General features: G+C 62.0%; 50 protein-coding genes and 2 pseudogenes (2 of these 52 cut by a window edge). 28 read left to right on the plus strand and 24 right to left on the minus strand.

All coding sequences use genetic code 11. The features are described 5' to 3' along the window. The 4 genes from QN219_RS20270 to QN219_RS20285 form a co-directional block, all read right to left on the minus strand. A protein-coding gene (locus tag QN219_RS20270; RefSeq protein WP_284001666.1) for a phosphopentomutase crosses the window boundary here: on the minus strand, positions 1 to 936 show its 5' portion. 285 nt of this gene lie to the left of the window's left edge; only the first 936 of its 1,221 coding nucleotides appear in the window; its start codon is at positions 934 to 936; its stop codon lies off the left edge, out of view. A 134-nt stretch (positions 937 to 1,070) separates the two neighbouring features. After that, entirely contained in the window at positions 1,071 to 1,658 is a 588-nt protein-coding gene (locus QN219_RS20275) for a pilus assembly protein (RefSeq protein WP_284001667.1), read from the minus strand. A gap of 7 nt (positions 1,659 to 1,665) precedes the next feature. Next, positions 1,666 to 2,289, minus strand: coding sequence for a pilus assembly protein (locus QN219_RS20280; RefSeq protein WP_284001668.1), 624 nt, complete (start codon positions 2,287 to 2,289; stop codon positions 1,666 to 1,668). Between the two features lie 112 nt (positions 2,290 to 2,401). Then, the gene (locus tag QN219_RS20285; protein WP_284001669.1) at positions 2,402 to 2,827 is read right to left on the minus strand and encodes a pilus assembly protein N-terminal domain-containing protein; all 426 of its coding nucleotides are present in this window, start codon (positions 2,825 to 2,827) and stop codon (positions 2,402 to 2,404) included. A gap of 253 nt (positions 2,828 to 3,080) precedes the next feature. On the opposite strand from QN219_RS20285, the gene QN219_RS20290 reads away from it, so the two are divergent. From QN219_RS20290 to QN219_RS20335, 10 genes are all read left to right on the plus strand, one after another. Then, complete coding sequence (locus QN219_RS20290; RefSeq protein ID WP_269279724.1) at positions 3,081 to 3,263, plus strand: Flp family type IVb pilin; 183 nt, start codon at positions 3,081 to 3,083, stop codon at positions 3,261 to 3,263. 124 nt (positions 3,264 to 3,387) lie between these two features. After that, positions 3,388 to 3,570, plus strand: coding sequence for a Flp family type IVb pilin (locus tag QN219_RS20295; RefSeq protein WP_284001671.1), 183 nt, complete (start codon positions 3,388 to 3,390; stop codon positions 3,568 to 3,570). A 160-nt stretch (positions 3,571 to 3,730) separates the two neighbouring features. Next, on the plus strand, positions 3,731 to 4,243 hold the full coding sequence (locus QN219_RS20300; RefSeq protein ID WP_284001672.1) for a prepilin peptidase: 513 nt from the start codon (positions 3,731 to 3,733) through the stop codon (positions 4,241 to 4,243). Positions 4,244 to 4,379: 136 nt separating this feature from the next. Next, a complete protein-coding gene (gene cpaB, locus QN219_RS20305; protein ID WP_284001673.1) occupies positions 4,380 to 5,192 on the plus strand; it encodes a Flp pilus assembly protein CpaB in 813 nt (270 codons plus the stop codon). Positions 5,193 to 5,283: 91 nt separating this feature from the next. Next, the gene (locus tag QN219_RS20310; protein ID WP_284001841.1) at positions 5,284 to 6,759 is read left to right on the plus strand and encodes a type II and III secretion system protein family protein; all 1,476 of its coding nucleotides are present in this window, start codon (positions 5,284 to 5,286) and stop codon (positions 6,757 to 6,759) included. A gap of 56 nt (positions 6,760 to 6,815) precedes the next feature. Further along, positions 6,816 to 7,514 (plus strand): CpaD family pilus assembly protein, encoded by a 699-nt coding sequence (locus QN219_RS20315; RefSeq protein ID WP_284001674.1) that lies wholly within the window; start codon positions 6,816 to 6,818, stop codon positions 7,512 to 7,514. Positions 7,515 to 7,534: 20 nt separating this feature from the next. Next, entirely contained in the window at positions 7,535 to 8,821 is a 1,287-nt protein-coding gene (locus tag QN219_RS20320) for a CpaE family protein (protein ID WP_284001675.1), read from the plus strand. 31 nt (positions 8,822 to 8,852) lie between these two features. Beyond that, positions 8,853 to 10,319 (plus strand): CpaF family protein, encoded by a 1,467-nt coding sequence (locus QN219_RS20325; RefSeq protein WP_284001676.1) that lies wholly within the window; start codon positions 8,853 to 8,855, stop codon positions 10,317 to 10,319. A 159-nt stretch (positions 10,320 to 10,478) separates the two neighbouring features. After that, positions 10,479 to 11,489, plus strand: a complete 1,011-nt coding sequence (locus QN219_RS20330; protein WP_284001677.1) for a type II secretion system F family protein — start codon at positions 10,479 to 10,481, stop codon at positions 11,487 to 11,489. A 76-nt stretch (positions 11,490 to 11,565) separates the two neighbouring features. Further along, positions 11,566 to 12,489 carry a type II secretion system F family protein gene (locus QN219_RS20335; RefSeq protein ID WP_289624210.1) on the plus strand — a complete coding sequence of 308 codons (924 nt, stop codon included), beginning with the start codon at positions 11,566 to 11,568 and terminating at the stop codon, positions 12,487 to 12,489. Between the two features lie 315 nt (positions 12,490 to 12,804). Here QN219_RS20335 and QN219_RS20340 read toward each other — a convergent pair whose 3' ends face one another. Continuing rightward, a complete protein-coding gene (locus QN219_RS20340) occupies positions 12,805 to 13,626 on the minus strand; it encodes a tetratricopeptide repeat protein (RefSeq protein ID WP_284001680.1) in 822 nt (273 codons plus the stop codon). A 131-nt stretch (positions 13,627 to 13,757) separates the two neighbouring features. Between QN219_RS20340 and QN219_RS20345 the strand changes: the two genes are divergently transcribed. From QN219_RS20345 to QN219_RS20355, 3 genes are all read left to right on the plus strand, one after another. After that, positions 13,758 to 15,149 carry a M17 family metallopeptidase gene (locus QN219_RS20345; RefSeq protein WP_284001682.1) on the plus strand — a complete coding sequence of 464 codons (1,392 nt, stop codon included), beginning with the start codon at positions 13,758 to 13,760 and terminating at the stop codon, positions 15,147 to 15,149. Positions 15,150 to 15,236: 87 nt separating this feature from the next. Beyond that, positions 15,237 to 15,587 carry a MarR family winged helix-turn-helix transcriptional regulator gene (locus QN219_RS20350; protein WP_284001684.1) on the plus strand — a complete coding sequence of 117 codons (351 nt, stop codon included), beginning with the start codon at positions 15,237 to 15,239 and terminating at the stop codon, positions 15,585 to 15,587. 22 nt (positions 15,588 to 15,609) lie between these two features. Beyond that, positions 15,610 to 16,464, plus strand: a complete 855-nt coding sequence (locus QN219_RS20355) for an NlpC/P60 family protein (RefSeq protein WP_284001686.1) — start codon at positions 15,610 to 15,612, stop codon at positions 16,462 to 16,464. A gap of 97 nt (positions 16,465 to 16,561) precedes the next feature. Here the strand turns inward: QN219_RS20355 and QN219_RS20360 are convergent, their stop codons facing one another. The 5 genes from QN219_RS20360 to QN219_RS20380 all read right to left on the minus strand — a co-directional run bounded on the left by QN219_RS20360 (position 16,562) and on the right by QN219_RS20380 (position 23,419). Beyond that, complete coding sequence (locus QN219_RS20360) at positions 16,562 to 17,521, minus strand: glyoxylate/hydroxypyruvate reductase A (protein WP_284001687.1); 960 nt, start codon at positions 17,519 to 17,521, stop codon at positions 16,562 to 16,564. Between the two features lie 10 nt (positions 17,522 to 17,531). Beyond that, a complete protein-coding gene (locus QN219_RS20365) occupies positions 17,532 to 19,160 on the minus strand; it encodes an ABC transporter ATP-binding protein (RefSeq protein ID WP_284001688.1) in 1,629 nt (542 codons plus the stop codon). Between the two features lie 8 nt (positions 19,161 to 19,168). Then, positions 19,169 to 20,311: an ABC transporter permease gene (locus QN219_RS20370; protein WP_284001690.1), complete on the minus strand. Its 1,143-nt coding sequence runs from the start codon at positions 20,309 to 20,311 to the stop codon at positions 19,169 to 19,171. Beyond that, positions 20,311 to 21,393: a microcin C ABC transporter permease YejB gene (locus QN219_RS20375; RefSeq protein ID WP_173511395.1), complete on the minus strand. Its 1,083-nt coding sequence runs from the start codon at positions 21,391 to 21,393 to the stop codon at positions 20,311 to 20,313. Before QN219_RS20375 ends, QN219_RS20370 begins: the two co-directional genes overlap by 1 nt. 178 nt (positions 21,394 to 21,571) lie before the next feature. Continuing rightward, on the minus strand, positions 21,572 to 23,419 hold the full coding sequence (locus QN219_RS20380) for an extracellular solute-binding protein (protein WP_284001691.1): 1,848 nt from the start codon (positions 23,417 to 23,419) through the stop codon (positions 21,572 to 21,574). A 302-nt stretch (positions 23,420 to 23,721) separates the two neighbouring features. Here QN219_RS20380 and mepA point away from each other — a divergent pair, with 302 nt between their 5' ends. The 6 genes from mepA (at position 23,722) to QN219_RS20410 (ending at position 30,029) form a co-directional block, all read left to right on the plus strand. After that, positions 23,722 to 24,819: a penicillin-insensitive murein endopeptidase gene (gene mepA, locus QN219_RS20385; RefSeq protein WP_284001693.1), complete on the plus strand. Its 1,098-nt coding sequence runs from the start codon at positions 23,722 to 23,724 to the stop codon at positions 24,817 to 24,819. A gap of 230 nt (positions 24,820 to 25,049) precedes the next feature. Then, entirely contained in the window at positions 25,050 to 25,430 is a 381-nt protein-coding gene (locus QN219_RS20390) for a methylglyoxal synthase (protein ID WP_284001695.1), read from the plus strand. A gap of 46 nt (positions 25,431 to 25,476) precedes the next feature. After that, entirely contained in the window at positions 25,477 to 26,496 is a 1,020-nt protein-coding gene (locus QN219_RS20395; RefSeq protein ID WP_284001697.1) for a glucokinase, read from the plus strand. A gap of 225 nt (positions 26,497 to 26,721) precedes the next feature. After that, positions 26,722 to 28,527 carry an ABC transporter ATP-binding protein gene (locus tag QN219_RS20400; protein WP_284001699.1) on the plus strand — a complete coding sequence of 602 codons (1,806 nt, stop codon included), beginning with the start codon at positions 26,722 to 26,724 and terminating at the stop codon, positions 28,525 to 28,527. Between the two features lie 20 nt (positions 28,528 to 28,547). Beyond that, on the plus strand, positions 28,548 to 29,366 hold the full coding sequence (gene dapB, locus QN219_RS20405) for a 4-hydroxy-tetrahydrodipicolinate reductase (RefSeq protein WP_284001701.1): 819 nt from the start codon (positions 28,548 to 28,550) through the stop codon (positions 29,364 to 29,366). Positions 29,367 to 29,393: 27 nt separating this feature from the next. Beyond that, positions 29,394 to 30,029 (plus strand): 2,3-bisphosphoglycerate-dependent phosphoglycerate mutase, encoded by a 636-nt coding sequence (locus QN219_RS20410; protein WP_284001703.1) that lies wholly within the window; start codon positions 29,394 to 29,396, stop codon positions 30,027 to 30,029. A 48-nt stretch (positions 30,030 to 30,077) separates the two neighbouring features. Here QN219_RS20410 and QN219_RS20415 read toward each other — a convergent pair whose 3' ends face one another. Together QN219_RS20415 and QN219_RS20420 are read right to left on the minus strand one after the other, a co-directional pair. Beyond that, complete coding sequence (locus QN219_RS20415) at positions 30,078 to 30,950, minus strand: bifunctional helix-turn-helix domain-containing protein/methylated-DNA--[protein]-cysteine S-methyltransferase (RefSeq protein ID WP_284001705.1); 873 nt, start codon at positions 30,948 to 30,950, stop codon at positions 30,078 to 30,080. Between the two features lie 132 nt (positions 30,951 to 31,082). Beyond that, positions 31,083 to 31,580 (minus strand): DUF2244 domain-containing protein, encoded by a 498-nt coding sequence (locus tag QN219_RS20420; protein ID WP_284001706.1) that lies wholly within the window; start codon positions 31,578 to 31,580, stop codon positions 31,083 to 31,085. Positions 31,581 to 31,602: 22 nt separating this feature from the next. Here QN219_RS20420 and nth point away from each other — a divergent pair, with 22 nt between their 5' ends. From nth to QN219_RS20435, 3 genes and pseudogenes are all read left to right on the plus strand, one after another. Further along, a complete protein-coding gene (gene nth / locus QN219_RS20425) occupies positions 31,603 to 32,379 on the plus strand; it encodes an endonuclease III (protein WP_284001708.1) in 777 nt (258 codons plus the stop codon). 187 nt (positions 32,380 to 32,566) lie between these two features. After that, positions 32,567 to 33,559, plus strand: coding sequence for an adenosine kinase (locus QN219_RS20430; protein ID WP_284001709.1), 993 nt, complete (start codon positions 32,567 to 32,569; stop codon positions 33,557 to 33,559). A 50-nt stretch (positions 33,560 to 33,609) separates the two neighbouring features. After that, positions 33,610 to 34,130 (plus strand): annotated as a pseudogene (locus QN219_RS20435) (AAA family ATPase). A gap of 75 nt (positions 34,131 to 34,205) precedes the next feature. Here QN219_RS20435 and QN219_RS20440 read toward each other — a convergent pair. After that, positions 34,206 to 34,715: an SH3 domain-containing protein gene (locus QN219_RS20440; protein ID WP_284001843.1), complete on the minus strand. Its 510-nt coding sequence runs from the start codon at positions 34,713 to 34,715 to the stop codon at positions 34,206 to 34,208. 226 nt (positions 34,716 to 34,941) lie between these two features. Between QN219_RS20440 and QN219_RS20445 the strand changes: the two genes are divergently transcribed. Continuing rightward, complete coding sequence (locus QN219_RS20445; RefSeq protein WP_280660579.1) at positions 34,942 to 35,946, plus strand: D-glycerate dehydrogenase; 1,005 nt, start codon at positions 34,942 to 34,944, stop codon at positions 35,944 to 35,946. Between the two features lie 56 nt (positions 35,947 to 36,002). Here QN219_RS20445 and QN219_RS20450 read toward each other — a convergent pair whose 3' ends face one another. From QN219_RS20450 to recF, 3 genes are all read right to left on the minus strand, one after another. Beyond that, entirely contained in the window at positions 36,003 to 36,470 is a 468-nt protein-coding gene (locus tag QN219_RS20450; protein WP_284001710.1) for a GNAT family N-acetyltransferase, read from the minus strand. Between the two features lie 7 nt (positions 36,471 to 36,477). Next, entirely contained in the window at positions 36,478 to 37,242 is a 765-nt protein-coding gene (locus QN219_RS20455; RefSeq protein WP_284001711.1) for a molybdopterin-synthase adenylyltransferase MoeB, read from the minus strand. Positions 37,243 to 37,336: 94 nt separating this feature from the next. Next, on the minus strand, positions 37,337 to 38,473 hold the full coding sequence (recF, locus tag QN219_RS20460; RefSeq protein ID WP_289624208.1) for a DNA replication/repair protein RecF: 1,137 nt from the start codon (positions 38,471 to 38,473) through the stop codon (positions 37,337 to 37,339). A 368-nt stretch (positions 38,474 to 38,841) separates the two neighbouring features. Here recF and QN219_RS20465 point away from each other — a divergent pair, with 368 nt between their 5' ends. Continuing rightward, complete coding sequence (locus QN219_RS20465; RefSeq protein ID WP_284001712.1) at positions 38,842 to 39,486, plus strand: DUF47 domain-containing protein; 645 nt, start codon at positions 38,842 to 38,844, stop codon at positions 39,484 to 39,486. Beyond that, the gene (locus QN219_RS20470) at positions 39,486 to 40,490 is read left to right on the plus strand and encodes an anion permease (protein WP_284001713.1); all 1,005 of its coding nucleotides are present in this window, start codon (positions 39,486 to 39,488) and stop codon (positions 40,488 to 40,490) included. Before QN219_RS20465 ends, QN219_RS20470 begins: the two co-directional genes overlap by 1 nt. 225 nt (positions 40,491 to 40,715) lie before the next feature. Here QN219_RS20470 and dnaJ read toward each other — a convergent pair whose 3' ends face one another. The 3 genes from dnaJ to QN219_RS20485 all read right to left on the minus strand — a co-directional run bounded on the left by dnaJ (position 40,716) and on the right by QN219_RS20485 (position 46,546). Further along, on the minus strand, positions 40,716 to 41,858 hold the full coding sequence (gene dnaJ / locus QN219_RS20475) for a molecular chaperone DnaJ (protein WP_284001714.1): 1,143 nt from the start codon (positions 41,856 to 41,858) through the stop codon (positions 40,716 to 40,718). Positions 41,859 to 42,125: 267 nt separating this feature from the next. Continuing rightward, a complete protein-coding gene (gene dnaK, locus QN219_RS20480) occupies positions 42,126 to 44,048 on the minus strand; it encodes a molecular chaperone DnaK (protein WP_284001716.1) in 1,923 nt (640 codons plus the stop codon). A 260-nt stretch (positions 44,049 to 44,308) separates the two neighbouring features. Continuing rightward, on the minus strand, positions 44,309 to 46,546 hold the full coding sequence (locus tag QN219_RS20485) for a transglycosylase domain-containing protein (RefSeq protein ID WP_284001717.1): 2,238 nt from the start codon (positions 46,544 to 46,546) through the stop codon (positions 44,309 to 44,311). Positions 46,547 to 47,026: 480 nt separating this feature from the next. Here QN219_RS20485 and QN219_RS20490 point away from each other — a divergent pair, with 480 nt between their 5' ends. Both QN219_RS20490 and QN219_RS20495 read left to right on the plus strand, forming a co-directional pair. Then, positions 47,027 to 47,914: a DMT family transporter gene (locus tag QN219_RS20490; protein ID WP_284001718.1), complete on the plus strand. Its 888-nt coding sequence runs from the start codon at positions 47,027 to 47,029 to the stop codon at positions 47,912 to 47,914. Positions 47,915 to 48,022: 108 nt separating this feature from the next. Further along, complete coding sequence (locus QN219_RS20495) at positions 48,023 to 48,517, plus strand: hypothetical protein (RefSeq protein ID WP_284001719.1); 495 nt, start codon at positions 48,023 to 48,025, stop codon at positions 48,515 to 48,517. A 120-nt stretch (positions 48,518 to 48,637) separates the two neighbouring features. On the opposite strand, the gene QN219_RS20500 is transcribed toward QN219_RS20495, so the two are convergent. From QN219_RS20500 to QN219_RS20510, 3 genes and pseudogenes are all read right to left on the minus strand, one after another. Further along, entirely contained in the window at positions 48,638 to 49,588 is a 951-nt protein-coding gene (locus tag QN219_RS20500) for a YbhN family protein (RefSeq protein WP_284001720.1), read from the minus strand. Between the two features lie 339 nt (positions 49,589 to 49,927). Beyond that, a complete protein-coding gene (locus QN219_RS20505) occupies positions 49,928 to 51,319 on the minus strand; it encodes a M20/M25/M40 family metallo-hydrolase (protein ID WP_284001721.1) in 1,392 nt (463 codons plus the stop codon). 98 nt (positions 51,320 to 51,417) lie between these two features. After that, a pseudogene (locus QN219_RS20510) lies at positions 51,418 to 51,862 on the minus strand (MarR family winged helix-turn-helix transcriptional regulator). 509 nt (positions 51,863 to 52,371) lie between these two features. Between QN219_RS20510 and polA the strand changes: the two are divergent. Further along, positions 52,372 to 55,386, plus strand: a complete 3,015-nt coding sequence (gene polA, locus QN219_RS20515) for a DNA polymerase I (protein WP_284001722.1) — start codon at positions 52,372 to 52,374, stop codon at positions 55,384 to 55,386. Positions 55,387 to 55,447: 61 nt separating this feature from the next. Here the strand turns inward: polA and QN219_RS20520 are convergent, their stop codons facing one another. Together QN219_RS20520 and QN219_RS20525 are read right to left on the minus strand one after the other, a co-directional pair. After that, complete coding sequence (locus QN219_RS20520; protein WP_284001723.1) at positions 55,448 to 56,080, minus strand: TetR family transcriptional regulator; 633 nt, start codon at positions 56,078 to 56,080, stop codon at positions 55,448 to 55,450. 165 nt (positions 56,081 to 56,245) lie between these two features. After that, positions 56,246 to 57,140 carry the 3' portion of an efflux RND transporter permease subunit gene (locus QN219_RS20525; protein ID WP_284001725.1) on the minus strand. The gene runs 2,267 nt beyond the window's last position, so only the last 895 of its 3,162 coding nucleotides appear in the window; its start codon lies beyond the right edge, outside the window; it ends in the stop codon at positions 56,246 to 56,248.

Genomic DNA, 57,140 nt, shown 5'->3' on the forward strand with positions numbered 1-57,140 from the left:
GCGGCGATGACCGTAGAGCATGTCGAAATCGACGAAATTGGTGAAAACGAGATCGCCGTCCTCCGCCTCTTCGATTGCCGCGAGGCTTGCGTCGAAGAGTGCCATGTTTCCATTGGCCTTGGTGAGCTTCGTCACCCCCTGATGGGCGAAGATATCGCCGATCTTGCCGACGGCATGCACGCCGCGCCCGGCTTCTTTCAGTCGGTCGAGGACCGTCGGTTCCGGCGGTAACACCGAGTAGTCGCGGCGGTTGCCGGTGCGGGTGAAATTCTGCGGATCGTCGCCGACGAACGGGCGGGCAATGACGCGGCCGATATTGTAGTCGTCGACCAGCCGGCGGACCACCTGGCAAAGCTCCAGCAAGCGATCGAGCCCGAAGCTCTGTTCATGCGCGGCGATCTGGAAGACGGAATCGGAGGAGGTGTAGCAGATCGGTTTTCCGCTCCGCACATGCTCCTCGCCGTAGCGGGTGATGATATCGGTGCCGGACGCGTGGCAATTGCCGAGAATGCCCGGGATATTGCCCTCGCGGCAGATCGTCTCGACGAGCTCGGCGGGAAACGCATCTCCCTCAGATGGGAAATAGCCCCAGTCGAACATCACCGGCGTCCCGGCGATCTCCCAATGGCCGGACGGGGTGTCCTTGCCGCGCGAGGTTTCGCTGGCGGCGCCGTAGACGCCGTAGACCCGCTCCGGCAGCGGCATGCCGGCCGGCAGACGCCCGGTCGCGAGCTTCGCTGCATGCATCAGCCCGAGGGCGGACATGTTCGGCAGTTGCAGCGGCCCTTCGCGCAAACCCGCGCGATCGCCCGCGCCGGCGGCGCAAAATTCTGCGATATGGCCGAGCGTGTCAGCCCCAAGGTCGCCAAAGGCCTCCGCGTCCGGCGCATTGCCGATGCCGAAGGAGTCGAGGACGAAGAGGAATGCACGCGCCATGGAACACCCGGTTATCCGGATGCGTCGTGGAGAACCGCGATCCGGTGCTGCCTGCTGCGCGAGAGCGGTCCCGCGCAATCCGGGAGGAATAGCGCGGCGAGGCGCGCATTGCAATTGAAGGAGTTAAGACAGCGTCAGCAGTCCGTGCACTTGATCGTCTCGCCAAAGCGCTGGCGATAGTAGGACGTCTTGGAAAGATCGATCGTCTTCAACGTGCTGTTTTCGAGCCCCGGTGCAAAGAGCAGGAGATCATGCGGGACGACGAGTTCCGTACGCACCACGAAGGCGTTCACGGCGTCGAGTTCGGCGGGGACGGTGGCTATGGAGTCGACGGCATAGGGCATTGCGCCGTTCTGGTCGCGTGACCATACGACTTTTCCGCTGGTCGTGCCGGTGACCTGTATGCCCGTGATCTTCAGCGTGTAGCCCGTGCTGTTGTACGGGGCCATGATGCTCAGCGCGACATTCTTCATGTTGTCCAGCAGGGTTTTGTTGACGTCCGTCTGCTGCGAGACGATGTCCGAGACGGCGCTCGATGCGCGCGCAACCTTGCGGGCCACGGTGAAGCCGAGAGAGATCTCGAAGGATCCGATATAGAGCATGATCAGCAACGGCGCGACGATCGCAAACTCCACGCCGCCGACGCCGCGCCGGTCGCGAATGAGCGCTGACAGCGATGCCGAAACGCGCCGGGCAAACGAAAATCCATGCAAGCGTCTCATGGCGTCCTCAGTAATTTTCGTTGCGGAATGTGGCGGTTGCTATCATCAGGAAATCGCGAGGCATGCTGCTGCCGGCGGGGCGCAGGTCCGTGACATAGGGCCGGACCAGATCGGTAATGACCTCCCATCGATAGTAGGCGCGCACCATCGTAAAAGCGCCGGCGCCTCCCGGCGCGAATTTGAAGCCGCTGGTGTCAAGATCGGAGGATGAGGAAGAACCGACCCTTGGAACCGCGGGCGGAAACTGCGTGAGGTCGGTGATGTTGCGGACATCGATGTAGAGTTTGTCGCGCTCTGCCGCCTCGGTCGCCGAGCAGGGCATAAGGATAGCGATCTCGTCGCAGAAAGCCTGGCGGAATTCCGTCTCCGTCATGTAACCGGGCTTGCTGCTGTCCTCGAAGGTGATCTCACCGGTGCGGATTTTTCGCGCCAGCGTATCCGTCGCGTTGGCGAGCAGTTGTTCGCCGGCAAAAGCGACGAACGTTTCGATCGACGCGAAGACGATCACGAAGAAAGGAAGGGCCAGGAGCGCGAACTCGATCGCGGTCGCGCCCTTTCGGTCGCCGCAAAAACGGCGAAACAGGCCGCGACGCGCGCGGTTCCTCAAAGATGTCTTTCGCTCAGCCGCCATTGCGCCGTTCCGTCATGCAACGTCCGATCGGCGAAAAATAAAGCGGGATTGTTGAAATTTCGTTTGCGACAACCGGAAGAATTTTAGCGATCTTGAATTCTTTTCCGTTGCACTAGTTTGTGCTTGCCGCCGATGCCTGGCGTTCGGCATGGCGCTCGCAATTGGGCGTGCAGGAAAGGACCGTACGCGAGGTCTGCTTGTAGACACGCACCGTATTGCCTTCGTCGATCGACACCAGAATGCGTTCGTCGACAATGGCATTTCCATCCTGATCGAGGATGACGAGATTGGTCGTCCCGAAGTTGCGCCCCGTCAGCACGATCGTCTTTGCGTCCGCGACGGTGGCATCGGCAACTTCGGAGTTGCCGATGATCACCTTGCTCACCGGTCGGTCGAGCTTCAGCACGCGCGCGTGATCCATATAGACGCGCATCATGTCGTCCTCAGCGCGCGCCGCGACCGGCACGGTGACCGCGAGGAGGGCAGCGCCTGCAAATGTGAGCGTAACGATCCGCTTCAGCGGTAGGGACGTGTTCATGGCGCTTCCTGATGACGCTATCCGGCGCATCTTCGCTTCTTTTGGTGAATGAAACGTTACGCAGATGCGGGGCAATTTAAGGCGTCCCCTTCTTGAGCATTTACCCAAGAAATCGGGATGGCAGCTTAACTTCACGATAACCGGTTTCCTTAAGCCGATGGCAATTAGCCCCCGCTAATTTCAGGGCATCCGATCAACGGCAAACAGTTGGCGGAAGTGCTGAACAACAAACACGTGAAGTAGGAGAATCACCATGAAGACGATTTTCGCACGCCTGCTGAAGGACGAATCCGGTGCGACGGCTATTGAATACGGCCTGATCGCAGCCCTGATCTCCGTTGCCCTGATTACCGGCGCGACGTCGCTCGGCGGAACGCTGAACACGCTCTTTGTCGATCTGGGCACCAAGATGACCACCGCGGAAGGCAAGTTCTAAGCGGCAATAACCAGTCAGCTACGAATGCGGCGGGCCGCTTCGACTGGAATGGCTTCGTGTCATCTGACCAGCGGCAAGCGTTTGGTGGAAAATGCTGAACAACAAGTGAAGTAGGAGAATCACCATGAAGACGATTTTCGCTCGCCTGATGAAGGATGAATCCGGTGCAACAGCAATCGAGTATGGACTGATCGCAGCCCTCATCTCCGTTGCTCTGGTCGCCGGCGCGACGACACTTGGCGGAACACTGAACACGCTCTTTGTCGATCTCGGCACCAAAATGACCACTGCCGAAGGTTCGTTCTAAGCCACGGCAATCATTCCAGCTATGAGTGCGGAGAGTCGCTTCTTCTGGAGCGGCTCTCCTGTTTTATGAAGGCCATGCTTGTCAGGGCTGTGCCGACTGCTGGTGATGAATTTGGAGCGAATGAACAACAGTCTGCGTTCGTTCCGATGGAGATGACGTCATGATAGCCGCATGCATATTGGTCATTTTTCCGTTTTGTCTCGCCTTTGCGGCCTTCACCGACCTCTTCACAATGACGATTCCAAACCGGGTGTCCGGTATTTTGTTTTGCGCTTTCGTTGCCGTTGCGCCGCTCGCCGGGCTCGGTATTGAGCAGATCGGAATTCACATCATGGCGGCGACGTTGGTCTTCGCTGTGTGTTTCTGCTTATTTGCTGTCAAGGTTATGGGCGGTGGCGATGCCAAGCTTTTGACCGCAAGTGCCATATGGTTCGGCCTCAACGCCTCGCTCGCGATGTTCCTTTTTTACGTATCCATTTTTGGTGCCATCTTGACGCTCGTCGTCCTGTTTCTGCGCAAGCAGGAGAATGCGATCCTCGCAACCGGCGTACCGGTTCCGCACCTGCTTCTGACAGCCAAGAAGATTCCCTACGGCATCGCCATCGCCCTCGGCGGCTTTGCGGCCTACCCTTCATCGCCGCTGATGCGGGTCATGTTCGCGCAGCTGTCGTGAGGATGTGGCTTGCGGCCAAATAAATCAGCCCCCGCAAGCATTCGTTAACCACGTCCGTTCCCGGCTCGTTAACCATAATTACACCAATTCCTGATCAATCTCACCAAGGGGCATTTCTTGGGGCTTGGGGACGATCATGAAACCGGTGCGCATCATCATTCTGGCGGTGGCCGTGACCTCGGCTGCCATGGCCGGGCTGCTTGCGATGAAGCTGACCCGTGGTCCCGCGCCGCAGATGGCAGAACCCCTCATCGAACAGGCGCCGACCGTCAACGTGCTCGTTGCCAGCAAAAGCCTGCCGGTCGGCTCGCGGCTTGCAGCCGACTCGATCCATTGGATGGCCTGGCCGAAGGACGGCATCGTCGATGGACTGATTACGGAAGAAAACCGACCGGGTGCGGTCGAAGACCTCTCCGGTGCCGTCGTGCGCCTGCCGATCTTTACCGGCGAGCCGGTCCGCCAGGAAAAAATCGCCGACTCGTCGAGCCGCATCATGTCGTCGCTGCTGCCCGCCGGCAAACGGGCCGTCGCGACGGAAATCACCGTTGCTACCGGCGCCGGCGGCTTCATCCTGCCGAACGATCGCGTCGACGTCATCATGGTCCGCAAATCCGAAGGCGACGACATCTATCTGACCGAGACTGTGCTGAGCAATGTCCGCGTGCTGGCGATCGATCAGCAGGTGGCGGAGAATGAAGACGGTTCGAAATCGGTCGTCGGCACGACCGCCACACTCGAACTGACGCCGGATCAATCCAAGGTCATGACCGTCGCGCAGCAGATGGCCGAGCGCATTTCGTTGGCGCTTCGCAGCGTCGCCGATGCGCAGGAAGCCGATACGAACGCTGCGGACTACCTTTTGAGCGGCGACGGTCAGCCGAGCATTCAGGTCATCAAGTCAGGCTCCATCGTCAAGAGCGATGCTGCCGCCGTCCAGAACCAGAAGTGAAGATCGAACGGGGCGCAAGGTGAAGCGGAACGGAAACATATTTCGGACGTCGATCGCAGCCGGTCTGTCGTTCTGCCTGACGTTCTCGGGCATGGCGCTGCCGGTGATGCCCGCGGCCGAGGCGGCCGCATCGTCGGTCGTCAGAATCGCGGATAGCGGTCCGGGCGTCAAGAAAACGATCAGTCTCGGCCTCAACAAGGCCGTCGTCGTCGATCTCCCGACGGATGCCCATGACATTCTGGTGGCCGATCCGTCGCTTGCCGACGCCGTCACCCGCACCTCCCGGCGCATCTACCTATTCGGCAAGGCGGTCGGCCAGACGAATATTTTCGTCTTTGGGCCGAATGGCGAGGAAATCGTCAGTCTCGAGGTCGCGGTCGAGCGCGATGTCGCCGGCCTCGAAACGAACCTGCGGCGCTTCATTCCCGATGCGGACATCAAGGTCGAAATCATCTCCGATAACGTCGTCCTCACCGGCACCGTCCGCACGCCGCTCGACTCCACCAAGGCCGTCGATCTGGCGCGGGCCTTTCTGAAAGGCGGTGAGGCCACGACCCGCAACATCACCGCCCAGGGCAACAACGGCGATGCCGACATTTTCGCCGAGGACCGGCAAACCTCGCAGATCGTCAACTTGCTCACGATCGAGGGTGAGGACCAGGTAACCTTGAAGGTCACCGTCGCCGAGGTCAGTCGGCAAGTGCTGAAGCAGCTGGGATTCAATACCGCCGGAGCCGGCAGTTGGGGCTCCATTGACTTCCGCAATCCAGCTAATCTCGGCAATGCCATCGGCATCGACCCGACGGCCACCATCGGCAAGACGATCGGCAGCACTATCATTGAAACCTACGTCAACGCGATGGAGCAAGCGGGCGTCATGCGCACGCTGGCCGAGCCGAGTCTGACGGCGATTTCCGGTCAGGAGGCCAAATTCTACGTGGGCGGCGACTTCCGCCTTGCCAGCGGACAGGAGACCTCACGGGAAATAGACGAGGATACCGGAAGGCCAAAGACGACCGTCGAGCGCGAGGTCACGGACGTCGAGTACGGTATCCGGCTGAACTTCAAGCCCGTCGTTCTCGGCCCCGGCCGCATAAGCCTCGCGGTTGAGACGGAAGTATCGGAACCGACCTTTGAGGGCGCTGTCGTAAGCGGCGACAAGCTCACCGACATTCCGGGTCAAACCTTCCTCGGCATCCGTCGGCGTGAAGCCTCGACCAGTGTCGAACTGCCGTCGGGCGGGTCGATCGTCATAGCCGGCCTCGTCCAGGATAACATCCGTCAAGCGATGTCCGGCCTGCCGGCCGCGTCGAAGATCCCGATTCTAGGGACTCTGTTTCGAAGCAAGGATTTCGTACGCAACGAGACGGAACTCGTCATCATCGCCACACCCTATCTGGTGCGCCCCGTCGCGCGCGCAGCACTCTCGCGTCCCGACGACAACTTCAACCCGGCCAACGATCTCGAGAGCTTCTTCCTCGGTCGCGTCAACCGGATTTACGGACACCCGGAGGTGGCGGCACCGGTCGGTCGTTATCACGGCAATGTCGGCTTCATCTACAAATAGGTCGGGTCATGAAAAACCGAAGCGCAGCGCAGAACAGTCCTGAAAGGCAGACCCGGATGTCCCTCGACCGAAGCCGTTTCTTCGCTCGCGCAGCGTCTCGTGCGGCAGCGCTCGCCATCGTCGCCGCGCTGCTTGCAAGCTGCGGCACCAAGGACAAGCTGGCGACCGGCGCGATCCCGGACGATTATCGCACACGGCACCCGATCGTCCTTGCCGAGGCCGAGCGGACGATCGACATTCCCGTCGCCTCCGGAGACACGCGGCTGCCGCAGGGGACTCGCGACGTCATCCGCGGATTTGCCGCGGAATACCGCCACGCTTCGAGCGGCGTCATCCAGATCATGCTGCCGCGCGGCTCAGCCAACAGCCATGCCGCCCACGCTGTCCGCAAGGATATCCGCCGTCAGCTGGCGGCGGTCGGCGTGCCGGCGAAAAGGGTGATCGAAACGAGCTACGAAGCCGGTGCAACCGGCGACGCGGCGCCTATTCGCCTGAGCTACGTCGCGATTGCCGCACAGACCGCTCCCTGCGGCGAGTGGCCCGAGGATCTGACGCTCAATACGCTGCAAAACCGCAACTACTACAATTTCGGCTGCGCCACGCAATCCAATCTCGCCGCCCAGATCGCCAATCCGACGGATCTCATCGGTCCGCGCCAGATGTCGCCGATCGACGCTGAGCAACGTGGCGAAGTGATCAAGACGTGGCGCGGCACGGAGACGGATAACGGCGGCACGACGGTCATCTTCAATTGATGGACCCCCAGGGAAAAGCGATGAGCGCCATTGAATACAATATCGACAGCGGCGGAGCGGCCGACCTTTCCGTCGACGCCGCGCGCCCGGGCGATCTCGATCAGTTGAGGCCGCTGCCGCGCATTTCGATCCACGCGTTTTGCGAGAGCGACGCCGTGCTGCGGCTCATGGAGCGCTGCGGTCAGGATCGCCGCATGGCGAAGGTCAGCCTTCGGATCACCGGCGGCAGCGTTGCCGCTGCCGCCAACATGTTCGCCAGCGTATCGACCCCGAACCTGATCATCCTCGAAACCAGCACAGAGCCGCGCTCGCTGCTTGCAGAACTCGCACCGCTGGCGGAAGTCTGTGATCCGAGCACCAAGGTCGTCATCATCGGCCGCTACAACGACATTGCCCTCTATCGCGATCTGATCCGCAACGGCATTTCCGAATACATGGTCGCTCCGGTGTCGATGGCGGATGTCCTGACGGCGGTTTCGGCGATCTTCGTCGATCCGGACGCCGAGCCGCTGGGTCGAAGCCTTGCCTTCATCGGCGCAAAGGGTGGTTGCGGCTCGTCGGTGATCGCCCACAATTGCGCCTGGGGCATTTCCAATCTGTTTTCGACGGAGACCATTCTCGCCGATCTCGATCTGCCCTACGGCACGGCGAACATCGATTTCGACCAGGACCCGCCGCAGGGCATTTCGGAGGCGGTCTTTGCGCCGGACAGGCTGGACGAGGTCTTCCTCGACCGTCTTCTGACGAAATGTTCCGAGCATTTGTCGCTGCTCGCAGCACCCTCGATGCTCGACCGCGCTTATGATTTCGAAGCCGGCGCCTTCCATCCGATTCTCGAAATTCTCCAGCGCAGCGCGCCCGTCTCTGTCCTCGACGTGCCGCATGTCTGGTCCGACTGGACCCGTTCGGTTCTGGCGGAGGCCGACGAGGTGGTGGTGACGGCCGTTCCGGACCTGGCCAGCCTCAGAAACACGAAGAACCTCTTCGACGCGCTGAAGAAAATTCGTCCGAACGACAGGGCGCCGCACCTCATCTTGAACCAGGTGGGCATGCCGAAACGGCCGGAAATCGCACCGAACGAGTTCTGCGAGTCGCTCGAGCTCGAGGCCGCCGCCATTATCCCGTTCGATGCGGTTCTCTTCGGCAACGCCTCCAACAGCGGACGCATGATCGCGGAGATCGACAGGAAGTCTCCGGCCGCCGAAACCTTCTCGCAGCTCGCACATCTGCTGACCGGACGCGCGACCATCAAGAAGGCGCGCAAGGGAGGGCTCGGCAAGGTGCTCGCCCGGCTCCGCGGTCGATAGCGTCGTCCAATGAAGCAACCGGATTGAAGTGATGTTTGGCAAACGCGGAAATGAAGGTTTTGGCAAGGCTGGCGCGGTGAGCCCTGTGCCTCCGCCGCCCATGCCGGCCGCACAGCCGGCTGCTGCGGAGCGATCGGTGGCACCCGTTCTCGCCGAACCCGTCGTCGCCCCGGTCCGTCCGCAACCCGCGGCTCCGCCGGCACGCCGTCGCGCGCCCCGGGCCGAGGACTATTACGACACCAAATCGCAGGTCTTTTCCGCGCTGATCGACACGATCGATCTCTCGCAGCTCTCCAAGCTCGACACCGAAAGCGCGCGCGAGGAAATTCGCGATATCGTCAACGATATCATCACCATCAAGAATTTCGCGATGTCGATCGCCGAGCAGGAGGAACTGCTCGATGACATCTGCAACGACGTGCTTGGATACGGGCCGCTGGAGCCGCTGCTTGCGCGTGACGACATCGCCGACATCATGGTCAATGGCGCCGGTCAGACATTCATCGAAGTCGGCGGCAAGGTGCAGGAATCGGAAATCCGCTTTCGCGACAACGCGCAACTGTTGTCCATCTGCCAGCGCATCGTCAGCCAGGTGGGCCGGCGCGTAGATGAATCGAGCCCGATCTGCGACGCGCGCCTGCCCGATGGATCGCGCGTGAACGTCATCGCCCCGCCTTTGGCAATCGACGGCACGGCGCTCACGATCCGCAAGTTCAAGAAAGACAAGCTGACGCTGGAACAATTGGTGCGTTTCGGATCGATCACGCCGGAGGGCGCCGTCCTCCTGCAGATCATCGGCCGCGTCCGCTGCAACATCGTCATTTCCGGCGGTACCGGTTCGGGCAAGACGACGCTGCTCAACTGCCTCACCCGCTATATCGACAGCGACGAACGAGTCATCACCTGCGAGGATTCGGCCGAACTGCAACTGCAGCAACCGCATGTGGTTCGCCTCGAAACCCGCCCGCCGAACATCGAGGGCGAGGGCGAGATCACCATGCGCGATCTCATCAAGAACTGCCTGCGCATGCGCCCCGAACGCATCATCGTCGGCGAAGTGCGCGGCCCTGAAGTTTTCGACCTGTTGCAGGCGATGAACACTGGTCACGACGGCTCGATGGGCACGATCCACGCCAACACGCCGCGCGAATGCCTGAGCCGCATGGAATCCATGATCGCCATGGGCGGCTATACGCTGCCGGCCAAGACCGTTCGCGAAATCATCGCGGGCTCGGTCGATGTCATCATCCAGGCCTCGCGCCTGCGCGACGGTTCCCGCCGGATCACGCATGTTACCGAAGTGGTCGGCATGGAAGGCGACGTGATCATTACGCAGGACCTGATGCGCTACGAGATCGACGGCGAGGATGCCAATGGCAGGATCATCGGCCGGCATGTTTCGACCGGTATCGGCCGACCGCATTTCTGGGACCGCGCGCGCTATTTCAACGAGGACAAGCGGCTCGCCGCAACGCTCGACGCGATGGAAAAGAACTAGAGGAATTCCAGGAAGACTGTAACGGCTTTCCGGCCGGATTGCGTAGTTTCAAAGGGTTAGATCGTTTCCTGTTTCAATGAAACGGTGAAATGAACTGGAGCGGCACGGGCGAAGGCGCGAACGACTTCGTGCCCGCCGAAGCAAAGGAACAGGTCGACGATGTTCGGCATAGACATCACCGTTCTGGCACTGGCTGGCCTCGTCGCGGTTGCGGCGGCGGCGCTCGCCTACGGTGTGCTGTTCTCGCGCATCGAGAACGAGAAGAAGGCGGAAGGTCGCTTCCGCCGGGTCAGCGCCGCCGAAACGGATCGGACCAAGATCAAGGCGGCGCGCGATCGCGTCAACGAGATGTCGAAGCGGCGCAAGTCAGTTCAGGACTCTTTGAAGGAACTCGAAAAGAAGCAGCAGGAAAAATCTGCGAAGGCTGCGCCATCGATGAAGACTCGTCTGGCACAGGCGAACCTCTCGATATCGGTGACGCAATTTTATCTTTTCAGCGCTCTCTTTGGCGTTTTCGCTTTCCTGCTTGCATTGATTTCCGGCACCGGGCCGCTTGTTGCCGCAGGCATCGCGCTGATCGCGGCGGCCGGCCTGCCGCGCTGGATCGTCGGCTTCATGATCAAGCGGCGCTGCAAGAAATTCCTTGAGGAATTCCCGAATGCGCTCGATGTCATGATCCGTTCGATCAAGTCCGGCCTTCCCCTTAACGACGCGCTGCGGCTGATCGCCAGCGACGGACAGGAGCCGGTCAAGACGGAATTCCGTCGTGTGGTCGATTCCCAGCAGGTCGGCCTCACCGTGCCGGAAGCCTGTGCCCGCATGACGCAGGGCATTCCTCTGCCCGAAGTGAATTTCTTCGCCATCGTGATCGGCATCCAGGCACAGGCAGGCGGCAACCTCTCGGAAGCGCTCGGCAATCTCTCCAAGGTCCTGCGCGAGCGCAAGAAGATGAAGGCGAAGGTCAATGCGCTCTCCATGGAGGCAAAGGCATCCGCCTGCATCATCGGTGCGCTCCCCTTCATCGTCGCGACGCTCGTTTATCTCACGTCGCCCGACTACATGATAATTCTCTTCACCGACCCGCGCGGCCACCTCATCATGGGTGCTTCCGCCGTCTGGATGAGCATCGGCATCTGGATGATGCGCAACATGATCAATTTCGACATTTGAGGTTGGAGCGCTAGCGGTGGATGCCTGGGTTAAAACACTGACCGATCCGAACATCATAATCGCCGCTCTGGTCTCGATGGCGGTGCTGGCGACGTTCTATTCGCTTGCCGTCCCGTTCTTCGAACGGGGCGACCTGACGAAGCGCATGAGATCGGTGGCGACCGAACGCGAATTCATTCGCGCCCGCGAGCGCGCGCGGCTGAATGCCGAAGCCGCCAGCGGCAGAGGAAGTCTGCGGACGCAGAACAACACCTCGGTGCGCCAGATCGTCGAGCGGCTGAACCTGAAAAAGGCGCTCGTCGACGACAACACCGTCAACCGTTTGAAAACAGCAGGCTATCGATCGCAGAACGCGCTCAATACCTTCCTTTTTGCTCGGTTCTGCCTGCCGTTTCTGTTTCTCATCGTCGCTGTCGTCTATATTTTCGTCCTCGGCAACTTTGCCGACAAGCCGCTCATGATCAGGCTGCTGTTCGCCGTAGGCTTCGCTTATCTCGGCTTCTATGCGCCGAATATCTTCATCGTCAATGCGATCTCCAAACGCCAGCATTCGATCCGCCGCGCCTGGCCCGATGCGCTGGACCTGTTGCTGATCTGCGTCGAATCAGGAGTCTCCATGGAACTTGCCATGCGCCGCGTGGCCGACGAGATCGCAGCGCAATCCCCGCCGCTGGCGGAGGAGCTGGTGCTGACGACGGCGGAGCTTTCATTCCTGCCGGACCGGCGCGTCGCGCTCGAAAACCTCGGCCTGCGCACCGGCATCGACGACGTGAAGTCGGTGACCCAGGCCCTGATCCAGGCCGATCGCTACGGCACGCCGGTGGCGCAGGCCCTGCGCGTGCTGGCCCAGGAAAGCCGCGACCAGCGCATGAATGCGGCGGAAAAAAAGGCGGCCGCGCTGCCGCCGAAACTCACGGTGCCGATGATTCTTTTCTTCCTGCCGGTTCTCGTCGCCGTGATCCTCGGCCCGGCCGGCATTCAGGTGGCGGACAAATTTTAGAAAGTCCGCGTTGCAAGGGGTAAGCGCGCGTTGCTCCAGATCTTGCTTGTCGTCGCTGTAAACGCTGCCTGCGCGCGGAGGCTCGCATTGGGCACCTGCCGGCCAGGCGTGCGAGATAATGGGGCGCCGCCCACCAATGCGGCATCCTCGGGCTCGAGGATCCAGTCGCAAACGCTGTTCCTGCATGCCGTCCATCCGACCGGGCGTGACCTGTTTTTCGAGTTCTTGCGACGTTGCGCCTGGATCCTCGGGTCAAGCCCGAGGATGACGGCAGAATGGGGGCAGCGGGGCCCGGGTGGAAGAAAAAAGCCGGCGTTAGTTGGTGCCTGCGTCGTCGGCTTTGGCAAGCTGCTTCCAGGCTCCCTGCTGTGACAGCATCGACCTGAGATAGGTGACGTTTGCTTCCGCCTGCTCCGCGGTCAATTCCTGACTGGCGATTGCTTCGGCTTCCTTGAAGCGTCCCTGGAGGCCGACGGCGAGGGCGAGGTTCTGCCGGACGCTGCTGTCGGCGCCGGGCTGATCGGCGGCCGATTTGAGATAGGTTTCGGCGGTCCTGAGATCCTTTGTCAGCAGGTAGGACATGCCGAGATTGGAGAGCACGGACGGCTCGTTGGGGCGCAGGTCCAAGGCCTCGCGGTATCTGAGACGCGCTTCCGACGACCGGCCGAGCTGGTCGAGAACCGCGCCCTCCGCGGATTTCAGCTTCCAGTCCGGACGGTCCGGCGTTTGCGCCCGGCGGATCGTCGTCAATGCCTGTTCGAGCTGGCCGGCCGCGGCCTGCGCCTTGCCGTAGGCACCCAGAACCTCGCGATCCGAGGGATGATTGATCGCCACCTGTTGCATCACGGCGAGCGCCTGTTCGTTGCGGCCGGTCATGCGCAACAGATTGGCGTAGTTGAGACCCGCCTCGCGATCTCTAGGGTTGCGCTCATAGGCCTGCCCGATGCTCTCCGCAGCCTGCGAGAGCTCCGTTGCGTTCATCGATTGTACGGGCTTCGAGTGCGTCGGGATCGAGCCGGTGGTGAGCTCCTTCTTTTGCTGGCCGGCGCAGCCGGCGAGCGACAGCGCGACAAGCACCACGGCGGTACTCTGAATAAGTCGAGGGAGTAAGGGCGAGCAAATGGCTTGAGCGGTCATGAGTGGTGTCCCCAGCATGCGTTCGCACCGGAACTCCCAACATCAGCGGCGCAACTTTCACTCCAGCAATAATCTGTTAACCCTAACGGAGCGTTAATCGCGCGATCCGTTTCTGTCAGTCGAGGATTTCCATGGCTCCCTATCAGTTCATCGAGCGGCCGTCGCCGTTCAACACCAGCACCGGCAAGACGCTGCCGATCTTCGCGGTCACGCCGGCGCACATCGAAACGGGGAGCATCGATCCGATCGCGCTCGACTGGGCGAAGAAGGCGGGGTTCAAGGCGGAGGCAGGCGCCGTCCTTCTCATTCCGTCGTCCGACGGCCAGCTCGGCGGCGCGCTGTTCGGCCTCGGTGCCAATCCTTGGGAAGCGCCGTTCCTCACCGGAAAGCTCGCCCGCGCATTGCCCGCCGGCAAGTGGCATATCGAAACGGCGCCGTTGACCGCCGACCGGCTGGCGCTCGGCTACGGCCTCGGTTCCTACCGTTTCGAGCGCTACAAATCCGCCAAGGTGGAGGCGCCGACGCTGCTCATCCCGGCCGATGCGGATGCGACCGACATCAAGAGGCAACTCGCCGGCGTCTTTCTGGCGCGCGACCTCATCAATACGCCGACCAACGACATGGGGCCGGAAGCGCTCGAGGCGGCCTTCCGGGCGCTTGCCGGCCATTACAAGGCCGATGTCTCGGTGATATCGGGCGAGGCTCTTCTGGCGCAGAATTTTCCGCTGGTCCACACCGTCGGCCGTGCCAGCGCCGAGGCGCCCCGGCTTCTCGAGATACGGTGGGGCAAGAAGGGCCACAAACGAGTGACGCTGGTCGGCAAGGGCGTTTGCTTCGACACCGGCGGTCTCGACATCAAGCCGGCGGCCTCGATGCTGCTCATGAAGAAGGACATGGGCGGCGCCGCGAATGTGATGGGTCTCGCGCTGATGATCATGGACGCCAAGCTGAAGGTCGACCTGCGCGTCATCGTTCCGGTGGTCGAGAACTCGATTTCGTCGAACGCCTTCCGGCCGGGTGATATCTACCGGAGCCGGAAGGGACTCACGGTGCAGATCGACAATACCGACGCCGAGGGCAGGCTGATCCTTGCCGATGCGCTCGCTTATGCCGATGAGGATCAGACCGATCTCATCGTCGACATGGCGACACTGACCGGAGCCGCCCGGGTCGCGCTTGGCCCGGACCTGCCGCCGTTCTTTACCGACGACAGGGAGCTTGCTCACGCTCTCTCGGACGCAAGCCGCAGCGTCGACGATCCGATGTGGCGGCTGCCGCTCCACATGGGCTACGACAAGGATGTCTCCGCGCGGATCGCCGACCTCACCAATGCGCCCGCGGGCGGCATGGCCGGGGCGATCACGGCGGCGCTGTTCCTCAAACGCTTCGTCACCAATGCGAAGAGCTGGGTGCATTTCGACATTTTCGGCTGGGCCCAGGCCGAACGCCCGCATTCTCCCGTCGGGGGCGAAGCGCAGGCGATCCGGGCGCTCTATCACCACATAGGCAAGATCGCGAAATAGAACCTGCACGGCGGGTCTGCGTAAAAGAAACGCTTGCGTAACGATCGCCTGCTATCCGTACAGGCATTCGTTACGCGGGAGTTTTCATTGCCGGTCGAGCTTACGCCCTCGCAAGCCCTGGGCCTCTGGCATTCAGTGACGCTCGAGCAGGTCCGGGTCGATAGCCGCGACCTGACGCTGCGCCAGATGGCGATTCTGCTGCAGATCTATCTCGTTCCGCCGCCGCATACTGTCCGAGGCCTCGCGGCGACGCTCGGGGTGACGAAGCCGGTGATCACCCGCGCGCTCGACACCATGGGCGCGCTCGGTCTGGTCGACCGGGTACGCGACGAGCGCGACCGGCGCAACGTTGTCATCAAACGCACCGTCGAAGGTGCACTATATCTTGAAAAGTTCGGCGATCTGATCATCAATCAGGGTCGAAGCATGTCCCTGTAGAACCGCCCTTGTGAGTTAGCCCATGTCGCAATTGCCTGACCGCCGCCTCAATGCCTATCGCGATGATCTCGCGGAGGCGCGCCTGCGTGGCGTTGTCGAAGCCGGGCGCTATGTCGAAGGTACGCCGGCGACCGTTTCTGTTTCCGTAACTCCGCTGCGTGCGAGGCCCGATCCCGCATGCGGCGCCGACACGGAACTGCTCTACGGGGAGACGGCGCGTGTGCTGGACGTTGCGGACGGTTGGGCATGGGTGAAAGCCGATCTCGACGGTTATGTCGGCTATGTGCCTGAGGACGCGCTGACCTCTTCCGAAAAGCCGGCGACCCACGTCGTCTCGGTGCCGCGAACATTTGCCTATCACGGCGCCGACCTGCGCTTTCCCCAGGCCTTCGCCCTTTCCATGGGGAGCCGCCTGCGTGTCGCCGGTGAAACAGAAACCCGTGGCACGCGCTATTTCCTGTTGGACGGCGGATTGGCTGTCGTCGCCAATCATTGCACCCTGGCGGGCGAGGCACTCGCCGGCGACTATGTGAGCGTGGCGACGCGCTTTCTCGAAACCCCCTATCTCTGGGGCGGCCGGTCGGGTTTCGGCATCGACTGCTCCGGCCTCGTACAGCTTGCAATGCAGATGGTGGGAAGCAATGCGCCACGCGACTCCGACATGCAGGCGAGTGGCCTCGGGCAGGTCATAAGCCGCGAGAAGCTTCGGCGCGGCGACCTCGTCTTCTGGAAGGGCCATGTGGCGATCATGGAGGACGAGCGCACGCTGATTCATGCCAACGGCCATACCATGACGGTTGCGCGCGAAGGGCTCGAGGATGCGATCCGCCGCATCGGCTGGCTCTACGACCAGCCGACCGGCTATCGCCGGCCCTAATGCATGTCACCCAAAAGTACGCAGCGGCTTAGGATCGCATGACCCGTTAATTCTGGATTCTCGGGCCAAGCCCGAGGATGATTACGACAAGCGCCAATCAGTAGCCGGCTAACCTATCAACGACGTGCTCGAGCGGCAGGCCGCTTTCGAAGCGCGCGATCTGCTGTTCGACATGGGCAAAGAGCGCCTTGACGTCGGACGAGGCGGCGACATGGGGCGTTACGTAGACGTTGGGCATGGTCCAGAAGCGGCTGTCCGGGGAGAGGGGCTCCTCCTCGAAGACATCGAGGGAAGCCGCCGCAAGCACGCCGGAATCAAGGCATTCCAGGATGTCTGCTCCCACCTGGCTGCCGCCGCGTCCGGCGTTGATGAAGACCGGCGCGCCAAAAGGCCCTTTGCGGCTGAGCTTCGCGAACAGGGCGGCGCTGAATATGCCCTTGGTTTCCGCTGTCAGCGGCAGCAGGCCGACGAGAAAGTCCGTGCGCGCCAGAAAGGCCTCGAGGTCGGCGACGCCATAGGTGTCCATGCCCTCGATCGCCCGCTTGGTTCGCGACCAGCCGATCACATTGAAGCCCATGATCGCGAGCTTGCGGGCGGCATCCTGACCGAGCACGCCTAGCCCCATGATGCCGACGGTGATGTCGGCCGCCTCCGGCTGAATCAGGTCGCGCCATTCCCGCCGTTGAGCCAGCGCCTCATAGGCGCGATGCTGGCGCAGATGCAGGAGGCACTGCATCACCACCCATTCGCTCATGCGTGTCGTCAGCGTCCGGTCGACGAAGCGCACCAGCGGGACATCAGGCAGGCCCGGCAGCGTCAATACGTGGTCGACGCCTGCGCCACCGGAAAAGACCACTTTCAGGTCGGGCGCGCGCGAAAAGAGATCCGGCGCTGATTTCCAGACCACCGCATAGTCGATGCCGGAGAGATCGCGGCCGCTCTGTGCAGGATCCGCGCGATTGATCACTTCGCGATCGGGGAATGCTCCTTCCAGAGCAGCCTCCACTTCCTCCGGAATGAATTTCAGGTCGACGATGACGGGACTCTTGGGGGGCATTCTCAGAACTCTACTGACGGATGGCGGAGAGATTGACGGCTTCGAGATTGAAGGCGGCAGCCATCAAAGCCTTGGTATAGTCCTCGCCCGGCGCCTCGAAGATGCGCTCGGCCGGCCCCTGTTCGACCACCTTGCCGAGGCGCATGACGATCATCTCGTTGGCAAGCGCCCGCACGACCTTGAGATCGTGGCTGATGAACAGGTAGGCGAGATTGTGCTTGCGCTGTAGGTCGCGGAGCAGGTCGACTACCTGAGCCTGCACGCTCATGTCGAGCGCCGAGGTCGGCTCGTCGAGCATGACGAATTGCGGTTTCAGCACCATCGCGCGGGCAATCGCGATGCGCTGCCGCTGGCCGCCGGAAAATTCGTGCGGATAGCGCCAGCGGGTCGCCGGATCGAGCCCGACCTCCTGAAGGGCGGCCGCGACGCGCGCGTCGCGTTCTTCGCCGGAGAGGGCGCTTTCGTGGATCTTCAGTCCTTCGCCGATGATGTCGGCGATCGACATGCGCGGGCTGAGTGAGCCGTACGGATCCTGGAAGACAACCTGCATCCTGTTTCTGAGCGGCCGCATCTCTCGGAAGCTGTAGGCCTCGATGTCCTTGCCTACGAAGGCGATGCGACCCTTCGAGGAGATGAGGCGCGTCAGCGCCAGACCCAGCGTCGTCTTACCCGACCCGGACTCGCCGACGACGCCGAGCGTCTGGCCGGCGCGGAGCGTCAGGTCGACGCCGTCCACCGCTTTGACGTGATCGACGACACGGCGCATGAACCCCGCCTTGATCGGGAACCAGACCTTCACGTCGCTGGCCTCTATGACGATCGGCTTCGAGGTATCGGAAGGCGGCGGCTCGCCCTTGGGCTCGGAGGCGAGCAGATGGCGGGTATAGGCGTGCTGGGGGTTGGCGAATATTTCCGCCGTTGGGCCGGTTTCGACGATCTTGCCCTTGGTCATGACGCAGACCCGATCGGCGATCTTGCGCACGATCCCGAGATCGTGCGTGATGAAGAGCATAGACATGCCGTGCTCATCCTTGAGCGATTTCAGCAGTTCCAGGATCTGCGCCTGCACGGTGACGTCGAGCGCCGTCGTCGGCTCGTCGGCGATCAGGAGTTCCGGCCGGTTAGCCAGCGCCATGGCGATCATGACGCGCTGACGCTGGCCGCCGGAAAGCTGGTGCGGATAGGCGCCGAGGCGCTTTTCCGCTTCGCGGATGCCCACCTGGTTCAGGAGCTCCAGCGTTTTTGTCCGCGCGGCAGCGCCTTCGATGCCCTGGTGAAGGTCGAGGATCTCACCGATCTGCTGCTCGATCGTATGCAACGGGTTCAGCGACGTCATCGGTTCCTGGAAGATCATCGTGATGTCGTTGCCGCGGACATGCCTGAGCTCGGCATCGCTTGCCTTCAGGAGATCCTTGCCGTTGAAGAAGATCTCGCCGCTCGGGTGGCTCGCGGCCGGATAGGGCAGCAGCTTCAGGATCGAATTCGCCGATACGGATTTGCCGGAACCGGATTCGCCGACGAGCGCGACCGTCTCGCCGCGCCTGATGTCGAAGGAAATGTGATCGACTGCGGCCGACGTTTCGCCGCCCTGATGGAAGGCGACGGAGAGATCGCGAACGGAAAGAAGGGTCTCTGTCATCGTCGCGCTCACCTGAATGTCTTTCTTGGATCGAAGGCATCGCGCGTCGCTTCGCCGACGAAAATCAGCAGCGAAAGCATGACCGACATGGCGCAGAAGGCCGTCAGCCCCAGCCAAGGCGCCTGGAGGTTGGACTTGCCCTGGGCGATCATCTCGCCAAGCGAGGGCGAACCCGGCGGCATGCCGAAACCGAGAAAGTCGAGCGACGTCAGCGTGGTGATCGAACCGGAGAGAATGAACGGCAGGAACGTGAGTGTGGCGACCATCGCGTTCGGCAGCAGGTGACGGTACATGATGGTACCGTTGCCGACGCCAAGGGCGCGTGCGGCGTTCACATATTCGAAGTTTCGGGCTCTCAGAAACTCCGCCCTGACCACGCCCACGAAGCCGACCCAGGAGAAAAGCAGCATGATGCCGAGCAGGATGAAGAAACCGGGCGGCAGGATGGCGGCGATGATCAGCAGGATATAGAGCACCGGCATCGACGACCAGATTTCGATGAACCGCTGGAGAAGCAGGTCGGTCCAGCCGCCGAAATAACCCTGGACGGCGCCGGCCGAAACCCCGATCACGGCGGAGGCGATCGTGAGCAGGAGGCCGAAGAGGACCGAGATACGGAACCCGTAGATCATCCGCGCCATCACGTCGCGCGCCTGATCGTCGGTGCCGAGCCAGTTGAGGTTGCCGAGTGTGCAGCCCGGATCAGAGGCGCCTTGCGGGTAGGCGGAGCAGCGCTCCTCCTTGCTCATCAGCCAGAAAGGCGGCGTCGGCGCCGAATGGGGAATGTTCGAGTTGACCGTCTGGTAGGAATAGCGGATCGGCGGCCAGATCATCCAGCCATTGGCCTCGATCTCGTCACGGATGAAATCCGAGCGGTAGTCCGTTTCGGCAAGAAATCCGCCGAACTTCTCCTCAGGATAGTTGACCAGAACCGGGAAGAGAGTCTCACCCTTGTATGAGGCGACGAGCGGCTTGTCGTTGGCGATGAATTCGGCGCAAAGGCTGAGGCCGAAGAGGACAAGAAAGATCCAAAGCGCCCAGTAGCCTCGGCGGTTGGCCCTGAAGTTCTGCCAGCGTCGCCGTCCGATCGGTGTCAGCCAGCCTTTGGCGGGAACTCCGTCTTGGCGGGGAAGGGTCGTGACCGTACTCATCAGACGTCCCTCCGCTCGAAATCGATGCGCGGGTCGACCCAGGTATAGATCAGATCGGAGATCAGACTGACAAAGAGGCCCATCAGCGAGAAGATGTAGAGCGTCGCGAAGACGATCGGATAGTCGCGTTTGACGACGGCGTCGTAGCCGAGCCGGCCCAGCCCATCGAGGGAGAAGATGTATTCGATCAACAGCGAACCGGTGAAGAAGGCGGAGATGAAGGCGCCGGGAAAGCCGGCGATGATGATCAGCATGGCGTTTCGGAAGACGTGGCCGTAAAGCACCTGCCGTTCCGCCAACCCCTTCGCGCGCGCCGTGGTCACATACTGCTTCTTGATCTCGTCGATGAAGGAGTTCTTGGTGAGCAGCGTCGTCGTTGCGAAGGCCGAAAGCAGGAGCGTGATCAGCGGCAACGTCATGTGCCAGAAGTAATCGAGGATCTTCTGCCACCAGGGGAGTTCATAGAAATTGTCCGAGACGAGACCGCGTAGAGGGAACCAGTCGAAGAAGGATCCGCCTGCGAAAACCACGATCAACAGGATGCCGAACAGGAAGCCCGGTACGGCATAGCCGATAATGATGATGCCTGACGTCCAGACATCGAATGTGGAACCGTCGGTGACGGCCTTCCTGATGCCGAGCGGGATCGAAATGGCGTAGGAAAAGATGAGGATCCAGACGCCGAGCGAGATGGAGACCGGCATTTTGTCGATGATGAGGTCGACAACAGACGTGTTGCGGAAGAAGCTCTCGCCGAAATCGAAGCGGGCATAGTTCCACATCATCGTCAGGAAGCGTTCGAGCGGCGGCTTGTCGAAGCCGAACTGCTTCTCGAGCTTTGCGATGAATTCGGGATCGAGGCCCTGTGCTCCGCGATATCGGCCGCCCTCGTCGCCGCCGCTCTGGAGCAGATCGCCGCCGCCACCGCTGAGGCGGTCCGAACCGGCAGCGTTCGTCAGCTCCGAAATCACCTGTTCCACCGGCCCGCCCGGCGCGAATTGCACGACGGCGAAGGATATTGCCATGATGCCGACGATCGTCGGGATCATCAGCAGAAGCCGACGCAGGATATAGGCACCCATCAGGCGAACCTCGGCATCGTGTTGCCGCCGATCGCGTGGATCCGCGGTGCTTCGGCTTGCCGTCTATTTCGTCTCAATACGTGATACTCCTTGCCGTGCGCCGCGCCGGGGCGTTCCCCGCATTTAAGTGATTCGTTTTTTGCATTTGGAATCGAGAGCCACCTCGAGCGCAAGCGTTTCATTGCTTGGCGGCGGCCGCCCACCACCATATATCGGGGAAGCCGATCGCGTATTTCGGCAGTTCCGCCGGCCTGTCGATCGTGTCGCGATAGGCGATATTCGCCGCCCGCGGGTAGTAGAGCGGCACGACGTAATGGTGAGCGAGCAGCACCCGGTCGAGTGCCTTGGTGGCGGCCACGAGCGTTTCGCGGTCCTTGGCGAAGATGACGCGGTTGATCAAGGCATCGACGCCCGGGTCGGCGATGCCGGCGTAGTTTCTCGAACCCTGACGCGCGGCTGACGTCGACCCCCAGAAGTCCTCCTGCTCGTTTCCGGGGCTCAAGGTCTGGCCCCAGACCTCCCAGGTCATGTCGTAGTCGAACGCCCGCTCCCGGTTTGTGTATTGGGAGGGGTCAACGGTGCGCACGCTCGCCTCGATGCCGATCCGCTTGAGGTTTTGGGCATAGGGCAGGACCACCCGCTCCAGCATCGGGCTGCTCAGCAGGATCTCGAAGGAAAAGGGCCGCCCTGTCGCCACATTCACCATGCGGTTGCCCTTGAGCTCGAAACCCGCCTCCTTCAGGAGCGCGATCGCCTTGCGCAGGTTGTCGCGGGCATTCTGCGGCGTGCCGCCGACGGGATTCGCATAGGGCGCCGTGAAGACCTCAGGCGGGATCTTGTCCTTGACCTCGTTCAGGATCTCGAGCTCCAGACCCTGCGGCAGGCCGGTGGAAGCGAGTTCCGTCAGGAAGAAATAGCTGTCCACCCGCGTGTACTGGTTGAAGAAGACGGTACGGTTCAGTTCCTCGAAGTCGAGGGCATAGTTGAGGGCCTCGCGCACGCGCTCGTCATCGAAAGGTTTGCGGCGCATGTTCGGCACGAGCGCCTGCATGACGCCGGTCGCCCTGAACGGCACCTGCTCGCGTTTTATGTGTCCCTCCTTGACCGCCGGAAAGTCGTAACCGGTCGCCCACCGGCGCGCTTGCGTTTCGCGCCAGAAATCGACGTCTCCGGCGCGGAAGGCCTCGAACTCGACGCCGCTGTCGCCGAAGAAGGTGTAGGTGATGGAGCCGAAATTGTTCTGCCCGACATTGACGTTGAGGTCTGCTCCCCAATAATCGTCCCGGCGTTCGTAACGGATCGTCGATCCGGCCGAAAACGAGGCGATTCGATAGGGACCTGAGCCGATCACCGGCTCGAGCGTCGTGCGCGTGATGTCGCGCGGCTTGCCGTCCGGACCGGGCGCTTCCCACCAGTGCTTCGGGACAATCAGAAGCTGGCCGAGAATGTGCGGCAGCTCGCGATTGTTTTTCTCGTCGAAGCGGAACGTGACCTCCCGCTCGCCTGTCTTTTCCGCTGCGACGACATGCTTGTAATAGCTCTGGTAAAGCGGATTGAGCTCCTTGCCCTTCTCGAAACTGAAGGCAACGTCTTCCGGCGTCACGGGTTTGCCGTCCGACCATTTCGCTTCTTTCCTCAGGCGAAACGTGGCGGACGAGATGTCATCCGGAAACGAAACGCTTTCGGCAAGCAGACCATAGGCTGTGGAAATTTCGTCGTCCGCCGGTTTCATCAGCGTGTCGAAGATGAGCGAAAGGCCAACCGCCGCCTCGCCCTTTTCGAGGAGCGGATTGAACGTGTCGAAGGTTCCCGTCTGCGAAAGACGGAGATCGCCGCCTTTCGGCGCGTCGGGGTTCACATAGTCGAAGCGTTCGAAGCCCGGTGGATATTTGAGCTCGCCGACGAGTGAAAGACCATGGTGCCAAGTGAGCTGTTCCTGAGCGCGCGCCCCAAGCGGTAAGAACAGAGGTATTGCCAGAAGCGCGGTCGCCAGTTTCGTCTTCACAGTACCGCTCAATTCCAGCATCCAGTTGCTTCCCCTTATGGTTCGATGATCTTTCGAACCAGAATAGGCGAAATCGGGGCAATTGACAGGACTTGCCCAAAATCAGGCGAAATTTTTGAGTCACATCCGGGTGAACTGCTACTGCATGATTCCTTAAATCCGGATCGATTTGAGGACAAAATCAGTTAGCAATTCAAAGTGCTACAGCGATCTTTGCGCGTCGGACGCGCGGCGCTGTAGTCTCGCGCAAGCGCGGTGATTCGGGATAGGGGTGATGGCAGACTGCGTGAGATACCGGCGCTGCCGGCGATCGGGGGATTGGAATGGGATTTGAAATAGCGGCTGCTTTTCGACGCTGCGGTTCGGCTATGCTGGGCTTGATCGTGGGGGCGAGCCTTCTGGCTACCGACGCCGCCTCGGCCGACCGAACGCCTGCGAAGGAACTCTTCGGCGCCAAGGCGCTGCCGGCGGCAATGACACCATCGGCATACGGCTCTTATGCAAAAGGCTGCCTTGCCGGCGGCGTCGCGATCCCGACCGACGGTGAGACCTGGCAGGCCATGCGCCTGTCGCGCAATCGACGCTGGGGCCATCCGCAGATGGTTGCGCTGATCGAGCGATTCTCCCGTGATGCGGCCGAAAGGGTCGGCTGGCCGGGGCTTCTGCTCGGCGACATCTCGCAGCCGCGGGGTGGTCCGATGCTCTCGGGCCATGCCTCGCACCAGATCGGGCTAGACGCCGATATCTGGCTGACACCCATGCCGCAAAGGACGCTGAGCTATCAGGAACGCGAATCGATTTCCGCGACCTCCATGCTGCAGAAGAACAAGTTCCTGACGGTCGATCCATCCATATGGACGCCGACGCACGCGCGGCTGATCATGCTGGCGGCGAGCTATCCCCAAGTAGAGCGCGTCTTCGTCAATCCGGCGATCAAGAAGAAGCTCTGCGATACCTGGAGGGGCGACCGCTCGGCGCTCGGCAAGGTGCGGCCGATCTACGGCCACGACTATCACTTCCACATTCGCATCAAATGCCCTGATGGCTCCACCGGCTGCAAGGGGCAGGCGCGCGTGCCGCGAGGTGACGGCTGCGACAAGTCGCTCGCCTGGTGGTTTACCGACGAGCCATGGGCGAAGCCGAAGAAGAAGCCGGAAAAGCCCGTGAAGCCGAAGTTTGCCATGCTTTCGGATCTGCCAAAGGCTTGCGCCCTGGTGCTCGACGGTCCGGCCCCGGCTTCCGAACAGGAAGCGACCTACGGCACGGCCTACCGCGCGGCAGCCGTTGCTCCCGCTCCCGCCGCCGCGCCCGCCGCTGCCGTTCCCGCCGCCGCGACAAGCATCGAAGCCGTCATCGGGGCAGCAGCCGCGGCGCCTTTGGAGAACATTCCGGTTCCGTTGCCGCGTCCAGCGTTGCAATAGCGGTCCGGGCGGATGCGCCCGCACTGCATGTATCCTTAAATCGTAGCCGATGAAGGATAAAAACATTCAGCAATTCAAGTGCTACAGCGAACTTTGCGCGTCTGATAAGGCGCGCGGCGCTGTAGGCGCCGGCCGGCGAAATGGTCGGCCGGCCCTGCCTGGCTTTCCAACTGCACGATGCTCATGTATAGGGCTTTCAAATCGATTTAAATTGACTCTGGAGAGGCTGCATGGCCGGTCGGAAATGTCTTGCCCTGATTGCGCATGATCAGAAGAAGGATGATCTCGCCGCCTTCGCCAAGGCAAACGAGGCGGTCCTGTCCAAGTGGAAGATCGTCGCCACCGGGACGACCGGTGGCCGCGTACTGGACGCTTGTCCCGGGCTCGATATCACCCGTCTCAAAAGCGGACCGCTCGGCGGCGACCAGCAGATCGGCGCGATGATCGCTATCGGCGACGTGGACTTCCTCATCTTTTTCGTCGATCCGCTCACGGCTATGCCGCATGATGTCGACGTGAAGGCGCTGATGCGCCTGGCGATCGTCTATAACATCCCGATGGCGCTCAACCGCGCCACGGCCGAAGAGTTGATTGCCTTCAGGCGCAACTGATACACAGTTTCAAAGATTCCATGAAGCGATCAGGACGGATTTTGCGATGCTCAGTGCGAGTGACCACGGCTTTCCCTTTCCGATATTGATCGGCGACATCGGTGGAACGAATGCCCGCTTCGCGCTGCTGGTCGATACCTATGCCGAACCGAAGCAGCTGCCGCCGATCAAGACGGGCGATTTCGCGACGATCGAGGAGGCGATGCAGAAGAGCATCCTCGACAAGACGTCCCTTCAGCCGCGCTCGGCGATACTGGCTGTCGCAGGGCCGATCAAGGGCGACGAAATTCCGCTGACGAACGCCGGTTGGGTGATTCGGCCGAAGGATATGCTGACGAGCCTTGGCCTCGACGACGTTCTGATCATCAATGATTTCGAGGCACAGGCGCTCGCGGTCGCCACACCCGCCGACGAGGATCTCGTTCAGATCGGCGGCGGCAGTATCCGCCCGTCCACGTCGCGCGTCGTGCTTGGTCCGGGAACGGGGCTCGGCGTCGCCGGCCTGGTTTTCGCGCAGCACACCTGGATCCCCGTGCCCGGCGAAGGCGGCCATGTCGATATCGGTCCGCGCACCGAGCGTGATTTCCGGATCTGGCCGTTCCTGGAGCCGATCGAGGGCCGGATGGCTGGCGAGCAGATTTTGTGCGGGCGTGGCATCATGAACCTTTATCGGGCGGTCTGTGCCGCCAATGGCGAGGAGCCGCTGCTCACCGACCAGGCGGCGGTCACGACCAGCGCGCTTTCCGGCTCCGATCCGGCGGCGGTCGAGACCATATCGCTCTTCAGCGCCTATCTTGGCCGCGTCGCCGGCGACATGGCGCTGATCTTCATGGCGCGCGGCGGCGTGTTCCTGGCGGGCGGCATCTCGCAGAAGATATTGCCCGCTTTGATGCGGCCGGAGTTTCGTGCAGCCTTCGAGGACAAGGCGCCGCATTCGGCACTGATGCGAACGATCCCGACTTTCGCCGTCGTCCATCCGATGGCTGCACTTTCCGGTCTCGCCGCCTTCGCGCGCACGCCGAGGGACTTCGGTGTTGCAATGGAGGGACGGCGCTGGAGAAGCTGACCGGCCGGATGTTCGCAAAGACTCGCCAAAACGGCATCAAAGCACTATAGAGCCCCGGACGGGTGATGCCGGTACACGGAACACTAGAGCGAGATGAGGAAAAGTGTGCGCGGTTTTCCGCCCGAATCCCGCTCTAACTTATTGGAATCGATCACGTTCATGATTTTAGGTCGATTCGACCTAAAATCATCGTGATCTAGAGCGAGCTCAGGGAAGACGGGCTTATTGGACGCCAAGAATAGAAAACAGCGCACAGTCGATTCCGATACGATCACCGGAATCCTGAGGCGCGTCATTGCCGAAAACGGCCGCGACCATATCCGGGGCTATGCTTTTGCCATCGCCTGCCTGATGGTCGTGGCGGCGACGACGGGCTTTACGGCCTGGATCATGGAAACCGTGATCAACGAGGCCTTTGCCAACAGGCGCGCCGATATCGTGCTGTGGATCTGCGCCGCGATCTTCGCGGCCTTCGTTCTGCGGGGTCTTGCGACCTACGGGCAGGCGGTCGCGCTCTCGAAGATCGGCAACAATATCGTCGCCCGCTACCAGCGCCGGCTTTACGCGCATCTGATGGCACTCAGCGTCGGCTATTTCCACGACATGCGCTCGGCGCAGCTTGCCGCCAAAGTCAGCCAGAATGTCAGTGGCATCCGCGACGTCCTCAATATGACGGTCACGTCGATCGCCCGCGACTTTCTGACCTTGGTCGGGCTTGTCGCCGTCATGTTCAGCAAGGACTGGCTGCTCTCGCTGATCGTCTTCTTCGTCGCGCCGCCGCTGCTTCTCGGCCTGCGTTATGTCTCGAAGCGGCTGCGCCTGGCGACGCGCGAGGCCGTCGAGGTCAACAGCCGCGTCCTCGGCGCCATGCAGGAAACGATTCAGGGCATTTCCATCGTCAAGGCCTTCACGATGGAGAACGAGCTGCGCCGCAAGGTCGAATCGATCATCGACCGGGCGGAGAACCGGGCAAACCGGATCGCACGTCTCAGCGAACGAACCGCGCCGATGACGGAAACCTTCGCCGGTTTTGCGATCTCGTCCGTGCTTGCCTATTCGGCTTTCCGCACGATCTACGGCAATGTCCCGCCGGGCGCGTTCTTCGCCTTCGTCACAGCGCTGTTAATGGCCTATGACCCGGCGCGGCGTCTGGCGCGCCTGCAGGTGTCGCTCGAGCGCGCGACCGTCAACGCGCGCATGATCTACGAGATCCTCGATACGGTTCCGCATCAGCGCGATCGTCCCGATGCAACCGAAATCAAATTCGGCGAAGCGACGATCGAACTGCGCGACGTGCGTTTCGCCTATGCCAGCGGCGACGAGATCCTGAAGGGGGTCAGCTTCCTTGCCGAGGGCGGCAAGACGACGGCGCTGGTCGGCCCGTCGGGTGCCGGCAAGTCGACGATCATCAGCCTTATCCCGCGGTTCTACGATCCGAAGTCGGGACAGATCCTGATCGACGGGCAGGACATTGCGGGTGTCACCAAGCAGTCGCTGCGCAATGGCCTTGCCTATGTCTCGCAGCAACCATACCTCTTCGAGGGCTCGATCCGCGACAATATCCGCTATGGCCGCCCGGACGCCACGGATGCGGAAATCGAGGAAGCGGCACGGCTCGCCTATGCCCATGATTTCATCCTTGCGCAGCCGCAGGGCTACGACACGCCGGTCGGCGAGAATGGTGTCACGTTATCCGGCGGTCAGCGCCAGCGCCTGTCGATTGCCCGCGCACTCGTTCGCAACGCGCCGATCCTTCTTCTCGACGAAGCGACTTCGGCGCTCGACACCGAATCTGAAGCCGCGGTGCAGAAGGCGCTCGACCGGGCGATGAGCGGCCGCACGGTCATCGTCATCGCGCACCGGCTTTCGACCGTCGTCAACGCCGACAAGATCATCGTCATGAAGGATGGCGCGGTCGTCGAGGAAGGCACGCACGAAGAGCTTGCACAGCGTCCGGACGGTCTCTACGCTCGCCTGCACAATCTCCAGGGCAGCGCCTCGGACATGACGGCCGAAGCCGCAATCCTATAGAAGCCAAGGGAAATTCGACGATGAGCGAAACGGATATGAAGCTCGTAGTGGTCGGCGCGGCCGGCCGGATGGGGCAGACACTGATCCGGATCGTTCATGACATGGCCGGCGTGCGTCTGCACGCGGCGGTGGAGCGGCCGGGTTCGCCGTTCGTTGGCCGCGATGCCGGCGAACTCGCCGGGCTCGGACCGATCGATGTCGCCATCACGGACAAGCCGCTCGAGGCCTTCGTCGAGGCGGAAGGCGTTCTCGATTTCACGTCGCCGGCCGCGTCGGTCGAGTTCGCGGGGCTCGCGGCACAGGCGCGCATCGTCCATGTCATCGGCACCACCGGCTGCTCGGCGGACGACGAGGCAAAGATCCGCGCTGCCGCACGGCATGCGCGCGTCATCAAGTCGGGCAACATGAGCCTGGGCGTCAATCTTCTCGGCGTGCTGGTGCAGCAGGCGGCGCGAGCGCTCAAGGCGGCGGACTGGGACATCGAAATTCTGGAAATGCACCACAAGCACAAGGTCGATGCCCCGTCGGGCACGGCGCTCCTGCTTGGTGAGGCGGCGGCCAAGGGCCGCGGTATCGAGCTCGCGGATCATTCGGTGCGCGTGAGGGACGGCCACACGGGCGCGCGGCCGGAGGGGGCGATCGGTTTTGCCACGCTGCGCGGCGGCTCCGTCGTCGGCGAACATTCCGTCATTCTCGCGGGCGCGGGCGAGCAGGTCACCCTGTCCCACAGCGCCACGGATCGCTCGATCTTCGCGCGCGGCGCGGTCACGGCCGCCCTTTGGGGTCGCAACCAGAAGCCCGGCTTCTATTCCATGCTCGATGTCCTCGGGCTCAACTGATACTCAAATCTTTCAAGAGGAAATGAAATGAGCGGCACCCTCGTTCTCGTTCGGCATGGCCAGAGCGATTGGAACCTGAAGAACCTGTTCACCGGTTGGCGTGACCCGGACCTGACCGAACTCGGCGTCGAGGAAGCAAAAGCGGGTGGCAAGGCGCTCGCCGAGTATGACATCAAGTTCGACATCGCCTTCACCTCTTCCCTTATCCGTGCCCAGCGCACGTGCCAGTTCGTTCTCGACGCCGTCGGGCAGTCCTCGCTTGAAACCATTCGCGACCAGGCACTGAATGAACGCGACTACGGCGATCTTTCCGGCCTCAACAAGGACGATGCGCGCGCCAAGTGGGGAGAGGAGCAAGTGCACATCTGGCGTCGTTCCTACGACGTCCCGCCGCCGGGCGGCGAGAGCCTGCGCGACACCGGCGCGCGTGTCTGGCCCTATTATCTCACCGACATTCTGCCGCGCGTGCTTTCGGGCCAGAAGGTGCTGATCGCCGCGCACGGCAACTCGCTGCGCTCGCTCGTCATGGTGCTCGACAAGTTGACCAAGGAACAGATCCTCAAGCTCAACCTCGCGACGGGTGTGCCGATGGTCTACAAGCTGAAGGCGGATTCCACTGTCGCTTCGAAGGAAGTGCTGGGCGACATGTCTGGGGCGCATTGAGGCGCCTTCACATCGGTAAAAAGGGACGCCGCGGCGTCCCTTTTTGTTTCAGGCCTTGCCCGCTTCCCAGCCGAGGATTGCGCGCTTGCGCGTCAGGCCCCAATGGTAGCCGGTGAGATCGCCGCTCTTGCCCAGCGCGCGGTGGCAGGGCACGACGAAGGAAATCGGGTTGCGTCCGACGGCAGCGCCGACGGCGCGCGACGCGGTCGGCTGGCCGATCTCGTCGGCGATCTTCGAATAGGTGGTCGCCTTTCCGAGCGGGATGTTCAACAGCGCCTGCCACACCCGGATCTGGAAATCGGAACCGATCAGAAAGATTCGCAGCGGTTCCTCCGCGCACCAGCGCTCCGGATCGAAGATGCGGGCCGCATAGCGCGCCGTCGCCGCACTGTCCTCGACATAGATAGCCTTCGGCCACCGGCGCGCCATGTCGTCGAAACTCGAGCGCTCCTCGTCGGGATCGGCAAAGGCAAGCCCGGCAAGCCCGCGCTCGGTGACCATGACGAGTGCGGTTCCGAAGGGAGAGGGATGGAAGCCGTAACGGATGGTAAGCCCGTCGCCGCGAGCCTTCCATTCGCCGGGTGACATCGCCTCATGCGTGACGAAGAGGTCGTGCAGGCGGCTGGGACCGGACAGACCCACTTCGATGCTGGTCTCCAGCAACGGCATGTCCTCCTGCCGCAGCAACCGCTTGGCATGATCGAGCGTCACCGCCTGGAGAAAGGCCTTGGGCGAAAGCCCCGCCCAGCGGGTGAAGGTCTTCTGCAATTGCGTCGGCGATTGGCCGAGGCGGCGGGCGAGCGTTTCAAGCGACGGCTGATCGCGGTAATCCTCCGTCAGCATCTCGATCACGCGGCTGACCGTGTCGTAGTCGGTGCCATCGGGAGTGATGTCGGTGGGAATGGATGTAACAACGTTCATGATCATCTCCTGTCAGGCTACAGGTAATCATGTGGCGGGCAGATAACCACCCGATTCTTGTGAGCGTCGCGCAGAGCAATTCCAGGAAAAGTGTACAGCGGTTTTCCGTCCGGAATTGCGTCGTTTCAAACGTTATCGCCGGCGGACGGTTGCGAGTGCGCGGGCAAAGGCCAGTGCGAAGGTCTCGCGGTCGTCGCGGTTGAGGAAGGAGCCGATATCGGTCTGGCGGCCACCGCCGATGATCCACATCGAAACGATGCCGATCTCCTGGTGCCGCTTGATGCTGAACCGTGTCCAGAAGGGATTGAAGCGATGCTCGGTCATTCTCCCCGATGGCGCAAACTTCCTGACCGATACGTCGGTACGCGAGACGCTGACTTCCTCCCGAGCGCGCGCGGAACGATAGTTGAGCCAGAAGGCACCGACGAGCAGCACGAAGTCGAGGCCGAAAAAGAAGACGATCGGCCATGCGCCGATGACCAGAAACACGAATATATGCAGGAGGCTCATTGCGCCTGCGATCATCAGGAGGATCGTGAACCCCTTGAGCCCGAGCGAACGGTGCGGCGTAAGCTCGGCCGCGAAGATCGGCAAGTCATTGATGGAGGTCTCGGCGTTGCCTTCAGTCATGACCAATGACTATAGATGCAGCATGAAAAACGTGAAGCTGAAATCGCCGAAACAATCGCCGAAATTGAACGCAGCGACAGCCGGCCGGGCCAGGGGGCGGCAACGCGGCGCCTACAGCGCCGCCGAGGTCGTGGAGATCTTCCGCCGCTTCTCGGTGCAGCGCCCGGAGCCGAGGGGCGAGCTCGAACACGTCAATCCGTTCACGCTCGTTGTGGCGGTCGCGCTTTCGGCCCAGGCGACGGACGCCGGCGTCAACAAGGCGACACGCGCGCTCTTTGCCGTCGCCGATACACCGCAAAGGATGCTGGCGCTCGGCGAGGAAAAGCTGCGGGACTATATCAAGACGATCGGGCTATACCGCAACAAGGCCAAAAACGTCATAGCGCTCTCGGAAAAACTGATCACCGATTTCGGCGGCGAAGTGCCGCGCACGCGCGAAGAACTGATGACCCTTCCAGGCGTCGGCCGCAAGACCGCCAATGTCGTGCTTTCGATGGCTTTCGGCAAGCCGACGATTGCGGTCGATACCCACATCTTCCGGATCGCCAATCGTATTCTATTGGCTCCGGGCAGGACGCCGGATGAAGTGGAAGCGCATCTCCTCAGCGTCATCCCGGAGGACTATCTATACCACGCCCATCATTGGCTGATCCTCCACGGCCGATACGTTTGCAAGGCACGCCGGCCGGAATGCGAACGTTGCGTCATTGCCGATCTCTGCAAGTCTCCGGAGAAGAGCAGCGATATCCCTGCCCCTTTGGTCGAACTGCCGCCGCAGGTCGTGCCGGTCGCCGGTTGATACGTCGCCGGTTAATGCGCCGTCGGCTGAGCGACGTCGATTTCAGCGCTGCTTCCGAACTCCGAGGTCGAGGATCCAGACCGGATCTATGCCGAGGTGATCGCGTCTTTTTCGCCTTGTCACTTCCAAATGGTCGGAAAACCGGTATTAACGGAGACCGGTCATTTCAGGAAACCGGGCGGAGTTCATGACAAAATACGATGTGCTGACGATCGGCAACGCGATCGTCGATATCATTGCGCGCTGCGATGACAGCTTTCTCGCGGACAACGGTATCATCAAGGGCGCGATGAACCTCATCGATGCGGATCGGGCCGAACTGCTCTATTCGCGGATGGGCCCGGCGGTTGAAGCCTCGGGCGGCAGTGCCGGCAATACGGCGGCCGGTGTCGCGAGCCTTGGCGGGCGGGCGGCCTATTTCGGCAAGATCGCCAATGATCAGCTCGGCGAGATATTCACACATGATATCCGGGCGCAAGGCGTCTATTTCGAGACCAAGCCGCTCGAAAGCCTGCCGCCGACCGCCCGTTCGATGATCTTCGTGACGGAAGACGGCGAGCGGTCGATGAACACCTATCTCGGCGCCTGCGTCGAGCTCGGCCCCGAAGATGTCGAGGAGGATGTCGTCGCGCAATCTAAGGTCACCTACTTCGAGGGCTATCTGTGGGACCCGCCGCGCGCCAAGGATGCGATTCGCGAGGCAGCTCGCATCGCCCACGCAAACGGCCGTGAAATGGCGATGACGCTCTCGGACAGTTTCTGTGTCCATCGCTATCGCGGCGAGTTCCTCGACCTGATGCGCTCCGGCACCGTCGACATCGTCTTTGCCAACAGGCAGGAAGCGCTGGCGCTCTACGAGACCGAGGATTTCGATGCTGCGCTCAACGCGCTCGCGAAAGACTGCAAGCTCGCGGCCGTGACGCTCAGCGAAGAGGGCTCTGTCGTCGTTCGTGGCGACGAGCGCGTGCGCGTCAGGGCGAACGCCATCGAGCAGGTCGTCGACACGACCGGTGCTGGCGATCTCTATGCGGCCGGGTTCCTTCACGGCTACACGTCGGGGCGCTCGCTGGAAGTCTGCAGCAAGCTCGGTAATCTCGCCGCCGGTATCGTGATCGGCCAGATCGGTCCGCGCCCGATGATATCGCTTGCCACAGCCGCCAAGGAAGCGGGCCTCATCTGATACCTGTCGGTCAAGAGTGCGGTTTTCACGATCGTTGAAAGCGTCTGTTCATGCTCATTATTTTGGGTGGCTTGCCGGGAACCGGGAAAACGACAATTGCTCGTGCCTTAGCGAAGCTGCTGCACGCAGTGCATGTGCGCGTTGATACGATCGAGCAGAGCGTTCGGGCTTCGGGTGCCCCAAGCTCGGACGTTGGACCGGCAGGATATATGGCTGCTTACGGGGTGGCTGAGGACAATCTCACCCTCGGAAACACGGTCATCGCGGATTCCGTCAATTGCCTACGCGTAACCAGAGACGCTTGGCTGTCGGTAGCAGACGAACGGCGACACCAGCCGTCGAGGTGGAGGTCATCTGCTCGGACAAGGCGGAACATCGCCGGCGGGTAGAGACCCGGGTGACTGATGTAGAGGGGCTATCGAAACCCACGTGGAAAGAGATTACCGATCGAGTCTACGAAGATTGGGGGCCGCGTCCGCTCGTTATCGACACCGCGACGAAGGGCGTGGATGAACTCGTTGCCGATTTGATTTCGAAGCTCGAGTCTGGCCGAAAGTCATCCAAGCTATGACTTTCGGCACGCCCGGCCCTTTTTGTGCGCACGCTTTAGCCGACGAGCTAACAGCCGTTGCCAGCCAGGAGCGACTTACTTGAACGCTTCGCCCGGATAGGCCCCCCAGATCTCGCTTTGAGCGATCCAGCCTTCGACGCCTTGCGTCTCGGCGTGGCACCATTCGCCATTGCATTCGCCGATCTGCAGGACCACGCCCGGTTCCATCCGGGCGACGATCGAGGCCGTGCTTTGAGGATCGCGCCGGAGGTTGACGAAGATGCCTTCGCCCTTGCCGCGCATCCACGGGGCGGCAAGTGCGGTCCGGTCGCCGGAAAGAAGCGCCTGGTTCACCCAGCCCTCCGTCCCGTCCGCATCGCGGATGCGGCGCCAGTTGTCATATTCCTGGATGATTTCCACCGGCACGCCTGATTTGAGGTAGCGGAAGGCCACTGCGTAGTCGAGGCTTGGTCCGATTCGTAAGTTGACGCTCTTCGCCTTCAGGCTGACGAAGCGCGGCAGCGGCAGGCCGCTCGCACCCTTCGCCGCCTGTGCAAAGGCGCCGCAGGTCATCACGGCCGTCCCGATGCAGGCGGCTACCAACATGGTCGAGAACCTGGAAACGAGATGACGCATGACGAAGCTCATTTTTCGATAGCAGCGAAGCCTTGCAGGCGCACTTCGATCTGGCCCGTCAGCTCGGGGTGCAAATCCGGTGCTAGGCAGTGACTTTCAATTGTCTTCCCCACCGGGTCTGGTAGAAATTGCGACTACAGGGAGAAACTATCACCCAACTTGGTTAAGGACCCGTGAACGAGGGCCGCGCATAGCAATGACAAGCAAGAAGAAGCCAACGGTCTACATCACCCGGAAATTGCCGGATGTCGTCGAAACCCGCATGCGCGAACTCTTCGACGCAGAGCTGAATGTCGACGACACGCCGCGCACCCAGCCGGAGCTGGTTGCCGCGGTCAAGCGCGTCGATGTGCTGGTGCCGACGGTGACGGACCGGATCGACGCGGCGCTGATCGAGCAGGCAGGACCACAGTTGAGGTTGATTGCCGCCTTCTCGAATGGTGTCGACAATATCGACGTCGACGCGGCCGCTCGGAGGGGCATTACCGTCACCAACACGCCGAACGTGCTTACCGAAGATACGGCCGACATGACGATGGCGCTCATCCTCGCGGTGCCGCGGCGGCTTGCCGAGGGTGCGCAGATCCTGACCGACCGCAAGGGCGAGTGGGCTGGCTGGTCGCCGACGTGGATGCTTGGTCGGCGTATCGCCGGCAAACGCATCGGCATCGTCGGCATGGGGCGGATCGGAACCGCCGTCGCCCGCCGTGCCAAGGCGTTCGGACTTTCGATCCATTATCACAACCGTCACCGGGTCAAGCCCGAAACCGAGGAGATGCTCGAGGCGACCTATTGGGACAGCCTCGACCAGATGCTCGCGCGCGTCGACATCGTCTCCGTGAACTGCCCCTCGACGCCCGCGACGTTCCATTTGCTGTCGGCGCGCCGGCTGGCGCTGATGCGGCCGGACAGCTACATCGTCAATACCGCGCGCGGCGGCATCATCGACGAGACCGCGCTGATCAAATGCATCAGGGAAGGCAAGATCGCCGGGGCCGGACTCGACGTTTTCGAAAACGAGCCGGCGGTCAGCCCCAAGCTCGTCAAGCTCGCCGGCGAAGGCAAGGTGGTGCTCCTGCCGCATATGAGCTCCGCGACCCTCGAAGGCCGTATCGACATGGGTGAAAAGGTGGTGATCAACATCCGCACCTTCTTCGACGGCCATCGCCCGCCGGACCGTGTGCTGCCGGGGCGGGATTAGAGCAAATCCAGGAAAAGTGTGTAGCGGTTTCCGTCCGGATTTGCATCGTTCCAATGCTACAGGCGTTTCCGCATTTCGATTGACGTCGGGCGGGTGAAGCCGGGATGGGCCGAACGGCCGGTCTCGACGAAATCCCAGGCCGAGAACGTGGCGTGGTTCTCGGAAAGCTGGATGCGCGTCTGCAGCCGCAGGGCGGGAAGTTTCAGGTCGCGCGCAGTTTCTTCGGCGGAGGCGAGAAGCAGCCGCCCCACGCCCTTGCGCTGTGACGCGGGCGCGACGGCGAGCTTGCCGATATAGAGACAATCCGGCTCAGGCTTGCAGAACACACAGCCGACGAGACCGCGCTCGGCGAGGGCAACAAAGGCAATCTCGTCTTCCGCCTTTCGACGGAGCGTTTCCGGCGTCAGCGCATGCGCAGAAGAAGGTGGATCGATCCGTCCGTCCATGTAGGCGAAGGACGCGAGAATCAGCGCCAGCAATTCTTCAAAGCGATCGAAGCGACCGTCGATGCGGATCACCTTCATGGTGGCCTCAAGCCGCGCCACGACGATAGCGAATCGTGCTGAATTGCGCCGCGAGCGCATCGTAGAGCAGCAGCCGGCCGACGAGCGGCTCGCCGATGCCGGTGATGAGCTTGATCGCTTCCATCGCCTGCAGCGTGCCGATGACGCCGGTCAGCGCTCCCAGCACGCCGGCCTCGGCGCAGGAGGGAACCACGCCCGGTGGGGGAGGGGCGGGAAAGAGGTCGCGATAGGACGGGTTCGGATGGCCGTCGCTGTCGGTTTCGTAGGGCTTCAGCACGGTGACGGACCCGTCGAAGCGGCCGACGGCGCCGGTGATGAGCGGGACCTGCACCGCTTCTGCCGTGTCCGCCGCGAGGTAGCGCGTATCGAAATTATCCGAGCCGTCGATGACGAGATGGTATTGGCGGAATATCTCCTCGGCATTTCGTACTTCGAGCCGTGTGTGGTGCATCGCCGCCGTCACATGCGGGTTCAGCGCATTGATCGCCAGGATGGCGCTTTCGACCTTGGGCCGGCCGATGTCGGCGGTTGCGTGAATGACCTGTCGCTGCAGGTTGGACAGGGAGACGACGTCGTCGTCGATGACGCCAAGTGTTCCCACGCCGGCGGCGGCGAGATATTGGAGCACCGGCGCGCCGAGGCCGCCTGCACCGATGACGAGCACCCGCGCGGCCTTTAGCTTCTGCTGCCCTGCGCCGCCCACTTCCGGCAGGACGATATGGCGCGCGTAGCGGGCGATTTCCGCGGTGTCGAGCTTTGCGTCGATCGTCATTCGGAGCCCCTTTCCATAGAGCACGATGATTTTGAATTGCTGCGCGATCCGTCCCAGGACGTTGAGCTGCAGGGAGGCCGCTAATTCGTCCGCTCTAAAACGAATCGCACCCGGAAACCTGCCCGTTGGCAACGGTCAGGAAGCGACCGCGTTCACCGAGCGCCGTGAACATGGTCCGGTCGGTTCCGGTCATGAAGGCCTGACCGCCGAGGCCGTCGACCAAATCGAAGAGCGCCGCGCGCCGCGCCTCGTCGAGATGGGCAGCGATTTCGTCCAGTAGCAGCACGGGCGCGTGGCCGGTCATGTCGCCGACAAGCCGGGCGTGGGCGAGCACAAGGCCGACCAGCAACGCCTTCTGTTCACCGGTCGAGCACCGCTCGGCCTCCATGTTCTTCTCCAGGTGACGGATGAGGAGATCGCTGCGATGCGGACCATCGAGCGTGCGACCTGCTGCGGCATCGCGGCTGCGGCCTTCCAGCAGCATCGCCAGGTATCGCTCTTCGAGATCGTAGGCCGGCAGGCCTTGAAGGTCGTCAAGAAAGCCCGAGAGCGACAGCGTCGCTGACGGGAAAGTGCCATCGCTCTGGCTTCGTTCGACAAGAGCCGTCAGCAAACCCAGCATCTCAAGCCGCGCCAGTGCCATGGACACGCCAAGCCCGGCCATTTCGCGCTCGATTGCCGAAAGCCAGGCGGGGTCCGGCCGAAATTCGGTCAGCAGCCGGTTGCGGCTTCGCATCGCGCGCTCGAACTCGCTGGCGCGCCGCCCGTGCTCAGGGTCGAGCGAGAGCACCAGCCGGTCGAGAAACCGCCGGCGATCGGCGGAAGGGCCGGTGAAGAGGCCATCCATTGCCGGGGTCAGCCAAAGCACGCGCAGATGGTCGGTCAATTCGTCCACGGTCTTGGCCGGCGTCCCGTTGAGCCGCAGGCGACGCGATTGGCCTTCGTCGGTGCCGGCCGTGCCTGTGCCGATCTCTACCGGCCCCTCCATGCCGTCAACCGCCGCAAAGACCGAGAAGCCGTCGGCTGCCCCGACGCGCGCAACCTCGGCATAGGCTGCACGACGCAGCCCTCGACCGGGAGAGAGAAACGAAACCGCTTCCATAAGGTTCGTCTTGCCTGCGCCATTCTCGCCTGTCAGCACCACGTGGCGAGCGTCGAGGTCGAGCGCCAGCGTCACGTAATTGCGAAAGTCGGTCAGTTTCAGGCGAGTGAGGAAGACCTTGTGCGGCATCTCGGGTCCGGATTCGACGTTGCTGTCAGGTAGGACGAAAGCGGGACCAAGGCAAGGCGAAATGGGTGGTTTCGGGCCGGGGCCGCTTTGCCGTCGGACTTAACAGAAAGCCTCTCTTTGCCCCTCATCCCGCTGCCACGCCCTTCATACCCGTCATAACGGGGAGAAGGGACTCGTCGCAAGCGCTCGGTCGCCTCTCCCGCGGGCTGGGAGAGGGCCAGGGTGAGGGGCGATTCCGCCTCAGGGTGGCCCTTTGCGCCAGAATCCTTTGTGGGGAAGCCTCAGTTTTCGTCGGCCTGAGAACTTTCCCCAAGTGCGCAGGTGCAATATGACAGCTTTGTGACAATCACCAGTTGGATGGATCTGTAATGCTCGGCCTGTTTCGCAAGCTTCTTCCTCGCGAAGATCGATTCTTCGATCTTTTTGCGCAGCATTCGCGCACAGTCATGGGAGCGGCGGAAGCTCTGAATGCTTTGCTTGCCGGGGGACCGGACATCGATCGCCATTGCGATCGTATCGTCGCGCTCGAGCACGAGGCTGACGAGATCACCCGCGAAGTCCTGCTCGCGGTGCGCCGCAGTTTCATCACGCCCTTCGACCGTGGGGACATCAAGGATCTCATCCAATCGATGGATGATGCGATCGACATGATGCACAAGACGGTGAAGACGATCCGGCTTTACGAGCAGAAAAGCTTCGATCCCGGCATGCAGGAAATGGGTGCCGCAGTTGTGCAGGCGGCCCACCTCGTTGCCGAGGCCATACCCTTGCTTAATCGGATCGGCGTGAACGCTCACCGCCTCAGCACCATTGCCGAGGAAGTGACCCGTGTCGAAGGGCGTTCGGACGAGTTGCACGACCAAGGGCTCAAGGATCTGTTTCAGCGTCACGGCGCCACCAATCCCATGGCCTACATCATCGGCAGCGAAATCTACGGCGAACTGGAGAAAGTCGTCGATCGCTTCGAGGACGTGGCAAACGAAATCAGCGGCATCGTGATCGAGAACGTCTGATGGATGCGACGCTCGCCTTCCCGCTGCTCGTGGGGCTCATCGCCGTCGCCCTGTTCTTCGACTTCCTCAACGGATTGCACGACGCGGCCAACTCGATCGCGACGATCGTCTCGACCCGCGTCTTGAGACCGCAATATGCGGTCTTCTGGGCCGCCTTCTTCAACTTCATCGCTTTCCTGTTCTTCGGGCTGCATGTGGCCGAAACGCTCGGGACCGGCATTATCGATCCGGGCATCGTCACGCCGCAGGTGATCTTCGCGGCGCTGATGGGCGCGATCGTCTGGAACATCGTCACCTGGCTTTTCGGGATTCCTTCAAGTTCGTCCCACGCACTCGTCGGCGGCCTTGTCGGCGCAGGGCTCGCCAAGACCGGCTTCAGCGCGATCGTCTGGCACGGACTCCTGAAGACGGCGGGGGCGATCGTCATGTCGCCCGCCATCGGTTTCTTCCTGGCGCTGCTTCTCGTCCTAATCGTGTCCTGGCTCTTCGTGCGCCAGACGCCGTTCGCTGTTGACAGCACCTTCCGGGTGCTGCAGTTCGTCTCCGCCTCGCTCTATTCGCTCGGGCACGGCGGCAACGACGCGCAGAAGACCATGGGTATCATCGCCGTTCTGCTCTTTTCACAAGGCTATCTCGGGCCGGAGTTCCACGTGCCTTTCTGGGTGGTCATTACCTGCCAGGCAGCCATCGCGCTCGGCACGCTGTTCGGCGGCTGGAGGATCGTCCACACCATGGGATCGAAGATCACCAAGCTCAACCCGATGCAGGGCTTCTGTGCCGAGACGGGCGGTGCCATCACGCTGTTCGGCGCCACCTGGCTCGGGATACCGGTCTCGACCACACATACGATCACCGGCGCCATCATCGGTGTCGGGTCGGCACGACGTGTCTCGGCCGTGCGCTGGGGGCTGGCCGGCAACATCGTCATCGCCTGGGTGATCACCATGCCGGCGGCTGCCCTGATCGCCGCTCTTAGCTACTTCGTAGTCGACTTGATCGGCTAGAGCGGGATGAGGAAAAGTGTGAGCGGTTTTTCGCTCGCATCCCGCTCTAGCTTATTAGAAGCGTTTATGATTTTAGGTCGATTCGACCTAAAATCATCGTGATCTAAGATAATTCAGGAACGTATAACAGTTTCCCATCCGGAATAGCGTAGTCTCAAAGAAACGCCCCAAGTGTCTCCGGTCCTGGACGGCGGTGCTTGATATTCCGCCGCATTGGAACCGGCATCAGTCGCTGAGAGTGTCGAAGAAATCCTTCATCCGGGCGAAGAAGCCTGTCGATTCCGGATTGTTCTCCTTGGACGAGATCTGCTCGAATTCCTGCAACAGTTCGCGCTGACGCTTGGTGAGCTTCTGCGGCGTCTCGATCTGGATCTGGATGTAAAGGTCGCCGCTCTGGTTAGAGCGCAGCACCGGCATGCCCTTGCCCTTGAGACGGAACTGCTTGCCGGCCTGCGTGCCTTCCGGCACGGTCACCCTGGACTTGGTGCCATCGAGCGTCGCCACGTCGAATTTGCCGCCGAGCGCCGCGGTCGTCATCGAGATCGGCACGCTGCAATAGAGGTCGGCGCCGTCGCGCTGGTAGAATTCGTGCGGTTTGACCGAGAGAAAAATGTAGAGGTCGCCCGCGGGGCCGCCTCGGAGGCCCGCTTCACCCTCGCCGGAAAGGCGGATGCGCGTCCCGTCCTCGATACCGGCCGGAATGTTGACGGAAAGCGTGCGCTCCTCCATGACCCGGCCCTGACCGTGGCATTTGGTGCAGGGATCGGTGATCGTCTGGCCGCGGCCGCCGCAGGTCGGGCAGGTCCGCTCGATGGAGAAGAAGCCCTGCGCCGCCCGCACGCGGCCCGAGCCCTGACAGGTCGCGCAGGTCTTCGGGCTCGTGCCCGGCTTGGCGCCGCTGCCGCTACAGACGTCGCAGGTGATCGATGTCGGCACCCGGATCTGCGCGGTCTTGCCGGAATAGGCCTCCTCGAGCGAGATTTCCATGTTATAGCGAAGATCCGCTCCGCGCTCACGCCCGCCGGAGGAGCGTCGCTGGCGGCCACCGCCCATCATCTCGCCGAAGATGTCCTCGAAAATGTCCGAGAAGCCGCCGGCGCCGCCGCCCGCGAAACCGTTGCCGAAACCGGCGCCCATACCGCCCTGCTCGAAAGCAGCGTGACCGTAGCGGTCGTAGGCCGCGCGCTTCTGCGGGTCCTTCAGCGTTTCATAAGCTTCGTTGATATCTTTGAAGGTCTTTTCCGCTTCCGTGTCGCCCGGGTTCTTGTCCGGATGATATTTCATCGCCAGTTTGCGGAAGGCGCTTTTCAGCTCCTTCTCATCGGCATTTCTCGCAACACCAAGCGTTTCGTAAAGATCACGTTTCATGCTTCAAAGATTGTCCCGTTGACAAGGCGTGCCAGCGCGGGGTTCCGGCGGCTGCTGCCTGATTATCTTGCCACAGGATTTAGTAAACCTTGAAGCGTGATACCATAGCCAACTCGGGCTAGGCGTGGTTTTTTGTCGAAAAATGGCGCGCATCCGGGCCGTTGCGTGGTCGTCCGCATCCGTCGACTGGGGGTAGGCGGCCGTGCGGGCAACAAAAAAGCCCGGGATCGCTCCCGGGCTCCTCAAATGTAAGGTTCGAAAGAGACGTTATGCCGACCGCTTGCGGCCGTCCTCGTCCTTGACTTCTTCGAAGTCGGCGTCAACGACGTCGTCGTCGCGGGCTGCGTCGGCTGCGGCATCCGCATGGGCGGCCTCAGCCTGCTGTGCCTCGTAGATCGCCTGACCGAGCTTCATGGAAACTTCCATGAGCGTGTTGGTCTTGGCCTTGATGTCCTCGGCGTCCGGCTCGGAGACTTCGGTTGCCGCCTTCAAGGCTGCGATCGCGTCGCTGATCGCCTTGCGGTCGGTTTCCGAAACCTTGTCGCCGTATTCCTTCAGCGACTTCTCCGAAGAATGGATCAGGCTCTCCGCCTGGTTCCTGGCTTCGACCGACTCGCGGCGCTTCTTGTCGGTCTCGGCATTGGCTTCGGCGTCCTTGACCATCTTCTCGATGTCGGCATCGGAGAGACCACCGGACGCCTGGATGCGGATCTGGTGCTCCTTGCCGGTGCCCTTGTCCTTGGCCGATACCTGCACGATGCCGTTGGCGTCGATGTCGAAGGTGACTTCGATCTGCGGTACGCCGCGCGGTGCCGGCGGGATACCGACGAGGTCGAACTGGCCGAGCAGCTTGTTGTCGGCGGCCATTTCACGCTCGCCCTGCGAAACGCGGATCGTCACGGCGGACTGGTTGTCATCAGCCGTCGAGAAGGTCTGCGACTTCTTGGTCGGGATCGTCGTGTTGCGTTCGATCAGGCGGGTGAAGACGCCGCCAAGCGTCTCGATGCCGAGTGACAGCGGCGTCACGTCGAGGAGCAGCACGTCCTTGACGTCGCCCTGCAGAACGCCGGCCTGGATGGCAGCACCCATGGCGACCACCTCATCCGGATTGACGCCCTTGTGCGGCTCCTTGCCGAACAGCTGCTTGACGGTTTCCTGAACCTTCGGCATGCGAGTCATGCCGCCGACGAGAACGACTTCGTCGATCTCCGCCGCCGAAACGCCGGCATCCTTCAGCGCGGCCTTGCACGGTGCGATCGTCTTCTGGACCAGATCATCGACAAGGCTTTCGAACTTGGCGCGCGACAGCTTCATCGTCAGGTGCTTCGGACCGGATGCATCGGCCGTGATGAACGGCAGGTTGATTTCGGTCTGCTGCGAGGACGACAGTTCGATCTTGGCCTTTTCGGCAGCTTCCTTGAGGCGCTGCAGCGCAAGCTTGTCGTTCTTGAGGTCGATGCCCTGTTCCTTCTTGAACTCGCCGGCGAGGTATTCGACGAGACGCATGTCGAAGTCTTCACCGCCGAGGAAGGTGTCGCCGTTGGTCGACTTCACCTCGAAGACGCCGTCGCCGATTTCGAGCACCGAGATATCGAAGGTGCCGCCGCCAAGGTCGTAGACGGCGATCGTCTTGCCTTCCTTCTTGTCGAGACCATAGGCGAGCGCGGCCGCGGTCGGCTCGTTGATGATGCGCAGCACTTCGAGGCCGGCGATCTTGCCGGCGTCCTTGGTGGCCTGGCGCTGGGCGTCGTTGAAGTAGGCCGGAACGGTAATGACGGCCTTTTCGACCTTCTCACCGAGATAGGATTCGGCGGTTTCCTTCATCTTCTGAAGGATCATGGCCGAGATCTGCGACGGCGAGTAGCCTTTGCCGTGCGCTTCGACCCAGGCGTCGCCATTGTCCGCCTTGGTGATCTTGTAGGGGACCATCCCCTTGTCCTTCTGGGTGGTCGGATCCTGGAAGGTACGGCCGATCAGGCGCTTGATTGCAAAAAGAGTGTTTTCCGGATTGGTGACGGCCTGGCGCTTGGCCGGCTGGCCGACGAGACGTTCGCCGTCGTCGGTGAATGCCACCATCGAGGGAGTCGTGCGCGCGCCCTCGGCGTTTTCGATCACCTTCGCGTCCTTGCCGTCCATGACAGCGACGCAGGAGTTGGTCGTTCCCAGGTCAATACCAATAACTTTAGCCATGTCGTTCTCTCCTTGCAGCGGACTGTCGGAACCCGGTCAGGCATTCGTAGGACAGCCCCTAACGGGATGGTCTTAGATTTCATCGCAGCCGCAGCTGCGTCGATGCGGCGTATATAAGGACCGGCGTTTCGGACTGCAAGGCATTCTGCGGGGGGATCAGGGGCAAAAGCAAGTGCTCTTGCTGGTGCGTTGAAGCGATATTGGCACGGGGCCTCAGCGCCGTCGGCGAATCCGGTCGTAAGGCGCGGTGGCGCCACGGCTCAACCGCCCGTCAGCAAGTCGAAAAGCGTCGTCCGGCGGGTCGCTCCGGTCGTCTCGCCGACGCCTGCGGGCGGGATGGGGCCGCCGGCATTCTGTTCGTTGACCGGCCGCACCTCATCGATGGCCGCCGTGCCGTCCACGCTTGCCGGGCGTTCTGGGAAGGCATTGGGATTCCCGCTTGGGAAACCGTCCGGAACTGCGCCGCCGCCTGCGACAGCGCCACCGTCGTCGAAGACCGGTTGGACGCCGGTGGTCCCGAACAGCGGCGAAGGTGAGAGGCCCTCGTGGGCCGCGGCCATGAAATCATGCCAGGCCTTGGCGGGAAGCCCGCCTCCGGTCACCTTCTTCATCGACTTGCCGTCGTCGTTGCCGAACCAGACGCCGGTCGTCAGATTGGATGTGTAGCCGACGAAGAGCGCGTCGCGGAAGGATTGCGTCGTGCCGGTTTTTCCGGCCGCCTCCCAGCCTTTCAGGCGCGCCTTCTTGCCGGTTCCGTTCGTCAGCACCCGCACCATCATCTGGTTCATTTCGCTGACGATCGCCGGGTCGAGCACCCGCGGGGGATTATCGTAGGTATTTTCATAAAGCACGGTACCATCGGCGGTGGAGATGCGGCGGATGACGTGCGGGGTCGCCTTGAAGCCGCCATTCATGAAGGGTGCGTAGGAGGAGGTGAGTTCGACGAGGCTGACTTCCGACGTTCCGAGAGCGATCGAGGCGTTTGCCTGCATCTCCGAATCGATCCCGAGCCGATGCGCGAGCTTGACCACATTCTGCGGGCCGACTTCCATGACGAGCTGGGCCGCGATCGTATTCAGCGAATTGGCAAGCGCGTCGGTAAGCGTCACCTCGCCGCGATATTTCTGGTCGTAGTTTTCCGGTGTCCAGTTCCCGATCCTGACCGGCGCGTCATTTCGGACGGACATCGGCGTGCGGCCGATTTCGAGGGCTGCCGCGTAAACGAAGGGTTTGAAGGCGGAGCCCGGCTGGCGTTTGGCCTTGGAGGCGCGGTCGAACTGGCTTTCGGCATAATCGCGGCCGCCGACCAGCGCCCGGATCGCGCCGGTGCCGTCGATCGACACGAGGGCGGCTTGAGAGGCGTTGAGCTTGCCGCCGTCTGCATCGAGCGCCGCGGCGATCGCTTCCTCGGCCTTCTTCTCGAGCGTGAGATCGATCGTCGTGTCGATCACCAGATCCTGGCTGATTTCGCCGATCATCCCGGGGAGCTGGTCCATGATCATGTCGGCGACGTAGTGTTCGGCGCCGGACCAGAAACTCTTGGCCTTGGTGGGCGTCTGCGACATCGCCGTCTTGATTTCGGCATCGGTGACGAAGCCTTCTTCGCGCATCGCGCCGAGCACAAGCTGCGCACGTTCCTCCGCCGCTTCCGGGTCGCGCGCCGGCGACAGCCGCGAAGGCGCCTTCAGGAGCCCAGCGAGCAGCGCCGCCTCGCCGAGATTGACGTCGCGGGCCGACTTGTTGAAGTAGCGCCGCGACGCCGCCTCGACGCCATAGGCGTTGGAACCGAAGAACACGCGGTTGAGATACATCGCGAGGATCTGGTCCTTGGAGTATTTCTGCTCCAGCCAGAAGGCGAGCAGCACTTCCTGGACCTTGCGTTCCAGTGTGCGCTCGGGCGAGAGGAACAGGTTCTTGGCGAGCTGCTGCGTCAATGTCGAGCCACCCTGGACCATGCGGCCGCTCATCAGATTGGTCAGCATGGCGCGGGCAAGGCCCAACGGATCGACGCCGAAATGCGAATAGAACCGGCGATCCTCGATGGCGATCACCGCCTGCGGAATGTAGGGGGACATGGTTTCGAGCGAGAGCGCCTCGCCGCCCGTCGCGCCGCGGTTGGCGATGATGTCGCCGTTGACCGAAAGGAGTTTCACGTTCGGCGGCCGGTCGGGGATCGACCAGCTCGTCGCGCTCGGCATCCGCGCGCCGTAATAGAGCACGAGACCGCCGACTCCGATTGCGCCCCAAATGCCGAGCACGACGCACCAGTAGGCGAGCCTGCGGACAAGGCCGAAAAAGCCGCCGCCGCTGGACTTGGAGCGGCCCCGGCCGCCGCGTTTGCCGCGGGTCTTTCGCTTGCCGGCTTCGGACTTGCCGCGGGCGGGCCGACGGGCGCTGCCGCTCACGCGATCGCTCGCCTCGATACGCAACTCGTCGTCATCGCTGTCGCCGTCGAAGGAAGGTTCGATCCGTTGTCCTGATTTGCCGCGTGCTGCCATGCCGGAAGGAACTATCCCTTTGAGGTCCGATCCGTCATCGCTCAGAAGCGATTCCCGGCGGCGCAATTCCTGTCATGCGGTTCGAGCCAATCTGCCCGCACGTGCCGATGCGTTGGACTCTAAATGCGGCAATTTAAGGGGGAGTTAAGAGCTGCTGAACAACAGGGACGGTCGTCTCGATTTCCGGAAAGCGCAGATTCTGCCGCGACAGATTTCAGCCCCGCGTTGCCATCTCGCCCTGCGTCCAACGCATTGCTGCATTGCAGCATTAGCGGTATTAAATCAGACTAAATGATTTATCTTGAACTCATCGAAGCGCTGCACCTCCTCCCGCGGCGCCCGATGCGGATCGGTTTCACTCCTCCTCCCAGGAACCGATCGAATTCAAGGACCCCGAGCCACCTCCTCCCGGCTCGGGGTCTTTTTGTATCCGCCTGCTGCATGTTCCCTTAATCCCGGCGCCGGTATATCAGGTTGCTCATGAAATCCAGGGCAAACGGCTACGTCTTCGCGCTTGCTGCGATCGTCATTTTCGCGATCCAGGACGGCATCTCCAAACATCTTGGCACCCTCTATCCGCCGGTCTTCGTGTCCATGATCCGCTATTGGGCCTTCGCCGCCTTTGCCGTCGCCCTGGCGGCGCGGGCGCAAGGCGGGCTGAAGGCCACGATCGTGACGAAGAAGCCGGCGCTGCAGGTGCTTCGCGGCGTGCTGCTACCAGCGCAGATCGTGGTCGTGATCACAGCCTTCACCGTCGTCGGCCTGGCGCATTCGCAGGCGATTCTGGCGGCTACCCCGCTCTTCGTTGCGCTCCTGTCCATGCCGCTTCTTGGCGAGCGCGTCGGCTGGCGGCGCTGGGCTGCGATTTCGGCAGGGCTTGTCGGCGTGCTTCTGATCCTGAAGCCACAGCGGGGCACCTTCGACACGAGCTTTCTGCTGCCGCTCTCGGCGGCGCTGATGTTTGCGATCTACATTATCACGACCCGACTGGTCAGCCGCGCCGATTCGGCGATGACAAGCTTCTTCTATACCGGCATGATCGGCGCCGTTGCGATCAGCCTCGTCGGCCCGTTCTTCTGGACGGCGCTGGCGCCGACCGATTGGGTCTGGATGCTGCTGCTCTGCATCACCGGGACCTCCAGCCACTATTTCCTGATTCGTGCCTATGACATGCTCGATGCCGTCGCCGTCCAGCCGCTCACTTATCTGCAACTCGTCTTCGCTTCGATTATGGGCGTCACCATCTTCGGTGAGACGCTGACGACAAATATGATCCTCGGCTCGATCCTTGTTGTCGCGGCCGGCATCTTTACCGTCTGGCGCGAGCACGTGGTTGCAAGGCGCAAGGCCGGCCTGCCGCCGCAGTGATCCCGTATCGGCTTCAAATCGCCTTTCGCGATCAGGTGAACTCTTCCCTTGCCTTCTGGCTGCCACTTGCCGGGCTTTGAATAGGCGTCCGGTGAAAGGGAGAAGGCGATGAAGGTTTGTTTGACGGCAGCGCTCGCGCTTGCAGCCCTTGCGGTGGCGAAGACCGAAGTCTCGGCGGAAGAAGTGGTCGCCGCTTATGTCGACGATCGGTCCGACGGCGCCGCACTTGTGCGTTCGCTCTACAATGCGATCAACCGGAAGGAATATGCCCGCGCCTATGGTTATTTCGCCGAGACACAGCCTGTCGGCGGTTTCGCGGATTTCTCGCGCGGCTATGCGAACACGATTTCGGTCGAGGTCAGGATTGGAAAGGTGACGACCGAGGGTGCTGCCGGCAGCGTCTACGCCGCCATTCCCGTTGCGGTCAAATCTATCGAGCGGCCGACAAAAACTCGCTTGTTTGCAGGTTGCTATGTTGCCCGCATCATCAATCCGGCGCAGCAGGCGCCGCCCTTCACGCCCTATCAGATCGAGGCGGCCCGCCTCAAGGAGGTGGAAGGACCGATCGAGCAGGCGATACCCGCCGTTTGCGACGTGCCCTAATGCATGTCGCCCGAAAGCGCGCGGCGGTTTCGGGACAACGACATGCACGCAAACTAAGACTTAAAGCGCGTCGCCTTGAATGCGACGCGCTTTCGTCGCCTCTCTATCGCGCGGTAGGCTCTACGGCATTCCGCCGTTTCGCTGCGCCAGGAAGCGCGAGCGCTCGTAAATCAGGATGACTACGAGCGCCATGACGAACGGCACGATCAAGTAGAGCAGCCGGAAGATCGCGAGTGCCGCCAGAACGTCTGCCGGATCCATCTCAGGAAGCGCTGCGATGAAGACGAGCTCGAGCACGCCGAGGCCGCCAGGCGCGTGCGACAGCAACGCTGCCGAGAAGGACGCCAGGAAGATCCCGAGAATCACCACGTAGCCGGGATTGCCGGTCTGCGGCAGGGCGAAGTAGATGATTCCGGCGGCGCCGAGCAGTTCGACGGGAGCGATCACCAATTGCCTGAAGACGATCGAGGACCGTGGATAGTGAAGCTGGAACCAGCGCGTGCGAATCGGCCGAAGTCCGATCAGGCTGCCGAGCACGTAAAGCCCGACGAGCGCGAGGATGACGACGCCGGTCGTCAGCGACATCTCGATCGGCAGGAATTCCGCAAAGCGCTCGATGATGTCCGGCTTCGCCAGGAGAACGATCGCCGACAACATCAGCGTGCCGAGCGTGAAGGTGAAGGAGCAGAAGGCGACCAGAACGCCGACCTCGCCGGCCGTCAGGCCCTTCGAGCGGTAGGCCCGGTAGCGCACCACGGCGCCTGAAAACACCGATGCGCCGAAATTATGCGACAGCGCATAGGTCGTGAACGAGCAGACCGTGATGAACCAGATGGAAATGTGGTGGTGGCCGAGATGGTCGAGTGCGAGCTTGTCATAGGCCGCAAGTGCCGCGTAGGCGACAAGCGTCGCGCCAATGGCCAGTAGCCAGCTTCCAAGCGAGATCGCCTGGAAGCTTGCGATGAACTCATCGACGGAAAGACCTCGCAGCTCGTGGTAGAGCGCATTGACCGAGAACAGGATCGCCGCCAGTCCGACGATAGGCCAGAAATAGGCTTTCAACCTTTTCATGCCGGCGCCAGGGTGTTCCTGGAGGCGAGGTTGGCGGGGGACCTCGGAGGATGGCGAAGAATGCCATCCCAGTCTCGCATTCTAAAAGCACCGCGTCCGGAACGCGATGTCTCGGTCCTCGACCTTGCCAACAGCCCATTTCCCTATTCTGATTGTTTTGTGAAAAGGGAAACATCCCGTAGCCGTGAGGTCAAGCAGCGATGACCGGATTCCTACACGCATCAGGGAAATCGCGACGGGGCTGAAGGCAGGGGGAGCGAACGCCAGGACGAGGCGATCCGGCTTTGCGGTCCCATCGCAAACCGTGGGGGAACGTCCGCCACGGTTTGCCAGAGCAAATCAGGCGGCAAGCGCGTCGAGGATACGGATCCACGAGCGGATGCCCTTGTGGAAGGACATGAGCTCATATTTCTCGTTCGGTGAATGAATCCGGTCGTCGGAAAGGCCGAAGCCGACGAGCAGCGATTCGATGCCGAGCATCCTCTGGAAATCGCCGACGATCGGGATCGAGCCGCCCATGCCGATGACGACCGCAGGGTTCGGCCATTCGTCGGAAAGCGCGACCTTCGCCGTGTTCAGCAGGGCGGAATCATAGGGCAGGTGAATCGCCGGCGAGCCGCCATGGGCGTGGAACTCCACCGAGCAGTCGGCCGGCACCTTCGACCGGACATAGGCGCGGAAGGTTTCGCGGATCTTGGCTGGGTCCTGGTTGCCGACGAGACGGAACGACACCTTGGCAGATGCCTGCGCCGCGATCACCGTCTTGAAGCCTTCGCCGGTATAACCGCCGGTGATGCCGTTGACCTCCGCCGTCGGGCGTGCCCAGGTCAGTTCGAGCACCGAGCGCCCCTTCTCGCCCGAGGGGATCGACAGGCCGATCTCGCCAAGAAACTTCTCCGCCGTCTGGCCGAGCGTGTTCCAGGCCGCTTTGATTTGCGCGGGCGTTTCCTCGACGCCTTCATAGAAGTTTTCGAGCGTCACACGGCCCGTCTCGTCGTGAAGGCCGGCGAGGATGTCGGTCAGAATGTGGATGGGATTTGCCGCCGCACCGCCGAAATAGCCTGAATGCAGGTCGCGATCGGCCGCCTTGATGATGATCTCCTCGCCGACGAGGCCGCGCAGGCCTGCGGAAATCGCCGGCGTCTCCCGGTCCCACATGCCCGTGTCGCAGACGAGCGCATAATCCGCCTTGAGTTCCGCCGCATTGGCCTCGAGGAACGGCTTCAGCGACGGAGAGCCCGATTCCTCCTCGCCTTCGAAAAGAATGGTGATCCGGCAAGGAAGCGCGTCATGGATCTCCTTGTAGGCGCGCACCGCTTCGACGAAGGTCATCAACTGGCCCTTGTCGTCGGCCGTGCCGCGGCCGGTGATGATGTTGCGCCCGGGCTCGACCTCCTTGATCGCCGGCTCGAACGGAGGCGTATCCCAGAGGTTCAGCGGATCGACGGGCTGCACGTCGTAATGGCCGTAGAACAGCACATGCGGAGCATCGGCCTTTGCAGCGGCGTGGTGGGCGACGACCATCGGATGGCCGGGCGTGTCGCGCACCGAGGCGGTGAAGCCGAGCGCGGTCAGTTCCGCCACCAGCCACTCGGCCGCCTTGCGGCACTCTGCCTTGAAGGCCGGATCGGTGGAGATGGACTTGATGCGAACGAGATCGAAAAGCCGGTCGAGGCTCTTCGGAAGATTGGCGTCGGCGCGCTCCAGCACAGGGGTGATATCTGCCATCATGCGAATCCTTATGTGGGTTTCGCGCGGAACCTAAAGCCGAATGCCGGCCGCTTTAAGCAAAATCTTTTGATGCAACGGTAAATTGTCGTTGCGAGGAATCAGGAAACGCTGTCGTTGCGTGCGGTGTTGGCGAGCGCCATGCGCATGTATTCGAGCATCAGTTCCCGTTCGAAGCGGCGAAAATCCGGAGAGAAGCGACTGCTCCGCCGCGCGTGCCGCTTCCTTGGCCGCGGCCTCGATCTCTCTCGCCCGGTCGGTCAGAAAGATCTGCTGCGATCGCTTGTCGTTCGGGTGCCTGCGGCGGGTGATGAGCCCGTCGCGCTCCATGCGGGCGAGCGTGTTGGCCATGGTTGCCTGCTCGATGTCCAGCCGATCGAGAAGCTGCTTTTGCGTCAGGCTCTCCTCCGACCAGAGTTCGAGCAGGACCGGAAACTGACCCGGCGCGAAGCCGAGCTTCTGTCCGCGCTCCCGCAGGGCGCGCGAGAAGCTCCTGGCCAGCAGACTAGCCAGGTAAGTCGCAGATTCCATACGATTGAAGGCCATGGCCTTGGGTACGCGCGAACCGAAGCGATGACAAGTTACAAAGCTTGCGATGAAGTTGAACTGTTCCGCGTTCACAGGACTTTGAGCCCTGCGCCGATGCGGGGAGCCCTGCGCCGATGCGGGCGGAAAACCGCGCAAACTTTTCGTTATCCGGCTGTTCGAGTAGACAACAAAAAACCGTCACGGCGCGGAGGCGGCGCCGTGACGGCTCTTTGAAAGCGGGACAAAGGCCCGGAGAGGGGGATAAGGCCTTTGTCCACATCTGGTGCGGGCGGGGGACAGGCCAATCACCAGACGACGGCATCATTTCAGTGCCGTTCGATGATAATTTGAGGAGCCAAATGTGGCTTTTCAAGGATTGTCCGACTGAATCGCACATTACAAATGTGTAACGTTTCCGTGAGCCTTCTGGCGGCCTCCGCGTATTCCTGTCGTAACTCTTTTGAGATAGGCCGCGATGGCGAAAACCGCAATGGACCTTTGCTTCACCCCGCGCTATCCATGGCCGCATGAAAAACGGTGATCACCTCTTCCTCGTCGACGGCTCGGGCTTCATCTTCCGGGCGTTCCACGCAATCCCGCCGCTCAACCGCAAGTCCGATGGCCTTCCGGTCAATGCGGTCGCCGGCTTCTGCAACATGCTCTGGAAACTCCTCACCGATGCGCGCGACACGTCGGTCGGCGTGACACCGACGCATTTCGCGGTGATCTTCGACTATTCCTCGAAGACCTTCCGCAACACGCTTTACGACCAGTACAAGGCGAACCGCACCGCGCCGCCCGAAGATCTGATCCCGCAGTTCGGGTTGATCCGACATGCCACGCGCGCCTTCAACCTGCCCTGCATAGAGAAGGAAGGCTATGAGGCGGACGACCTGATCGCGACCTATGCCCGGCTTGCCGAAGAGGCGGGCGCCGGCGTGACGATCGTTTCCTCGGACAAGGATCTCATGCAACTGGTGACGCCCAGGGTGTCGATGTACGACAGCATGAAGGACAAGCAGATCACGATTCCCGATGTGATCGAAAAATGGGGCGTGCCGCCGGAGAAAATGATCGATCTCCAGGCGATGACAGGCGATTCGACCGACAACGTGCCGGGCATTCCCGGCATCGGACCGAAAACCGCGGCTCAGCTTCTGGAAGAATACGGCGATCTCGATACGCTGCTTGCGCGCGCCGGCGAGATCAAGCAGCAGAAGCGGCGCGAGAGCATCATCGCCAATGCCGAGCTTGCGCGCCTTTCCCGCCAACTCGTGACGTTGAAAAACGATACCCCTCTCGACGTTCCGCTCGAGGATCTGCGGCTTGAGCCGCAAAACGGGCCGAAGCTCATCGCCTTCCTGAAGACGATGGAATTCAACACATTGACACGCCGCGTGGCGGCGGCGACCGATACGGACGCTGAAGCAGTCAAGGCGGCCCATGTGCCGATCGAATGGGGCATCGAGGCGCACGGACCGGATCTCGACACCGGCGAGGCTGCCGGTCCGCCGCCCTCTGCCGAATCGTCAAGCACAGCCCCGCCGCGCGGACGGGCGGCCAAGGCGGCCGTTTCGTTCCTCTCGAGCGCTGAGGATGCAGACGTCACGGGGGCGACGCCGCAGGGCCTTGCGCGGGCGCGCGCCGATTTCTTCGCCACCGCTCCCTTCGATCATTCCAGCTATGTGACGATCCGCGATCTTGCGACCCTCGATCGATGGGTCGCCGATGCGCGCAACGCCGGCGTGATCGGTTTCGAGACGGAAACGACCTCGCTCGACGCCATGCAGGCGGATCTGGTCGGCTTTTCGCTGGCGATCGCCGATTACGGCGACAATCCCTCCGGTGCGAAGGTCCGGGCGGCTTACGTGCCGTTGATTCACAAGAATGGCGCCGGCGATCTGCTTGGCGGCGGTCTCCTCGAAAATCAGGTCGCCGTCCGCGAAGCGCTGAGCCGGCTAAAGGCGCTGCTCGAGGATCCGTCGGTGTTGAAGGTCGCGCAGAATCTGAAGTTCGACTATCTGTTGATGAAGCGGCACGGCATCACCATGCAAAGCTTCGACGACACCATGTTGATGTCCTATGTCATCGATGCCGGCAACGGTGCTCATGGCATGGATTCTCTGTCCGAGCGGTGGCTCAATCACAAGTTGACGGCCTACAAGGACCTCACCGGCAGCGGGCGGTCTTCGCTGACGTTCGACTTCGTCGATATCGACAGGGCGACGGCCTATGCGGCGGAAGAGGCGGACGTCACGCTGCGACTCTGGCACGTCCTGAAGCCGCAACTTTCCTCCAAGGGGCTGACGCGCGTCTATGAGCGGCTCGAAAGACCGTTGGTCGGCGTTCTTGCCCATATGGAGGAGCGCGGCATCACCGTCGATCGCCAAATTCTCTCGCGCCTCTCGGGAGAGCTTGCGCAAGGCGCGGCGGCGCTCGAGCACGAGATCTATCGCCTGGCCGGAGAAACCTTCACGATCGGCTCGCCGAAGCAGCTCGGCGACATTCTCTTCGGCAAAATGGGATTGCCGGGCGGCTCCAAAACCAAGACCGGCCAATGGTCGACTTCGGCGCAGGTTCTGGAGGAGCTTGCCGCCGAAGGCCATGAGCTGCCGCGCAAAATCGTTGACTGGCGCCAGCTCACCAAACTGAAATCCACCTATACCGATGCGTTACCGGGCTTCGTGCATCCGGAAACACGGCGCGTACATACGTCCTATGCGCTAGCTGCGACGACCACAGGCCGCCTCTCTTCGGCCGACCCCAACCTGCAGAACATTCCGGTCAGGACCGCCGAGGGCCGTAAGATCCGCACCGCCTTCGTCGCCACGCCGGGACACAAGCTGGTTTCGGCGGACTACAGCCAAATCGAGCTCCGGGTGCTTGCGCATGTGGCGGATATTCCGCAGCTTCGCCAAGCCTTTGCCGACGGCGTCGACATCCACGCGATGACCGCTTCCGAGATGTTCGGGGTTCCCGTCGACGGCATGCCGGGTGAAATCCGCCGCCGCGCCAAGGCGATCAATTTCGGCATCATCTACGGCATATCCGCCTTCGGGCTTGCCAATCAGCTTTCCATCGAGCGTTCGGAGGCGAGTGAATACATTAAGAAGTATTTCGAGCGCTTCCCCGGCATCCGCGACTATATGGAGAACACCAAGGCCTTCGCTCGCGAGCACGGCTATGTCGAAACGATCTTTGGCCGCCGTGCCCACTATCCCGATATTCGCTCCTCCAACCCGTCGCATCGCGCTTTCAACGAACGCGCATCGATCAATGCGCCGATCCAGGGCTCTGCCGCCGACATCATCCGCCGCGCAATGGTGAAGATGGAGCCGGCGCTTGAGGAGGCGAAGCTGTCCGCGCGGATGCTCCTGCAGGTGCACGACGAATTGATCTTCGAGGTCGAGGACGGTGAGATCGAGCGCACCATCCCGGTGGTCGTTTCGGTCATGGAAAATGCCGCCATGCCGGCGCTGAACATGAAAGTGCCGCTGAAGGTTGACGCCCGCGCCGCGCTCAATTGGGACGAGGCGCATTGAATCACGATGATTTTGGGTCGAATCGACTCAGAGTCACGCTCCGGCTCGGGCTCCTGTCCGCTCAGGCAGCGGACTCTGTGGGATGCACCGGCCGGAAGCTGGCGAAGAGGTGCTTGAGTGCGTCGCGTCCCCCGGCCGCCAGATCGAACCGACGTCCGAACAGCAGCCATTCGGTGCATAGTCCCATCATCATCCAGCGCAAGGTGCGCGCGGCGGATGCCGGCGTCCAGGTGACTTGTAGTTGCCCTTGTTCGAGCGCGCGCGCGAAGGCGCGTTCGAGCAGTGCGTCGTGTCGCTCGTCGATTTCCTTTTGCCGGTCCAACACTGCTGACATGTCGCTGTCGTAGTCGCATCGGAGCATGATCGCGAGAATACGCTGCCGCTGCTCGTCCTTGGCAAGCATGTCCAGCCAATCGCCGGTGGCGCTCTCGACGATCGCGAGCGTGTCGGAAGCCTCGGTCTCGATCTCGCGGGCGATCATGTCTTCCTGCGGCAGCGGCACTGCATCGTAGAGCGCCAGGAAGAGATCGGTCTTGTTGGCGAAGTGCCAGTAGATGGCGCCGCGCGTGACCCCGGCCGCCTTGGCCACCTCATCAAGCGTCGTATTGGAAACACCTTTGGCGTAAAACATCCGCTCGGCGGCGTTCAATATCCGGCTCCGTGTAGCCTCGGCCTCGGCCTTGGTTCTGCGCATGCATACCTCCCAGATCAAGTGATTTTGGGTCGGATCGACCCAAAATCTTAAACGTGATCGATTCTAAGAAGTTAGAGCGTGATGCAGGCGGAAAACCGCACACACTTTTCCTCATCCCGCTCTTGCACGACGGCCCGCCGGATGAGGCGGGCCGTCGATGGTTGATCACTCGGCAGCTTTGGCGATTTCGGATGCGGTATCTTCCGCTACGACCGCTTGCGGTGCGGCAGCCGCGCTTCTCCGCCCGAAGATCTTCATGATGAACACGAAGAAGATCGGGACGAAGAAAATCGCCAGCACCGTTGCCGAGATCATGCCGCCCATGACGCCGGTGCCGATGGCGCGCTGGCTGCCGGAGCTTGCGCCCGTCGCGATCGCCAGCGGCAGAACGCCGAGGGTGAAGGCAAGCGAGGTCATCAGGATCGGCCGGAAGCGCAAGTGCGACGCTTCGAGCGTTGCGTCGATCAACGACTTGCCCTGGTCACGCAGCTCCTTGGCGAACTCGATGATCAGGATGGCGTTTTTCGCCGAAAGGCCGATGATCGCGATCAGGCCCACCTTGAAATACACATCATTCGGCATGTCCCGCATCGTGACCGCGAGCACCGCACCGATGACGCCGAGCGGGACGACCATGATAACCGAGACAGGAATGGACCAGCTTTCGTAAAGTGCCGCCAGGCAAAGGAAGACGAGCAGGCACGAAAGCGCGATCAGGAGCGGCGCCTGTGATCCCGATTGGATCTCCTGCAGCGACTGGCCCGTCCATTCGTAACCGAAGCCCGATGGAAGCTCGGCGACCAGCCGCTCCATCTCGGCGATCGCGTCACCGGAAGAATAGCCGGGCGCCGCCTGGCCGCTGATGCGAACCGCGGGATAGCCATTGTAGCCGACAGTCTGCGTCGGGGCCTTGATCCACTCGACGCTTGCGAAGGCCGAGAGCGGAACCATGCCGCCGTTCGAGTTGCGGACGTTGAGGTTCAGGAGATCGGCCGTCTGCATTCGCTGGTTCTCGTCCGCCTGCACCGTCACGCGCTGCATGCGGCCGGCATTCGGGAAG

Source organism: Sinorhizobium sp. 8-89 (assembly GCF_030124325.1).
Lineage (GTDB): Bacteria > Pseudomonadota > Alphaproteobacteria > Rhizobiales > Rhizobiaceae > Sinorhizobium.

Excerpts from the sequence above, each read along its gene's own strand:
- QN219_RS20275 (WP_284001667.1), bottom strand. The coding sequence starts at position 1,658 with ATGAGACGCTTGCATGGATTTTCGTTTGCCCGGCGCGTTTCGGCATCG.
- QN219_RS20280 (WP_284001668.1), bottom strand. The coding sequence starts at position 2,289 with ATGGCGGCTGAGCGAAAGACATCTTTGAGGAACCGCGCGCGTCGCGGC.
- QN219_RS20285 (WP_284001669.1), bottom strand. The coding sequence starts at position 2,827 with ATGAACACGTCCCTACCGCTGAAGCGGATCGTTACGCTCACATTTGCA.
- QN219_RS20290 (WP_269279724.1), top strand. The coding sequence starts at position 3,081 with ATGAAGACGATTTTCGCACGCCTGCTGAAGGACGAATCCGGTGCGACG.
- QN219_RS20295 (WP_284001671.1), top strand. The coding sequence starts at position 3,388 with ATGAAGACGATTTTCGCTCGCCTGATGAAGGATGAATCCGGTGCAACA.
- QN219_RS20300 (WP_284001672.1), top strand. The coding sequence starts at position 3,731 with ATGATAGCCGCATGCATATTGGTCATTTTTCCGTTTTGTCTCGCCTTT.
- cpaB (WP_284001673.1), top strand. The coding sequence starts at position 4,380 with ATGAAACCGGTGCGCATCATCATTCTGGCGGTGGCCGTGACCTCGGCT.
- QN219_RS20310 (WP_284001841.1), top strand. The coding sequence starts at position 5,284 with ATGGCGCTGCCGGTGATGCCCGCGGCCGAGGCGGCCGCATCGTCGGTC.
- QN219_RS20315 (WP_284001674.1), top strand. The coding sequence starts at position 6,816 with ATGTCCCTCGACCGAAGCCGTTTCTTCGCTCGCGCAGCGTCTCGTGCG.
- QN219_RS20320 (WP_284001675.1), top strand. The coding sequence starts at position 7,535 with ATGAGCGCCATTGAATACAATATCGACAGCGGCGGAGCGGCCGACCTT.
- QN219_RS20325 (WP_284001676.1), top strand. The coding sequence starts at position 8,853 with ATGTTTGGCAAACGCGGAAATGAAGGTTTTGGCAAGGCTGGCGCGGTG.
- QN219_RS20330 (WP_284001677.1), top strand. The coding sequence starts at position 10,479 with ATGTTCGGCATAGACATCACCGTTCTGGCACTGGCTGGCCTCGTCGCG.
- QN219_RS20335 (WP_289624210.1), top strand. The coding sequence starts at position 11,566 with ATGGCGGTGCTGGCGACGTTCTATTCGCTTGCCGTCCCGTTCTTCGAA.
- QN219_RS20340 (WP_284001680.1), bottom strand. The coding sequence starts at position 13,626 with ATGACCGCTCAAGCCATTTGCTCGCCCTTACTCCCTCGACTTATTCAG.
- QN219_RS20345 (WP_284001682.1), top strand. The coding sequence starts at position 13,758 with ATGGCTCCCTATCAGTTCATCGAGCGGCCGTCGCCGTTCAACACCAGC.
- QN219_RS20355 (WP_284001686.1), top strand. The coding sequence starts at position 15,610 with ATGTCGCAATTGCCTGACCGCCGCCTCAATGCCTATCGCGATGATCTC.
- QN219_RS20360 (WP_284001687.1), bottom strand. The coding sequence starts at position 17,521 with ATGCCCCCCAAGAGTCCCGTCATCGTCGACCTGAAATTCATTCCGGAG.
- QN219_RS20365 (WP_284001688.1), bottom strand. The coding sequence starts at position 19,160 with ATGACAGAGACCCTTCTTTCCGTTCGCGATCTCTCCGTCGCCTTCCAT.
- QN219_RS20370 (WP_284001690.1), bottom strand. The coding sequence starts at position 20,311 with ATGAGTACGGTCACGACCCTTCCCCGCCAAGACGGAGTTCCCGCCAAA.
- QN219_RS20375 (WP_173511395.1), bottom strand. The coding sequence starts at position 21,393 with ATGGGTGCCTATATCCTGCGTCGGCTTCTGCTGATGATCCCGACGATC.
- QN219_RS20380 (WP_284001691.1), bottom strand. The coding sequence starts at position 23,419 with ATGCTGGAATTGAGCGGTACTGTGAAGACGAAACTGGCGACCGCGCTT.
- mepA (WP_284001693.1), top strand. The coding sequence starts at position 23,722 with ATGGGATTTGAAATAGCGGCTGCTTTTCGACGCTGCGGTTCGGCTATG.
- QN219_RS20390 (WP_284001695.1), top strand. The coding sequence starts at position 25,050 with ATGGCCGGTCGGAAATGTCTTGCCCTGATTGCGCATGATCAGAAGAAG.
- QN219_RS20395 (WP_284001697.1), top strand. The coding sequence starts at position 25,477 with ATGCTCAGTGCGAGTGACCACGGCTTTCCCTTTCCGATATTGATCGGC.
- dapB (WP_284001701.1), top strand. The coding sequence starts at position 28,548 with ATGAGCGAAACGGATATGAAGCTCGTAGTGGTCGGCGCGGCCGGCCGG.
- QN219_RS20410 (WP_284001703.1), top strand. The coding sequence starts at position 29,394 with ATGAGCGGCACCCTCGTTCTCGTTCGGCATGGCCAGAGCGATTGGAAC.
- QN219_RS20415 (WP_284001705.1), bottom strand. The coding sequence starts at position 30,950 with ATGAACGTTGTTACATCCATTCCCACCGACATCACTCCCGATGGCACC.
- QN219_RS20420 (WP_284001706.1), bottom strand. The coding sequence starts at position 31,580 with ATGACTGAAGGCAACGCCGAGACCTCCATCAATGACTTGCCGATCTTC.
- nth (WP_284001708.1), top strand. The coding sequence starts at position 31,603 with ATGAAAAACGTGAAGCTGAAATCGCCGAAACAATCGCCGAAATTGAAC.
- QN219_RS20430 (WP_284001709.1), top strand. The coding sequence starts at position 32,567 with ATGACAAAATACGATGTGCTGACGATCGGCAACGCGATCGTCGATATC.
- QN219_RS20440 (WP_284001843.1), bottom strand. The coding sequence starts at position 34,715 with ATGTTGGTAGCCGCCTGCATCGGGACGGCCGTGATGACCTGCGGCGCC.
- QN219_RS20445 (WP_280660579.1), top strand. The coding sequence starts at position 34,942 with ATGACAAGCAAGAAGAAGCCAACGGTCTACATCACCCGGAAATTGCCG.
- QN219_RS20450 (WP_284001710.1), bottom strand. The coding sequence starts at position 36,470 with ATGAAGGTGATCCGCATCGACGGTCGCTTCGATCGCTTTGAAGAATTG.
- QN219_RS20455 (WP_284001711.1), bottom strand. The coding sequence starts at position 37,242 with ATGACGATCGACGCAAAGCTCGACACCGCGGAAATCGCCCGCTACGCG.
- recF (WP_289624208.1), bottom strand. The coding sequence starts at position 38,473 with ATGCCGCACAAGGTCTTCCTCACTCGCCTGAAACTGACCGACTTTCGC.
- QN219_RS20465 (WP_284001712.1), top strand. The coding sequence starts at position 38,842 with ATGCTCGGCCTGTTTCGCAAGCTTCTTCCTCGCGAAGATCGATTCTTC.
- QN219_RS20470 (WP_284001713.1), top strand. The coding sequence starts at position 39,486 with ATGGATGCGACGCTCGCCTTCCCGCTGCTCGTGGGGCTCATCGCCGTC.
- dnaJ (WP_284001714.1), bottom strand. The coding sequence starts at position 41,858 with ATGAAACGTGATCTTTACGAAACGCTTGGTGTTGCGAGAAATGCCGAT.
- dnaK (WP_284001716.1), bottom strand. The coding sequence starts at position 44,048 with ATGGCTAAAGTTATTGGTATTGACCTGGGAACGACCAACTCCTGCGTC.
- QN219_RS20485 (WP_284001717.1), bottom strand. The coding sequence starts at position 46,546 with ATGGCAGCACGCGGCAAATCAGGACAACGGATCGAACCTTCCTTCGAC.
- QN219_RS20490 (WP_284001718.1), top strand. The coding sequence starts at position 47,027 with ATGAAATCCAGGGCAAACGGCTACGTCTTCGCGCTTGCTGCGATCGTC.
- QN219_RS20495 (WP_284001719.1), top strand. The coding sequence starts at position 48,023 with ATGAAGGTTTGTTTGACGGCAGCGCTCGCGCTTGCAGCCCTTGCGGTG.
- QN219_RS20500 (WP_284001720.1), bottom strand. The coding sequence starts at position 49,588 with ATGAAAAGGTTGAAAGCCTATTTCTGGCCTATCGTCGGACTGGCGGCG.
- QN219_RS20505 (WP_284001721.1), bottom strand. The coding sequence starts at position 51,319 with ATGATGGCAGATATCACCCCTGTGCTGGAGCGCGCCGACGCCAATCTT.
- polA (WP_284001722.1), top strand. The coding sequence starts at position 52,372 with ATGAAAAACGGTGATCACCTCTTCCTCGTCGACGGCTCGGGCTTCATC.
- QN219_RS20520 (WP_284001723.1), bottom strand. The coding sequence starts at position 56,080 with ATGCGCAGAACCAAGGCCGAGGCCGAGGCTACACGGAGCCGGATATTG.